38 protein-coding genes, 1 tRNA gene and 1 pseudogene are annotated in these 45,470 nt (G+C 64.8%); 27 read left to right on the top strand and 13 right to left on the bottom strand.

The annotated features are described in order from the left end of the window. Positions 1-1,312 (bottom strand): annotated as a pseudogene (locus IP68_RS18060) (hypothetical protein); the annotation flags it as partial. A 71-nt stretch (positions 1,313-1,383) separates the two neighbouring features. Between IP68_RS18060 and IP68_RS18055 the strand changes: the two are divergent. From IP68_RS18055 to IP68_RS18040, 4 genes are all read left to right on the top strand, one after another. Further along, positions 1,384-1,701 (top strand): Hpt domain-containing protein, encoded by a 318-nt coding sequence (locus IP68_RS18055; protein ID WP_054136409.1) that lies wholly within the window; start codon positions 1,384-1,386, stop codon positions 1,699-1,701. Between the two features lie 99 nt (positions 1,702-1,800). Continuing rightward, on the top strand, positions 1,801-3,012 hold the full coding sequence (locus IP68_RS18050; RefSeq protein WP_054136408.1) for a hypothetical protein: 1,212 nt from the start codon (positions 1,801-1,803) through the stop codon (positions 3,010-3,012). 70 nt (positions 3,013-3,082) lie between these two features. Continuing rightward, on the top strand, positions 3,083-4,078 hold the full coding sequence (locus IP68_RS18045) for a hypothetical protein (RefSeq protein ID WP_156318257.1): 996 nt from the start codon (positions 3,083-3,085) through the stop codon (positions 4,076-4,078). Then, positions 4,075-5,454 (top strand): sensor histidine kinase KdpD, encoded by a 1,380-nt coding sequence (locus IP68_RS18040; RefSeq protein ID WP_231684141.1) that lies wholly within the window; start codon positions 4,075-4,077, stop codon positions 5,452-5,454. Before IP68_RS18045 ends, IP68_RS18040 begins: the two co-directional genes overlap by 4 nt. A 36-nt stretch (positions 5,455-5,490) precedes the next feature. Here IP68_RS18040 and IP68_RS18035 read toward each other — a convergent pair whose 3' ends face one another. Then, positions 5,491-5,946: a hypothetical protein gene (locus tag IP68_RS18035; RefSeq protein ID WP_150126232.1), complete on the bottom strand. Its 456-nt coding sequence runs from the start codon at positions 5,944-5,946 to the stop codon at positions 5,491-5,493. 197 nt (positions 5,947-6,143) lie between these two features. Here IP68_RS18035 and uvrA point away from each other — a divergent pair, with 197 nt between their 5' ends. From uvrA to IP68_RS18010, 5 genes are all read left to right on the top strand, one after another. Continuing rightward, positions 6,144-9,089, top strand: coding sequence for an excinuclease ABC subunit UvrA (gene uvrA / locus IP68_RS18030; RefSeq protein WP_054136404.1), 2,946 nt, complete (start codon positions 6,144-6,146; stop codon positions 9,087-9,089). A gap of 401 nt (positions 9,090-9,490) precedes the next feature. Further along, positions 9,491-11,161 (top strand): ABC transporter ATP-binding protein, encoded by a 1,671-nt coding sequence (locus IP68_RS18025; RefSeq protein ID WP_231684139.1) that lies wholly within the window; start codon positions 9,491-9,493, stop codon positions 11,159-11,161. After that, positions 11,148-12,200: an HlyD family secretion protein gene (locus IP68_RS18020; protein ID WP_054136402.1), complete on the top strand. Its 1,053-nt coding sequence runs from the start codon at positions 11,148-11,150 to the stop codon at positions 12,198-12,200. The genes IP68_RS18025 and IP68_RS18020 overlap by 14 nt, the downstream gene beginning before the upstream one ends. After that, entirely contained in the window at positions 12,200-13,702 is a 1,503-nt protein-coding gene (locus tag IP68_RS18015; RefSeq protein ID WP_054136401.1) for a TolC family protein, read from the top strand. The genes IP68_RS18020 and IP68_RS18015 overlap by 1 nt, the downstream gene beginning before the upstream one ends. Positions 13,703-14,030: 328 nt before the next feature. Then, positions 14,031-14,963, top strand: coding sequence for a hydrogen peroxide-inducible genes activator (locus IP68_RS18010; RefSeq protein ID WP_054136400.1), 933 nt, complete (start codon positions 14,031-14,033; stop codon positions 14,961-14,963). On the opposite strand, the gene IP68_RS18005 is transcribed toward IP68_RS18010, so the two are convergent. Together IP68_RS18005 and IP68_RS18000 are read right to left on the bottom strand one after the other, a co-directional pair. Further along, positions 14,960-15,406, bottom strand: coding sequence for a hypothetical protein (locus IP68_RS18005; protein ID WP_054136399.1), 447 nt, complete (start codon positions 15,404-15,406; stop codon positions 14,960-14,962). The genes IP68_RS18010 and IP68_RS18005 overlap by 4 nt on opposite strands. Positions 15,407-15,680: 274 nt before the next feature. After that, the gene (locus IP68_RS18000) at positions 15,681-16,580 is read right to left on the bottom strand and encodes an N-formylglutamate amidohydrolase (protein WP_197275857.1); all 900 of its coding nucleotides are present in this window, start codon (positions 16,578-16,580) and stop codon (positions 15,681-15,683) included. Between the two features lie 197 nt (positions 16,581-16,777). Between IP68_RS18000 and cpdR the strand changes: the two genes are divergently transcribed. From cpdR to arsH, 5 genes are all read left to right on the top strand, one after another. Then, complete coding sequence (gene cpdR / locus IP68_RS17995) at positions 16,778-17,155, top strand: cell cycle two-component system response regulator CpdR (protein WP_054136398.1); 378 nt, start codon at positions 16,778-16,780, stop codon at positions 17,153-17,155. 105 nt (positions 17,156-17,260) lie between these two features. Further along, positions 17,261-17,335: transfer RNA gene (locus IP68_RS17990), tRNA-Val, on the top strand. 168 nt (positions 17,336-17,503) lie between these two features. Beyond that, the gene (locus tag IP68_RS17985) at positions 17,504-17,866 is read left to right on the top strand and encodes a helix-turn-helix transcriptional regulator (protein ID WP_054136397.1); all 363 of its coding nucleotides are present in this window, start codon (positions 17,504-17,506) and stop codon (positions 17,864-17,866) included. 9 nt (positions 17,867-17,875) lie between these two features. Continuing rightward, complete coding sequence (locus IP68_RS17980; protein WP_054136396.1) at positions 17,876-18,391, top strand: arsenate reductase ArsC; 516 nt, start codon at positions 17,876-17,878, stop codon at positions 18,389-18,391. Beyond that, positions 18,388-19,164 (top strand): arsenical resistance protein ArsH, encoded by a 777-nt coding sequence (gene arsH, locus IP68_RS17975; RefSeq protein WP_231684136.1) that lies wholly within the window; start codon positions 18,388-18,390, stop codon positions 19,162-19,164. The genes IP68_RS17980 and arsH overlap by 4 nt, the downstream gene beginning before the upstream one ends. A 30-nt stretch (positions 19,165-19,194) precedes the next feature. Here arsH and IP68_RS17970 read toward each other — a convergent pair whose 3' ends face one another. Genes IP68_RS17970 through IP68_RS17960 form a run of 3 tightly spaced genes read right to left on the bottom strand, consistent with a single transcriptional unit; the run spans position 19,195 to position 22,386 of the window. After that, complete coding sequence (locus tag IP68_RS17970) at positions 19,195-20,445, bottom strand: ABC transporter permease (protein WP_054136395.1); 1,251 nt, start codon at positions 20,443-20,445, stop codon at positions 19,195-19,197. Continuing rightward, positions 20,442-21,155, bottom strand: coding sequence for an ABC transporter ATP-binding protein (locus IP68_RS17965; RefSeq protein WP_054136416.1), 714 nt, complete (start codon positions 21,153-21,155; stop codon positions 20,442-20,444). Before IP68_RS17965 ends, IP68_RS17970 begins: the two co-directional genes overlap by 4 nt. Continuing rightward, the gene (locus IP68_RS17960; RefSeq protein ID WP_054136394.1) at positions 21,136-22,386 is read right to left on the bottom strand and encodes an efflux RND transporter periplasmic adaptor subunit; all 1,251 of its coding nucleotides are present in this window, start codon (positions 22,384-22,386) and stop codon (positions 21,136-21,138) included. Before IP68_RS17960 ends, IP68_RS17965 begins: the two co-directional genes overlap by 20 nt. A 271-nt stretch (positions 22,387-22,657) precedes the next feature. Between IP68_RS17960 and IP68_RS17955 the strand changes: the two genes are divergently transcribed. The 3 genes from IP68_RS17955 to IP68_RS17945 all read left to right on the top strand — a co-directional run bounded on the left by IP68_RS17955 (position 22,658) and on the right by IP68_RS17945 (position 26,035). Continuing rightward, positions 22,658-22,954 carry a hypothetical protein gene (locus IP68_RS17955; RefSeq protein ID WP_156318255.1) on the top strand — a complete coding sequence of 99 codons (297 nt, stop codon included), beginning with the start codon at positions 22,658-22,660 and terminating at the stop codon, positions 22,952-22,954. A gap of 134 nt (positions 22,955-23,088) precedes the next feature. After that, positions 23,089-24,651 (top strand): DHA2 family efflux MFS transporter permease subunit, encoded by a 1,563-nt coding sequence (locus IP68_RS17950; protein ID WP_054136393.1) that lies wholly within the window; start codon positions 23,089-23,091, stop codon positions 24,649-24,651. A 10-nt stretch (positions 24,652-24,661) separates the two neighbouring features. Then, positions 24,662-26,035, top strand: coding sequence for an alkaline phosphatase PhoX (locus tag IP68_RS17945; RefSeq protein ID WP_231684135.1), 1,374 nt, complete (start codon positions 24,662-24,664; stop codon positions 26,033-26,035). Here the strand turns inward: IP68_RS17945 and IP68_RS17940 are convergent. From IP68_RS17940 to IP68_RS17930, 3 genes are all read right to left on the bottom strand, one after another. Next, a complete protein-coding gene (locus IP68_RS17940; protein WP_197275856.1) occupies positions 26,010-26,543 on the bottom strand; it encodes a DUF6702 family protein in 534 nt (177 codons plus the stop codon). The genes IP68_RS17945 and IP68_RS17940 overlap by 26 nt on opposite strands. Beyond that, on the bottom strand, positions 26,540-28,936 hold the full coding sequence (locus IP68_RS17935) for a M1 family metallopeptidase (RefSeq protein WP_054136391.1): 2,397 nt from the start codon (positions 28,934-28,936) through the stop codon (positions 26,540-26,542). Before IP68_RS17935 ends, IP68_RS17940 begins: the two co-directional genes overlap by 4 nt. Before the next feature lie 115 nt (positions 28,937-29,051). After that, entirely contained in the window at positions 29,052-30,110 is a 1,059-nt protein-coding gene (locus IP68_RS17930; RefSeq protein ID WP_054136390.1) for a chemotaxis protein CheY, read from the bottom strand. An 89-nt stretch (positions 30,111-30,199) separates the two neighbouring features. Between IP68_RS17930 and cysD the strand changes: the two genes are divergently transcribed. From cysD to IP68_RS17915, 3 genes are read left to right on the top strand one after another with little or no spacing between them, the layout of a single operon-like run. Continuing rightward, positions 30,200-31,114, top strand: coding sequence for a sulfate adenylyltransferase subunit CysD (gene cysD / locus IP68_RS17925; protein ID WP_054136413.1), 915 nt, complete (start codon positions 30,200-30,202; stop codon positions 31,112-31,114). After that, entirely contained in the window at positions 31,114-33,018 is a 1,905-nt protein-coding gene (cysN, locus tag IP68_RS17920; RefSeq protein WP_054136389.1) for a sulfate adenylyltransferase subunit CysN, read from the top strand. The genes cysD and cysN overlap by 1 nt, the downstream gene beginning before the upstream one ends. After that, positions 33,015-33,755 carry a 3'(2'),5'-bisphosphate nucleotidase CysQ gene (locus tag IP68_RS17915; RefSeq protein ID WP_054136388.1) on the top strand — a complete coding sequence of 247 codons (741 nt, stop codon included), beginning with the start codon at positions 33,015-33,017 and terminating at the stop codon, positions 33,753-33,755. The genes cysN and IP68_RS17915 overlap by 4 nt, the downstream gene beginning before the upstream one ends. Positions 33,756-33,797: 42 nt before the next feature. Here the strand turns inward: IP68_RS17915 and IP68_RS17910 are convergent, their stop codons facing one another. From IP68_RS17910 to IP68_RS17900, 3 genes are all read right to left on the bottom strand, one after another. Continuing rightward, positions 33,798-34,577 (bottom strand): Coq4 family protein, encoded by a 780-nt coding sequence (locus IP68_RS17910; protein ID WP_054136412.1) that lies wholly within the window; start codon positions 34,575-34,577, stop codon positions 33,798-33,800. A gap of 99 nt (positions 34,578-34,676) precedes the next feature. Next, entirely contained in the window at positions 34,677-35,246 is a 570-nt protein-coding gene (locus tag IP68_RS17905) for a group 1 truncated hemoglobin (RefSeq protein WP_156318253.1), read from the bottom strand. Positions 35,247-35,268: 22 nt separating this feature from the next. Then, entirely contained in the window at positions 35,269-36,153 is an 885-nt protein-coding gene (locus tag IP68_RS17900) for a DUF3034 family protein (protein WP_054136387.1), read from the bottom strand. Between the two features lie 164 nt (positions 36,154-36,317). Here IP68_RS17900 and IP68_RS17895 point away from each other — a divergent pair, with 164 nt between their 5' ends. The 7 genes from IP68_RS17895 (at position 36,318) to IP68_RS17865 (ending at position 45,430) form a co-directional block, all read left to right on the top strand. Further along, positions 36,318-36,962, top strand: coding sequence for a plastocyanin/azurin family domain protein (locus IP68_RS17895; protein WP_054136386.1), 645 nt, complete (start codon positions 36,318-36,320; stop codon positions 36,960-36,962). A gap of 3 nt (positions 36,963-36,965) precedes the next feature. Then, positions 36,966-39,320: a bifunctional diguanylate cyclase/phosphodiesterase gene (locus IP68_RS17890; RefSeq protein WP_082382478.1), complete on the top strand. Its 2,355-nt coding sequence runs from the start codon at positions 36,966-36,968 to the stop codon at positions 39,318-39,320. 121 nt (positions 39,321-39,441) lie between these two features. Continuing rightward, complete coding sequence (locus tag IP68_RS17885) at positions 39,442-41,103, top strand: glycoside hydrolase family 43 protein (RefSeq protein ID WP_369814876.1); 1,662 nt, start codon at positions 39,442-39,444, stop codon at positions 41,101-41,103. 95 nt (positions 41,104-41,198) lie between these two features. Continuing rightward, positions 41,199-42,332: a fumarylacetoacetate hydrolase family protein gene (locus tag IP68_RS17880; RefSeq protein WP_054136383.1), complete on the top strand. Its 1,134-nt coding sequence runs from the start codon at positions 41,199-41,201 to the stop codon at positions 42,330-42,332. Continuing rightward, positions 42,329-43,120 carry an SDR family NAD(P)-dependent oxidoreductase gene (locus IP68_RS17875; protein ID WP_054136382.1) on the top strand — a complete coding sequence of 264 codons (792 nt, stop codon included), beginning with the start codon at positions 42,329-42,331 and terminating at the stop codon, positions 43,118-43,120. The genes IP68_RS17880 and IP68_RS17875 overlap by 4 nt, the downstream gene beginning before the upstream one ends. A gap of 1 nt (position 43,121) precedes the next feature. Further along, complete coding sequence (locus tag IP68_RS17870; protein ID WP_231684134.1) at positions 43,122-43,982, top strand: SMP-30/gluconolactonase/LRE family protein; 861 nt, start codon at positions 43,122-43,124, stop codon at positions 43,980-43,982. A 26-nt stretch (positions 43,983-44,008) separates the two neighbouring features. Beyond that, the gene (locus IP68_RS17865; RefSeq protein WP_369814875.1) at positions 44,009-45,430 is read left to right on the top strand and encodes a sugar porter family MFS transporter; all 1,422 of its coding nucleotides are present in this window, start codon (positions 44,009-44,011) and stop codon (positions 45,428-45,430) included. Positions 45,431-45,470 lie beyond the last annotated feature (40 nt).

Here is a 45,470-nt window from a genome sequence, read left to right as displayed (position 1 = left end):
GGCTGCCCGCCGCGAGCCGCTCGCTCAGCGAACTGACATTGCCATCCAGCGCCGACAGGGCGAACGCAAGCCGCGCCAGCGCCTCGGTGCTTTCCCTGTCCATCGCCTGCAATCGACGCTCCGCGTCGCTGATCTGCGCGTCGGCAGAGGCGACCATCTGGCGGACCACGGCCTCGCTCTCGCCGGTCGAGGCGGCGAGCGTACCCAGCGTCAGCGACAGATCGTCGGCCGCCGCGCGAATATCCCGGCGGGTGGCAGCTGCGCGCTCAGCCATGTCGGCGGCCATCGCATCCAGATTGTCGCGCAACTGCGCCAGCGTTTCGTGCAAAGCGCCGGTCTGGCTGTCAGCCGCCGCGTCGAGATTGCTGCGGGTGTTGGCGAGCCGGCTGGCGACCGTCTCGATCGCGCGATCCATCTGCTCGCTCGCCTCGGCAACGCTGCGTGTCAGCGACTGGCCACTGGTATCGACCGATTCGGACAGCCGGTTCGTCGCCGCATCCGAATCCCGCACCAGCGTCGCGATCTGACTGCTTGCCGCCTGGCCAAAGGCGTTGAGCTTCTCGAACGCCGCAATCATGCTTTCGACCTGGCCCTGTGCAGTCCGGCCCGCATTGCCGATCTGGTTGGTGACGTCCTTGGCGGAATTGGCAATCACCGGCAGGTGGTTGCGCAATTTGTCCATGTTGCCCGACGCCGCCTCGCTCACCTCGCCGATCGCGCGCATGCCGGTATCGCTGGCCTCGATCATGGTGCGAAGCTCTTCGGCGAATCCGCGCAGCCGGTCGCTCGAGACCCGTCCCAGAGATTCCAGTTCAAGGCTTTGATTGGCAAGGAATTCACGCGCCAGCGAGAGTTCCGAATTGATGTTGCCGAGCCGGGCTTCAAGCGCCGCGCTCTCTGCGCGCAGCGAGCCTGCGACTTTGGCAAAGCGCCGCGCCTCGGCCACACTGTTGCGCTGAATCACAAGATACAGCGCCAGAATCGCGATCACCGGAATGGCCCATTGCGTCACCGCGGCCGATGCTGATGCTGGAGTTATCCCCGCCTGCCATTGCGGCAGCGACGCCCAGATGAAAAAGCCTGTCCAGCCCGCCGCCATCACGGCCCCTGCAATGGCCCATCGGCTGAGCGACTCGGGAGAGGATGGGACGTCCTCATCCTCCATCCACGGTGCAGCCGAATCATCGGCCTGCGATACCGCGGCGCGCATCGACATTGGCGGAGCCGCCATGTCGGGCTCTGCCTCGTGCACCGCCGTTGCGTCGTCACTGCGACCGTGCCGCAGATCGATGATTTTCTTCCCCTCGCCCATGGCATTAACCCTAACATATTTTGGCCGACCAGAAACCGAAAGTTAAGGCAGCTCGTCTATTCGACTGGCGCATGGCCTATGAATCCGGAGCATTGAACGCGGCGCTGGCCGCAGCGGTGGGAAGCGATCCCGCACTCGTCGCCGAGCTGCGCGGGGCGTTTGTCGAAAGCGCCGCCCGGCAAATCGACCTGCTGCGCCGCGCGCGCTGCGATGCCAACTGGCATTTTGCCGCGCTCCGGCTCAAGAGCCTCGCCGCCAGCTTCGGCGTCCAGGGGATCGTCGATCTGGCCGACCATGCGCTGGAGGGCGCGCCGGGCGACCCCGTCGTGCTGCGCCAGCTCGATGCCGCGATGTGCGACTTCGGCGATCTTCCCGCAGGAATGCAATAAAGCGTCACACCACAGGCGATAGGGCACCGTGCCGGTTGGCAGGGCGCCAGCCGGGCGATAAGAGGGCCGCTCCGAGCTGCAAGGAGCCTGTTACCCCGCGTGCGTACCGCCCTCATCTCCCTGATCGAGACCGTTCCCGGCGGATCCGCGCTGCGCGGCGCATTGCCGCTGGCCAATGGCCAGCTGGCGATGCTGCAGGTCGATCTGGCCCGGCAGGCGGGCGCGGGCGAAATCCTGTGCCTGGTAGCGTCGGTTGGAGAGCGCGTGCGCCAGATCGAGGCCTATGCCGCCTCTTGCGGCGTGGAATTCCACCTCGTCCGTTCGGTCGCCGACATCAGCGTCCGGCTGGCGAGCGATGACGAGCTGCTGATCATTGCCGACGGCCTGTACGTCGCGCCGGAAGAGATCGAGCCGATGGCGCGTCAGAGCGGCACCTTTGTCGCGAGCTTCGCCCCGGGCGATGGCGCGCGATCGCTGATTGAACGGTTCGAGCGGATCGACATAAACCATGTCTGGGCGGGGCTGGCCTGTGTCCGCGCGCGGGATCTGGTCGAGGCGCGCGACCTGCCCGAAGACTGGAGCGTGCAGTCCGCGCTGCTGCGGCTGGCGGTCCAGCGCGGGTACCGGCGGCAGGTCCTGCCCTTCGCACTCGCCGAGGCGGGGCGCATCGCGATTGTCCGCGATAGCGCCGAGGCCGATGCGCTCGCGCTGCAGGAACTGGCTGGATCTTCAGGTGCCATGGGGGCCAGGCTGGTACGGATGGCTCCGGTGCAAGCGCTCGCGCGCCGGGCATGGGCGGCGCGCTGGATCAACCCCGCGCTGCGTGTCTCCGCGCTCGCGCTGCCGCTGGGCGCGATCGGCCTTGCGGTGGCCGACTGGAGCATGACCGCGTTGGCCCTGCTGGTCGCCGGGCGCGCGGCGGGGCATGCGGCCGATCGGCTTTTCGGACGCTTTGCCGCCAGGACGCTGCCTGCTGCCGAGCGGGCGGCGCGCGATCTTGCCTTTGCGATCGCGTTTATCGCGGTCACGGTGCTGACCGTGGCGGCATCGGACCGGCTCGCCGGGCTTTTCGTGTCGCTCATCCTGCCAGCCATGGCCCTGATTCTGGGAAGAATTTCCGGACCGCTTCCGCGTTTGTGGGTGCAGCTGGCGCGGTCACCCAGCCTTGTTGCGGTTGCGGCGTTGCTGGCGATACCCTTTGGCGTGGTGCTGCCCGCGCTGATGCTGTGGAACCTGATTTTGCTGACGCTGATGTGGTGGCAGACTCGCCCCTCGCCGCTTGCGAGCGACCCGGCAAAGCGCCATATCTAACCTTGGGCGAAAGCCCGTTTCGCGCACTTCAACTAACAGCATTTTAACCAGCAATTGCTAGGTCAAGCCGATGAGTACCGACATGGCCCCCGCACGCCCGGTTCCACGGGACGTTGGAGCGTTGCTGCGCCATGCCGAAGAGCAGGCGCGGCTGGCGGGCGCTATTCCGGTGCTGGTACGCCAGCGGCTCGCTCCGGACAGCGCGGCCACCTTGCGCGAGGACGATCTCAGCCTGGCGGGCGGCTTTGCCGATTCGATCGCGCGGCATCTGGTCGAGGCCCTGGCGCCCGATCCCGACGCCGTCGATGCCTCGCTGGTGGCACACGAAGTGGTGCTGGCCGATCCCGCTGCCACCCGGCTGGCCCATGCGCGCGCAATCGAGGCACGGCTGTGCCGCAACGCGCCCATGATTGGGCTTGCGATGGCCGAGCTGCCACCGCGAGTCGAGGCACAGGTCGCCGATACGCAGGACGAACTGGCTGAAGCCGCGATGGCGCTGATCGTCGCGCAAAGCCGCTTTGTCGGCAACGCGCAGGGATTTCGTCTCGATCTGTCCGAGCTTCCGCCCGAGACGGTGAACGCTCTCGTACAGCGCTTGACCGGCTGGATGCAGGATCGGCTGCAAGCCGATCCGCTGGTCTTGCGCGCGCGCGCCGATGCTTTGCTGGGCGGTTTTGACGAACGGAGAGGACGCCCGCACCGGCTGATGCGCTTCTGCCATCTGTTCGCCCTGCCCCGCGCGGGTGACGACTGGTCGCTCGCGGACAATGGCCCTTCGCTCGGCTTTGCCATGCTCGCGCGCGCCAGCGGCCTGCCGTTCGATCATCTGATCGACATGGCACGAGACCCCGATCTTTCGCGGCTTGCTGTCGTGGTGCGTGGTTGCGACGTGCCCGCCGACACCGCCGCAAGGCTTATCGAGGGCATCGCGATGCTGGCATCGTTGCGGCTCGAGGCCGTGCCTTCGGCTGCGGCGCTGGCCGCGATCGGTCCCGATGATGCCGCGCGGCTCATCGCGGGCTGGCGCAACCAGCTGCCGCTGACAACGCCGGCACCGTTGTGGTGAACGCGCAGATCCCATCATTGGACGAGGCGGGCCTCACCACCGTGTGGGTTGCTGCGGAAACCGGGCGGATCGACCGCAACGGAATGCTGCTGCACGCCGATGACCGACTGATGCGGTTGCACCAGCAACTTGGCGGCAGCACGTCGGGCGGCGAGCTCGCAGTGCCCCCGCTGCTGGAATTGGCGCGGCACAGCATGCGGCTGGGCATGCGGTTGTCTCGCCCGGTCAAGGCTGCGGGGTCGTCCGCGCTGATCGACATGTGGTGCGAATGCACACCCGACGCCGAAGGAGTGGCGCTGTTGCTCACCCATTGGCGTGAACACGCACTGCCGGACCGGTCGGATGCGACCGAAGACGGCGCCGATTTCATCGCCGAGCCTGGCGTCGCCTATCTTCAACTCGACCGTCTCGAACGGGTGGTGCGATACTCGCCGCCTGCCGGAGCCGGCACCGACGATGCGAGTTCGGGCCTGCTGCTCAAGCCGGTGACCGCGGTGCTCGAGCCGAGCGACGGCTCTGCATTCGCTCGGGCGGAGCAGATCGATGGCCAGCGCGTCACCCTGGCCGGCGACGAACGCGAATGGATTGCCAGCCTGCGCCCCGCCGGAACTGCGACGGGGTGCGTCATCACGCTGAGGCACGCGCCTCCCCTGCCCGACCCCGCCGCTCCCCCGGAGATGCCGCCGCTGTTCGACGGCGAGCGGATCGGCCAGTTGTTCGGCCGCCAGATCGGCCCGGCGCTGCGGCTGCCGATCGGACGGATCATCGCCAACGCCGAAACCATCGGCGGCAGGCTCGAGGGTCCGTTGCGGGCCGATTACGCGAACTATGCCAGCGACATCGCAGCTGCCGGGCGCCATCTGCTGGCTCTGGTTGACGACCTTGCCGATCTTGAAGCGATCGACGGCGCAGGCTTCAGCGCTGCCAGGGAGCCTGTCGATCTGGCCGATATCGCCCGGCGCGCGGCGGGGCTGCTCGCGCTCAAGGCCGCGGACCGCAAAATCCGCATCGACAAGCCGTCGGAAGATGAAATGCTGCCCGCGACCGGCGAGTTTCGCCGCGTGCTGCAGGTGCTGCTCAACCTGCTCGGCAATGCGATCAACTATGCACCCGATGGATCAATGATATGGCTGAGGCTCGACGACGGCCCCGGCTGGGCCAGCGTCACCGTCGCCGATCAGGGTCCCGGGCTCAGTGCCGAGGACCAGCAACGCCTGTTCAACAAATGGGAACGGCTGGGGCGCAGTGGCGATGGCGGCAGCGGACTCGGCCTGTACATCTCGCGGCGTCTTGCGCTCGCGATGCACGGCGACCTGACGGTCGAAAGCGCGCCGGGTCAGGGCGCGCGTTTCACTTTGCTACTGCCAACAGACTGACCCGCCCCGCACTCTGGGGTGCGGAGCGCGGGCCGGTTATTGCGGCATCGGCGGCGGGGTCTGGGCGCAGCGTTTGCGATTGCCGGCGTTGCACGCGGCAACATCGGCCTCCCACTGCGCATGGATCGCGTCATAGAGCTGCTTGATCTGGGCGTATTCCGCTTCGGCGCGGGCGCGCGATTCCACCGTATTTTCGTACAGCTTCATCTGGCTCTCATAGCTCGAGCGCCGGGCGTCGTATTCGGCCTGGTTGGCGGCGTTCTGCTGAAGCTGAGCGTTGGACATCTCGAGCTGGCGCGCGTTGGCGGCCTCGCGCGCGGCCTGCTCTTCGGGCGAGCTCGGGTTCACGGTGACGGGCGAAGGCTCCATCGATCCGGAATCAGGCGCCTGCTCGGCGGGCGGGCTGGACTGCTGCGCGCTGAGCGGAGCAACCGCCAGGCAGGAGGCCAGCAGCGCCACAGCGGAAGCGGTGCGCGAAATGCGAAGTTTCATGATGGTCATTCCCTCAAACCAAAGTTGATCTCGGTTAACACGGCTACGCAGATGGCGCAAAGCCGTTCCATAACCGGCCCGGCTGCTCTTGCACCGCGGCGCCTTGGGCACCATTTGCGAGCGACGCATCCTCATCCTGACCGCTCGCCGCATTCCCCGGCTTGCAACCAGAACATCAATAGAACATAAGGCACTCCATGCTGACTCATATTTCCGTGCGCGGCGCGCGCGAGCACAATCTCAAGGGCGTGGATATCGATCTGCCGCGCGATCAGTTGATCGTGATCACCGGTCTTTCGGGAAGCGGCAAATCGAGCCTGGCGTTCGACACCATCTATGCCGAGGGCCAGCGTCGATACGTTGAATCGCTGTCGGCCTATGCGCGCCAGTTCCTCGAGATGATGCAGAAGCCCGATGTCGAGCATATCGACGGGCTCTCCCCTGCGATCAGCATCGAGCAGAAGACCACCAGCCGCAACCCGCGTTCGACTGTCGCGACGGTGACAGAGATTTACGATTACATGCGCCTGCTGTGGGCGCGCGTCGGTGTGCCCTATTCGCCCGCCACGGGTCTTCCGATCACCGCGCAGACTGTCAGCATGATGGTCGACCGGGTGATGGCGCTGCCCGAGGGCACGCGCTTCTATCTGCTCGCACCCGTGGTGCGCGGCCGCAAGGGCGAATATCGCAAGGAGCTTGCCGAATGGCAGCGCGCCGGTTTCACCCGCGTGCGCATCGACGGCGAGTTCTACGAGATCGACGAAGCCCCCGCGCTCGACAAGAAGTACAAGCACGACATCGAGGTGGTGGTCGACCGCATGGCCGTTCGGGAAGGCATCGAGACGCGCCTCGCCGACAGCTTCGAAACCGCGCTGAAGCTTGCCGAAGGTCTGGCCTATGTCGATCTGGCGGATGGGACGGTAGCGGAGCCAGGAAGTTCATCCCCCACCCCCAGCCCCTCCACTGAGCCGCAGGCCACCGAAGGTGAACGTGAGGGGGGCAAGAAGGGCATGAAGAACGTCGGCATCCCCGACAACCGGATCATCTTCTCCGAAAAATTCGCCTGTCCAGTGTCTGGCTTCACCATCGAGGCGATCGAGCCTCGGCTGTTCTCGTTTAACGCACCGCAGGGTGCCTGCCCTGCCTGCGACGGTCTGGGCGAGAAGATGTATTTCGATCCCCAACTGGTTGTCCCCAACGAGGATCTGAGCCTGAAGAAGGGCGCGGTGGTGCCTTGGGCGAAGTCGAACCCGCCCTCGCCTTATTACATGCAGGTGCTGGCCAGCCTCGGCCGCGAGTTTGGCTTCTCGCTCGACACGCCGTGGGGCGAACTGCCTGGCGAGGTGAAGCTGATCATCCTGCACGGCACCGGCGGCAAGCCGGTCACGCTGCGCTTCCAGGACGGGCGCAAGAGCTATGAGGTCAAGAAGTCGTTCGAGGGCGTCATCGGCAACCTCAACCGCCGGCTGCTGCAGACCGATAGCGCGTGGATGCGCGAGGAGCTGGGCAAATACCAGACCGCGCAGCCCTGCGAAGTCTGCGATGGCGCGCGGCTCAAGCCAGAGGCGCGTTCGGTCAAGATCGTCGGCGAGGATATCTCGATCTCGACACGGCGTTCGGTGTCCGATGCTCTGGCGTTTTTCGAGACGCTCAACGACAAGCTCGGTCCCCAGCAGCAGCAGATCGCCAAGGCCATCCTCAAGGAGATTATCGAGCGGCTGGGCTTCCTCAACAATGTCGGGCTCGACTACCTCAACCTCGATCGGACCTCGGGGACGCTTTCGGGCGGAGAGTCACAGCGCATCCGGCTCGCCAGCCAGATCGGCAGCGGTCTCTCGGGCGTGCTTTATGTGCTCGACGAGCCCAGCATCGGGCTGCACCAGAAGGACAACGACCGGCTGCTGGTGACCTTGAAGCGGCTGCGCGATCTGGGCAATACCGTGATCGTCGTCGAGCATGACGAGGACGCGATCCGAAGCGCCGACTATATCGTCGATCTGGGTCCGGGCGCGGGCGTCCACGGCGGCGAGGTCGTCGCCGAAGGGACGCTCGAGCAGATCCTCAAGTCCAAGCGCTCGCTCACCGCGCAATATCTCACCGGCGAACGCAAGATCGAGATTCCGGCCAAGCGCCGCAAGGGCAATGGCAAGAAGCTCACCGTCCACAATGCGCGCGCCAACAATCTCACCGGCGTGACGGCGTCGATCCCGCTGGGTACCTTCACCTGCATCACCGGGGTATCGGGCTCGGGCAAGTCCAGCTTCACCATCGACACGCTGTTTGCGGGCGCTGCGCGCGCGCTCAACGGTGCGCGGGTGATCGCTGGGGCGCACGACAAGATCACGGGTCTCGAGCATTGCGACAAGGTGATCGATATCGACCAATCGCCGATCGGCCGCACCCCGCGATCGAACCCAGCGACGTACACGGGTGCGTTCACCAATATCCGTGACTGGTTCGCCGGACTGCCCGAAAGCCTCGCGCGCGGCTACAAGCCGGGCAGGTTCAGCTTCAACGTCAAGGGCGGCCGCTGCGAGAAATGCCAGGGCGACGGCCTGATCAAGATCGAGATGCACTTCCTTCCTGATGTTTACGTCACCTGCGAGGATTGCGGCGGCAAGCGCTACAACCGCGAGACGCTCGAGGTGAAGTTCAAGGGCCACTCGATCGCCGACGTGCTCGACATGACGGTCGAGGATGCGGTCGAGTTCTTCAAGGCGGTGCCGCCGATCCGCGACAAGATGGCGATGCTGTGGGAAGTGGGCCTGGGCTACGTCAAGGTCGGCCAGCAGGCAACGACGCTCAGCGGCGGAGAGGCGCAGCGCGTCAAGCTTGCCAAGGAACTCAGCCGCCGCTCGACCGGGCAGACGCTGTACATCCTCGACGAACCCACCACCGGCCTGCACTTCGAGGATGTGCGCAAGCTGCTCGAGGTGCTGCACAGGCTGGTCGATCAGGGCAACTCCGTGGTGGTGATCGAGCACAATCTCGACGTCATCAAGACCGCGGACTGGATCATCGATCTGGGCCCCGAAGGCGGCGTCAAGGGCGGCGAGATCGTCGCGGAGGGCACCCCGGAAAAGGTCGCCAAGGTCGCGCGCAGCTACACCGGCCAGTATCTCGCTCCGATGCTCGTGCGATAATGGGGCTGGGGCAGGCACGCGAGGCGAGGCGCTGAGCTGAGCCCTCGCATTCCGAGCCCTACCGAGCCGATTGAATGCGCTGTGCGTTCGGGTTTACTCCTGAAGCCAACAGCCCGAAGATCGGGCTTTGGCTTCAGGTTTGGACGTTTCGCACTGGCGCTCATGAACTTTTGTTGAATTCGCGTGTTGCGTTGTGCTTCAGGTCGTTCCGAGGCACATGGGGCATGCTGCCTGCGCGAGTTTTTCGATAGAAAAAACCAATCGCCTGCAGCAGTACCTTTCGAATAGGCTTATCGGGTTTACAACCTAATTCGTGGTCAGCGACCTTGGACCAACGGGCAGGCAGATAGATGGCAGCAGCAACTGGACAGATTATGGGCGCACGGGAAGCTGTGCGCTGGATGTTGGGACTCTTGAAGGCCGAGCGCAGCTTCATCTGGCTGGCGCTGGTCTATGGTGTGGCCGTGTCCGTGCTGTCGCTTGCCACGCCCATTTCCGTGCAGATGCTGATCAATTCGGTCGCCAACACCGCGCTGGTGACGCCGCTGGTGACGCTGGCAGGCACGCTGCTGGGACTGCTGCTGATCGCGGTTCTGCTTTCCGCACTGCGGATCTATGCGATGGAGCTGTTCACGCGGCGATTCTACGCGCGGCAGGTGGCCGAAATCACCCTGCGGTCGATCCACGCGCGCAACCCGTTCTTCGAAGACACCAAGCGGCAGGATCTGTTCAACCGCTATTTCGACGTTGTCACCGTGCAGAAAGCGGTGCCGAGCCTGCTGATCGGCGGCTTCACCATCATCCTGCAGTCGGCCGTCGGCTTCACCGTCACCGCATTTTATCACCCGTTCTTTCTGGCCTTCAACCTGATCGTCATTGCCCTCGCCTTCTTCATCCTGCTGGTGTGGACCCGCGGGGCGATTCGCTCGGGCATTGCGCTCAGCCATGCCAAATACGCTGCGGCGAGCTGGCTGGAGAATGTCGGCGCATCCAACGGCTTCTACAAATCCGGGCGGCATGTCGATTATGCGCTCGATCGCTCCGAAGGTGTGACGGCAGACTATATCGCCGCCAAGGCCAAGCATTTCCGCTATACCATCTCGCAGACCGTCGCGTTTCTGCTGCTCTATGCCTTTGCCAGCGCCGGACTGTTGGCGCTCGGCGGCTGGCTGGTCATCGAGGGTGAGCTGTCGATCGGCCAGCTGGTCGCAGCCGAGCTCATCCTGTCAGCGGCCTTCTTCGGCCTGGGCCAGATGGGGGCGTATCTTGACATCACCTATGACCTGATCGCCGCAGCCGAGGAGATTGGCCTGCTCTACAATATCGAGCAGGAAGTGGAGGCTCGCGAAGGCGAGGACGCAATCGGCGGCGGTGATCTGGTGCTGCGCCGCGTTACCCACTCGGCAACCGTCAAGGACGTCACCTTCAACCTGTCCATCCCCGCGGGCAGCCAGCTGATTGCGCAGAGCCGGAACCACGATGTGCAGCGGTTGTTCACGCATTCGATGAAACGTTATATTACTCCCGACACCGGCGTCGTGACGCTGGGCGGACAGGATATCGCCATGGTCGACATGTTCCGGCTGCGCAGCGAGATCATCGTGCTCGACCGCCCCACCATCGTGCAGGCGAGCATCCGCGACTATCTGCGCCTGGCCGGCCCCGACATCACCTCGTCGGATGCATTGCAGGCGCTTGCGCTGGTACGCCTTGAAGAGCGGGTGATGGCGCTCCCCGACGGACTGGATACCCAGCTGTCGACCAGCGGCTGGCCCTTGTCCTATGCCGAATCGCTGCGGCTCAAGCTGGCAGGCGCCATGCTCAAATGCCCGCGCATCCTGATCCTGACCGGATTGTTCGACATGATCGACCCCGCGATCCTGGCCGATGTGCGCGTCGTCATGCGGGAGGCGGGCTCCACGGTCATCCAGTTCACCCAGCGTGCCGAACACCAGCCTGATTGCCAGTATCTGTGGCTGGGGGATGACGGTCAACGGATCATAGACGATCCCGACGGGTTCAGCCGCATCGTCGAAGCGCATGCAACGGAGGCGCGCAATGGCAACGCGTGATCATGCGCTCAGCCGCTTTCGCACCCTTGCGAACATGCGAACCCCGCGCCCGCTGCGCGCCTTCGGGCTGATGGTGGTGTTCGGGCTGATCGCCGCGACCTTCTTCATGATCTATGTCCCCTGGGTGCAGACCGCTTATGGCGCCGGTCAGGTAATTGCGCTCAACCCGCAGGACCGGCTGCAGAACGTCACCGCTCTGGTCCCCGGGCGGATCGAGAAATGGTATGTGCAGGATGGCCAGGTGGTGAAGGAAGGCGACCCCATCGCCCTCATCGCCGACAACGACCCGATGCTGCTGCAGCGGCTGCGCGCAGAACGCAGCCTCGCCGAGGCCAAGGTTGCGGCCGCCGCGAGTGCGCTTAGCACTGCGCGGCTGGACGTCGGACGCACCGGAACGCTGTTCCGCGAAGGTCTTGCCTCGCAGCGCGAAAGCGAACTTGCGCGGATCAAGGTCGCCGAGATGGAAGCCGTGCTGGCAGAGGCACGCGCGGCGATCACCCAGATCGACATCAACCTGGCTCGGCAATCGCTGCAGACGGTGCGTGCGCCGCGCGATGGCGTTATCCAGCGGATCAGCGGCGGCGACAAGGCCACCATGGTCTCGCAGGGCGACGTGCTGGCAAGCTTTGCCCCCACTCAGACCCGGCGTGTGGTCGAAATCTATGTCGATGGCCGCGACGTGCCGCTGATCAGGCGTGGCCAGCCGGTCCGGCTCGAGTTCGAAGGCTGGCCCGCGATCCAGTTCTCGGGCTGGCCGTCGGTGGCGCGCGGCCTGTTCGATGGCGAGGTGCAGCAGGTCGATCTTGCCGCTTCGACCAACGGGCTGTTCCGCGTGCTCGTGCAGGAAGCCAAGGGCAAGACGCGCTGGCCGGGCGAGCCCTATGTCCGCCTGGGCGCCAATGCCCGCGGCTGGGTCGCGATGGAAGAGGTTTCGGTCGGCTTTGAACTGTGGCGTCAGCTCAACGACTTCCCGCTGCAGAACCCCGCGCTGATCGAGGAGAACCAGAATGGCGGCACGGCCAGGAAGGAGAAGCGCTGATGCGCCGCTCCGCATCGCTGGCCAGCCTCACTGCGCTGGCTTTGGTCAGCGTCACCGCGCCAACCCCTGCCCAGGCTCAGGCCCGAACGCAGGCACCCGCCGCCGCGACACAAGGGGTGCAACCGGTGCGGCAGGCGCAAGGGTTGCAGCTGGAAGAGGTGCTGGCCTCGTCGCGGCGCTTTGCCCCGTCCATCCTGGAGGCGCTTGCCAACGCCCGCGCCGCCGATGGGCGCGTGCTTGCCAGCGAAGGTGCGTTCGACCTGCTGTTCACCGGCGAGGGCTTTTCGCGGATCACTGGATTCTATGACGGCACCTATGTGCAGGGAAAGGCGATCCAGCCGCTGACCAACAATGGCGGCCAGATCGAGGCGAGCTATCGCGTCTCGCGCGGCGACTTTCCGGTCTATGAGGATTACAGCTTCACCGACCGGCTGGGCGAGCTCAAAGTGCGCGGCGTTTTCGCGCTTCTGCGCGACCGCTATATCGATGACCGCCGCTTCGGCCAGCGCAACGCGCTGATCGAACGCGACATGGCGGGGCTCGATGCGCTGATCATCGCCATCGGGGTGCAGCAGCGGGCGATCCAGGCCTATGGACAGTGGGTAGCAGCCGGCCAGCAGGTGCAGGTCTATCGCGCGCAGGTCCAGCTGGCCGAGGACCGGCAGGACGGCATCAGCCGCCAGGTCCAGCTGGGTGCACGGGCTGCGATCCTGCTGACCGAAAACCAGCAGAACCTGCTGCGCCGCCAGTCGCTGCTGGTTGCCGCCGAGCGCGATCTGGCCAATGCCGCGCAGCGACTGTCGCTCTTCTGGCGTGACAATGACGGCAGGCCCAGGGTCGCGACCCCCGCAGACCTGCCCGCCCGTCTGCCGATGATCCCCGCGGCGCGGGCGACCGATCCGGCGGCCGTGCTCGCACGGCGACCCGATATCAAGCTTATCGAACAGCGGCTGGAACAGGGCGAAACCCGGCTCGAGCTCGAACGCAACCGCCTGTTGCCCTCGCTCAGGCTGTTTGCCGAAGCCGGACAGGATTTCGGCGAGCAGGGCCTGGGCGGTCGTTCACGCGATCCGTTCGAGGCGGTGGTCGGTTTCACCTTTTCCATGCCGCTGCAGAACCGCGCCGCCAAGGGACAGGTGGCTGCGGCCGAAGCCAACATCAACGCGCTGGAGTGGCGCCGCCGTCAGAGCGAGGAACAGATCATCGCAGAGATCGAGCAGCTTTCCACCAACCTGACTGCAGCCGAGCGGCTGGCGGTGCTGGCGCGCGACGAGGAGGTTCAGGCCGACAAGCTGGCAGCCGGCGAGCGCAGGCTGTTCCAGGCAGGCGCCAGCGACTTCTTCCTGGTCAACCTGCGCGAGGATGCGGCGGCGAACGCATCGATCCGCAGGCTGGATGCCGAGTTCCGGCTGGCGCAAGCTCGCGCCGATCTGGTCGCGGTGGCGGCCGATCTGGACTCGCTGCAGCTGACCGACGACTTTGCCGGGGTTGTCCAGCCCTGACCCGGTCGGCCAGGCCAACGGTACCGCGCCGCGCGTGACCTTGGGTGCAATCCAAGTCTTCCATTCCGTGTTGTGCGATGGGATAGTCGGGTGACGCATCGGAGGCTCAAGCTGCGACCTCGGCGGACCGATGCGTCACCCTATCCGCAGCCTTGGGGTGTCCGATCTAGCTGCGGAATCAGTCAAGCAGATGTGGGTGGGAGCGGTTCGGGGAGAAACCGTTCCATCTGCTCGGTATGGTTGACATATGGCACAGAGTATCATTGTTACCATTTGAAAGAACTGCCCCGGATCGATAGCCAACATCTATCACATAAAGGACGCCGCCATGCCCAGCCTCAGGCAGTTGCAATATCTGGTCGCGCTCGACGACCACCGCCATTTCGGACGCGCAGCCTTTGCGGTGCACGTCTCGCAACCGACGTTGAGCCAGCAACTTCGCACCCTGGAGGCCCGGCTTGACGCCTCGCTGATCGATCGTAGCGGTCAGGATGTCCAACTGACCCCATTGGGCCGCGATATTGCCGCGCGCGCGAGAGAGATCCTGGTACAGGTGCGCGATCTTTCCGATCTGGCGCGGCGCGCGGGCAAGGGCATCGGCGGAACGCTGCGCTTCGGGATCACCCCGACGCTGGGACCCTATCTGATGCCCGCGATCGTGGCGGGTCTGCACCGGCAACAGCCCGACCTGCGCCTGCACATCCGCGAAGGCATTCCCGATGATCAGGTGCGCGAGGTGATGCGCGGCGCGCTCGACATGATGCTCTCACCCATGCCGGTCGATGCCAGCGGGATCGTGGTCGAGCCGCTGTTCAGCGAGCGGCTGTTCGTCATCGCGCCGCCCGATCATCCCCTGGCCGGGCAGAAGAACATTCCGCCCAGCGCGCTCAAGGGCGCAGGATTTCTCACCCTGGACCGGCGGCACCATTTCCATCGCCAGACGCGCGAGATCTGCGATCAGGTGGGTGCGCATATCCTGCACGACTACGAAGGCACCAGTCTTGACAGCATCCGCCAGATGGTAGGCTCAGGGATCGGCTTCGCGCTGTTGCCCGAGCGTTATCTGGCAACCGAAACCCACAGTGCAGAAATCGTCGCACGGCTGGATATCGCAGGCTGGAATGCGCGCCGGTCGATCGCAGCGATCTGGCGCACCGGCGCGGCGTTCGGCGACGGATTCCATGCGATCGCGGAATTCATCCGCGCCTATGTCGTCGAGGATACCGACCTTTCCGATCCGGTGTTGCGAACCGGGGTCTAGCCCTCACGGGGCCGGACTTGCCCGGAGGTGGCCTCTGCCGCAGCCGCCATGCGGCCGATCTGCCACATCAGGTTGTAGATCAATGTGCGCCCATCTTCTGCGATCATCTCGCGGGTTTGCCGGTCGAAGCTCGCCCGGTTGCCGCGCATCGCGCTGCGCACCATGCCGACGAACATCGCCTCGTCAGGGGACAGACGACCGCAGCATGGGCGCGAGACGCCAAAGGGTTCAGGCCACACCTGCCCCATCGCCTCCAGCACCAGCGACAGATGATTGGACAGCGCGATGCTGCCCAGCCGGGCGGAGACATGAGGCGCGGGATCGGCACCCGATTTGTGCGCGAACACCGCGATGCGCAGCGCGACAACAAGCTTCGCCTCGAACAGGGTTGCCGACCCCAGGTCAGCCGGTCGATCGATCAGATCCTGCCACCAGATACCCATGTTCCTCGACTCCCTCCGATTGTGCGGCATCACGGGATCGCGCCGCCTGCATCAGAGTTATTGCGAGTAGCTCGCATTAGCAAGAGATTTCTGAAGTGTTGTTTTTTTCGCATCGCAGCCATTGAACTGCAGGTCATTCTACCCTAGATTGAGGCTGTCGGGATGCTTCCCCCCCTTTCGCGTCCCGACAGGTGCACTTGTGCACCTCCTCCCTGAACCTTGGCCGCCTCGTGACTCGTCACGAGGCGGTTTTTTCTTGGGTGGATGCGATGGGCTATTCGGCGGCAATGGCGATGTCGGTGCTGCCGCCATGCTGGAGCAGATCGTCCGCCAGCGTCCGGACAAGATCCGCAACCGCCTCCTGCATCGCCTCGAGCCCCTGCCCGCGTTCGCTGAGCGCCTCGTCCAGATACAGGCTGCGGTCCACCTCGATCTGCAGCGCGTGGATATCGCGCGCCGGGCGGCCATGGCGCTCGAGCACATAACCGCCGGCATAGGGATGGTTGAGCGCGACCTCATAGCCGCGCCGGGCGAGCGTCCGCTGCGCCAGATCGCACAGCCTTGCCCCGGCAGACCGGCCATAGCGATCCCCCACCACGATTCGCGGCACCGGCCCTGATCCCTCGAGCCTGAGCGGCGGCATCGAGTGCAGGTCGATCAGCATCGCGCAGCCGAAGCGAGCCTTCAGACTGGCAAGCGCGTGCGACAACGCCTGGTGATAGGGATCGTGCATGCCCGATACGCGCGCGCTGATCGACTCACGGGTCCAGGGCCTGCGCCAAAGCTCGCCATGATCGGCCAGCCGGCGCGGAACCAATCCGAGCCCACCGCGCACCTTGGCGCTGGGCTGGGCAAAGGCGGTGCGCGGGGCGTTGCTGATCATCTGCGGATCGATTTCGCTGGGGGCACGGTTGAGGTCGATCCACGCCCGCGCGATATGCGCGACCAGAGTGGCGCACCCGGTCTTTGCTGCCTGCAGAGCCAGCATGTCGGCATGGCGATCTTCCAGACGCTCGAGAACCTGCGGGGTCACGCGTGAATTGACAAGGATTTCATCGGGATAATCCCGCCCCGCATGCGGGACCGCCACCAGCACCGGCAGGCGCGCTTCGGCGAGGCCAGCCAGGCTGAACAACCGCGATGGGGGGGCGTTGTCGGCGGATCGATTATCCATGGACAGCAGCCATGCGGCAATCTGTCCTTCGAGTCAAAGTCGGCAACGCCAACGTCCTGTGCCCCCGCTGTCCGTTTACCGATGACACCGGGCGTGTCCAACTTCGGGGCAGCGCGGCAAATGACTTACAGCATGCTGGAAAATCTTAACCGCATCCGGCATAAGCAGGCTGGAGAACCGGGCAGAGGAACAGGGCGATGTTGAGCATATTGCTGGCAGAAGACGATCCGGCGATGCGCGCCTATCTCCAGCGTGCGCTTGAAAAGGCCGATTACACCGTGGTTGCGGTTGATCGCGGCACCGCTGCGTTGCCCTTGCTGCAGGAGGATCATTTCGATCTGCTGCTCACCGATATCGTGATGCCGGAGATGGACGGGATCGAACTCGCGCAGCATTGCGGGCGGATCTCCCCCGAGACCAAGGTCATGTTCATCACCGGCTTTGCCGCAGTGACGCTCAAGGCGGAACAGGCCGCGCCCAGCGCGCGCGTGCTCTCCAAGCCCTTTCACCTCAAGGATCTGGTGCTGGAGGTCGACCGCGTGTTTGCCCGCGGCACCTTCGCCCAAAGCCTTTGAAAGCTATCATACGGTTTTTGGTACAAATACCGCTTGCGTCCATCGCCGCCTCTTTGTAATGGACCGCCCTTGCCAGCGCCTCGGTGCGGGCAGGTACCACCGGTGGGGCGTATAGCTCAGTGGTAGAGCACTGTGTTGACATCGCAGGGGTCGCAAGTTCAATCCTTGCTACGCCCACCATTAAAAAACCCGCCAAACCATACGGTTGGCGGGTTTTTTTACGTCCGCTTCACACGCACCGATCGCCAAAGCCCGCTCCCCTGCGACGGATATTTCCACAACTCTCGAATTATGCCTTGACCACATCAGCCGACACAGTATTTCGATAGTTGTCGAAAGGTAGTGATAATGGATGATCCGGGCATTCAGACATGGGCAGTGGATGCGCTTGGCGCGCTTGCGCACGAGACGCGGCTTGCGGTCTTCTGCATGCTGGTCAAGGCAGGTCCCGATGGCATGGTCGCGGGAGCGATTGCCGAGCAGCAGAGTGTCCCGCCCTCCACCATGTCGCACCATCTGGCGACCCTGGAGCGCGCAGGGCTGGTCCAGTCCGAGCGCGAAAGCCGACTGATCCATTACCGCGCCGATTATCCCGCGATGCGCCGCCTGCTGACCTTCCTGCTGGAGGACTGCTGCCAGGGCACACCCGAAATGTGCGGCGATCTTGTCGCAGGGCTCGGTTGCGCCCCTGCCCTACCCGAGAAAGCATGAGGCTCGAATATGGCTGACACGATCTACACCGTGCTGTTCCTGTGCACCGGCAACAGTGCCCGCTCGATCCTGGGCGAGGCTGTGCTCAACAAGATCGGTGAAGGGCGCTTCAGGGCATACAGCGCCGGCAGCCACCCCAAGGGACAGGTCCATCCGATGGCGCTGTCGGTGCTTGGCGACATGGGCTTCGAGACCAGCGGGTTCGAATCCAAGAGCTGGGACGCGTTCAGCGCCCCCGGTTCGCCCGAGTTCGATTTCATCTTCACCGTGTGCGACAATGCCGCGGGCGAAACCTGCCCTGTCTGGCTGGGCCACCCGATGACCGCGCACTGGGGCATCGAAGACCCCGCCGCGGTGGAGGGCGACGGCCAGCGCGAGGCGTTCCTCGACGCGCTGCGCTATCTGTCGGACCGGATCGAGCGGTTCGTCGCGCTGCCGATCGAAAGCCTCGACCAGATAGCGCTGAAGCGCAAGCTTGCCGACATCGGCAACACTGCGGGCGCCAGCAGCGGTGCCAGCGCATGACGACGGCAAATGGCATGATCGACGGAGCCAGGTTTGAACGCCTGCGCCATCTGGCCGATCCAGACCTTCTGCCCGCGCTCGATCCGGCTTATGCGCACCGTATTCCGGCGCTGGGACTGGGTCCGCTCGATCCCAAGCCGCGCATCCTGTTGCTCTACGGGTCGTTGCGCGAACGCTCCTATTCGCGGCTGGTGGTCGAGGAAGCGGCGCGGCTGCTGCAGCATTTCGGCTGCGAAACCCGCATTTTCGATCCCCGCGATCTGCCGCTGCCCGATCAGGTCGAGGACGACGATCACCCTGCGGTCGCGGAGCTGCGCGCGCACTCGATCTGGTCCGAGGGCCAGATCTGGTGCAGCCCCGAACGCCATGGCCAGATCACCGGCATCATGAAGACCCAGATCGACCATCTGCCGCTCGCCTATCAGGGCATGCGCCCGACCCAGGGCCGCACGCTCGCGGTGATGCAGGTAAGCGCCGGCTCGCAAAGCTTCAACAGCGTCAACACGCTGCGCGTGCTGGGGCGCTGGATGCGGATGTTCACCATCCCCAACCAGTCGAGCGTCGCCAAGGCCTATCTCGAGTTCGACGAGAATGGACGCATGAAGCCATCGAGCTATTACGACCGCATCGTCGATGTCGTCGAGGAACTGGTGCGCTTCACGGTGCTGCTGCGCCCGCACGCCGATCAGCTGGTCGATCGCTATTCCGAGCGCAAGGACAGCGACCAGCCGGTCGCGACACCGGTCGAGGCCGCAGGGTTGGCGAAAAGCTGACGGGCCAGCCAGGTGCGTGCAACGCGCCTGTTACTCGCTGCGCAGCGCCTCGATCGGCGACAGCCGCGATGCGCGGATGGCGGGGTAGCCGCCGAACACCAGGCCGATCACGGCAGAGAACGCGACAGCCAGAACAGCCGTGTCCCAGCCGATCGGCGCCGGGAATTCGGCCACCTGCTGGAAGACTGCGGCTGCAACCATCGCCAGGGTGAGGCCGATCGCGCCGCCGATCAGGCACAGAACTGCCGCTTCGACCAGAAACTGGTTGCGGATATCGCGGCGCTTCGCCCCCAGCGCCATGCGCAGGCCGATCTCGCGCGTCCGCTCGGTCACGCTGACCAGCATGATGTTCATGATGCCGATGCCGCCCACGAGCAATGAGATCGAAGCGATCGCCACCAGCACCGCCTGGAAGATCTGGGTCACCTGGCCTGATGTTTCTGCGATCTCCTTGGTGGTGCGCACGGTAAACGGCGTGATCTTACCTTTCGACACCCGGTAGCGCGCGCGCAGAAGACTCTTGATCTCGCGGTCGCCCGCAACCAGCGAATCCTCGTCCTCGAAGCCGACGAACAGCAGAGTCACATCGTCCGGACCCTGGGCCGGGCCGGTGGACAGCCGCTGGCGCAATGTCGAGATCGGCATGATGATCTGGTCGTCATTGTCGTTGCCCAGATTGCTGCCCTTGCTTTCGAGCAGACCGATGACGGTGAACGGCACGCGGTTGATCCGCACCGTCTCGCCGATGGGATTGATGTCGACGAACAGCTTGTCGGCCACCGTCTGCCCGATCACCACCACCCGCGTTGCGGCGCCGACATCGCTTCCGGTCAGGAATCGGCCATCGGAGGTGGCGAGGTTGGAAATGCTTCCGTATTCTTCAGTCGATCCGATCGCCTGGGTCGAGGCGCTGCGTCCGCCGGTGACCATCTGGACGCTGGTGCGGATCTGCGGTGCGACCGCGTTCACCCCAGGCACCTGACGCGCGATGGCCTCACCATCGCGTTCGGTCAGCCTGCCCCGGTCGCCGGGTCTGGGCGGGCCGTTAGCGCGCTCGGGCTCGGGCACCACGATCGCCATGTTCGAGCCGAGCGTGGCGATCTGCTGGTTTACCGAGACCTGCGCGCCATTGCCCACCGCGACCGCAAGGATCACCGAGAACACGCCGATCATCACGCCCAACGTGGTCAGGATCGAACGCAGCAGGTTCGTGCGCAGCGCCGTGATCGCGATCGCAACGTTGACGCCCCATCCGGCGAGCGCGTTCAGCAGCTCACTCATGCCATGACCGCCCGGCGGCGCGATGTGACGGGCGCATCCTCGATCACCTTGCCATCGCGGAACACGATGCGGCGCTCGGCATATTCGGCAATGTCGGGTTCGTGGGTGACGATGACCAGCGTGATCCCCTCGTCATTGAGCTTCTGGAAAATCCCCATGATGTCGAGCGATGTCTGGGTATCGAGCGCACCGGTGGGTTCGTCCGCCAGCAGGATCAGCGGATCGGTGACCAGCGCGCGCGCGATCGCCACACGCTGCTGCTGCCCGCCCGAAAGCTTGGCAGGCGTGTTCTGCATGCGATTGGCAAGCCCCATCGCCTCGAGCTTGGCCTGCGCCCGCTCGCGCCGCTCGGCAGCGCGCACCCTGGCATAGATCAGCGGCACCGCGACATTGTCGAGCGCGCTGGTGCGGGCGAGAAGATTGAACTGCTGGAAGACAAAGCCGATCTTGCGGTTGCGGATCTCGGCCAGCTCGTCGCTGTCGAGCGTCTTGGTGTCGATGCCATCGAGCAGGAGCGTGCCCGAGGTCGGCACGTCGAGACAGCCGATCATGTTCATGAAGGTCGACTTGCCCGATCCGCTGGCCCCCATGATCGCGACGAATTCGCCGCGCTGGATGCTCAGCGAGACGCGGTTGACCGCGTGCACCAGCTCACCGCCGATCACATAATCCTTGACCAGATCATGCGTCTCAAGAAGCGGCGCTGTCATCTTCATCCGTATCGTCGGTTTCTGCCTTGGGCTTCAGCGATTTGGTGCGCACCAGCACCGTGTCACCGGCCTTGATGCCCGAGAGGATCTCGGTGTACTCGTCGCCCTGCAGCCCGATGCGCACCTGCTTGCGGACCGGCTTGTAGGCGTCGGTACCGGCGAGATACAGCGTCTGGCGCGGCGCCTCCTTCTTGCCCGGCTTGGCGGGCTGTCCCTCCACCGGCGGACCGCGATCGGCCGCCTTGGGACGGAACCTGAGCGCATTGGTGGGCACCCGCAGCGCGTTCTTCTTGGCACCGGTGATGATCTCGACATTGGCGGTCATGCCGGGCAGCAGCTTGCCGTCGAGATTGTCGACATCGATAATTACCAGATAGCTCACGACATTCTGCGTTTCGACCGGTGCCTTGCGGACCTGGCGGACCTTGGCGCGGAATACGTCATCGGGATAGCTGTCGACGGTGAAGGTCACGTTCTGACCCTCGACAATCTGGCCGATATCCGCCTCGTCCACCGAGGCCTCTACCTGCATCTTGGTGGTGTCGGCAGCGATCTCGAAAAGATTGGGGGTCTGGAAGCTGGCGGCAACGGTGGTGCCGGGCTCGACCAGCTTGTCGATGATCACCCCGCTGGCAGGCGCGATGATCACCGTGCGGTTGAGGTCGAGCCGGGCAGACGACAGTTCGGCGGTGGCCTGCCGAATCTGCGCGTTGCCGCTCTGGGTCTGCGCCAACGCGACGTCGAGCGCGTTGCGCGCGCTGTTCAGCCGAGTCTGGGCCGCATCGAGATTGGCCTTGGAGACGAACCCGCGCTGCGCCAGATCGCGCTGCCGGGCAAAATCGCGTTCCTGGATTTCAAGTTCGGACCGCGCGCGCAGAACATTGGCAGCGGTCTGCTGCAATCCTGCGCGAGCAAGCGCCACCTGAGCCTCGGTCTGCTGGACCCGCGCCCGCACCCGTGTCGGGTCGATTTCGGCCAGGATCTGGCCTGCGGTGACCGGCGAGTTGAAGTCGACATAGACCTTGGTGACCTGGCCCGAGACTTCGGTGCCAACCTTGATAGTGTTGAGCGCGCGCACCTTGCCGCTGGCCGAGACGACTCGCAGCACCTCGCCGCGCCCGACCTTTTCTCCGGTATATTCATAGTCATGCGGCGTCGGAGCGATGATCTTGTAGAGGACGAACAGCACCACCAGCGCAATCAGCGCCGACCACACCTTGTGGCGCTTCATCCATGAACCCATTCTCGTCAGCATAAAAAGCTGCCCCATCCCCGACGTTTATGGCCAACCTATATTGGCACGTGTGCACGATAGCCAGCAGCGATGATGGCGCGGCACACCGATCCCTGCTCGCGGCGTGCAGCCGCGTTGGCTCGGCCAGTCGCTCTGCGGTTGATGCGTTGCCGCAACATCGATACTCCTGCCCTGCACGCCCGGTGAATCGCCGGGAAGCGCGGGTCGCACCGGAGGACCCGCCAGCGCGGAAAGGGTGTTCAACCACATGCGATCAACCAATGCACTGCAGAAGGCATCGGCAACGCGCGGCGTACGGCTTGGCGCGATGACCGGCTCGATGCTTCTGGCCATGAGCCTTGCCATGCCTGCGCATGCAGCGACCGATAGCGGCAAGAAGGCCTGTGCCAAGGAAGCGCGGGTCCTGTGCCCCGCCGAAATGAAAACGATGAGCCGCAAGAAGGTGGAAGCCTGCATGATCGCCAAGGTCGAAAAGACTTCGCCCACCTGCAAGGCGGCGATGTACCGGATCAAGGCCGAACGCGAGCAGGGCTCCAAGAACTAGGGTTTTGTGAATCAGGACACAAAGCATTAGCCAGCCCGCCTGCCAGCCTTTACCAGCCCAGCCAGACCGTGAAGCTGGCACGCCTCCCGGCCACTCCCTGGTCACCTTGCCATTTGGGGATTTGAACCCGCTGCATGAGCCACGCTGAAACGCCCAGGTCCCGGTTTCTGCCGTGGTTCGGCTTTCTGTGCATGTGCATCGGCATGTTCATGGCCATTCTGGACATCCAGATCGTCGCGACATCGCTCCCCACCATCCAGAAGGCGCTGGGGATCAGCCCCGAGCGCATGATCTGGGTGCAGACGGCCTATCTCACTGCAGAGATCGTCGCGATCCCGCTGACCGGCTATCTGACCGCAAGGCTCGGGATGCGCTGGCTGTTCGTCTGCGCGATCTCGGTGTTCACTCTGGCGTCCGCCGGGTGCGGCCAGAGCGAAAGCTTCGAGACGCTGATCGGGTGGCGGATCGTGCAGGGCTTTGCCGGAGGGACGCTGATCCCCGCGGTCTTCTCGGCGGTGTTCCTGCTGTTCCCGCCCAGGTCGCAGGGGCTGGCGACCACCATTGCCGGGGTCGCGGCAGTGTTTGCGCCCACGATCGGCCCGATCGTCGGCGGCTGGCTAACCGAAACCTATTCCTGGCACTGGCTGTTCCGCATCAACATCGTTCCCGGCGTGCTCGCGGCTTTGGGGGCAGCATGGGCCCTGCGCAGCGCCGAGAGCAACGCGCGCTGCGACCGCTCGATCGACCTGCTCGCCCTGGTGCTGCTCGCCGCCGGGCTCGCCGCGCTGCAGATCGGGCTCAAGGACGCGCCATCGCTGGGCTGGCTTGCGCCGGGCGTCGCCGCACTGCTGGCGATCTTCGCGCTGAGCACCGTCTGGTTCGTATGGCGGACATGGCACGCCGCCTGCCCGCTGGTCGACCTGCACTGCTTTGCCGACCGCAACTTTGCCGTCGGCTGCGCGCTCAGCTTCATCCTGGGCGCAGGGCTGTTCGGATCGACCTATCTGATGCCGTTTTTCCTGGGGCTGGTGCGCGAGCATGACGCCTTCCGCATCGGGCAGATCATGCTGGTTACCGGCATCGCGCAACTGCTCGCTGCCCCGCTGGCGGTGTATCTGGAACAGAGGATCGGCGCGCGCACCTTGTGCCTGTTCGGATTCGGGCTGTTTGCAGCCGGACTGCTTGCCAGCATCAACCAGACTGCACAGACCGATTTTGCCGAGATGGTGGTGCCGCAGATCCTGCGCGGCGGGGCCAGCATGTTCTGCCTGTTGCCACCCACGCGCATCGCTTTGGGGTATCTCGCCACCGACAAGATCGCCGATGGCAGCGGCCTGTTCAACCTGATGCGCAACTTGGGCGGGGCGATCGGGCTGGCGCTGATCGATACCACCATCTTCACCCGCGCCGACACCCATGGGCAGGCCATCGCCGACCGGCTGACCGCAGGCGATGTCGATACTGCGGTGGGCATCGGGATCCCGCGCGATGCATTTCTGGAGCAGATCGGCACGCCCCCCGACGAGTTCACCGAGGAGCTGGTGCGGCCGCTGGTCGAACGGCAGGCGCTGGTCGATGCCATCAACGATGCCTGGCTGTTGATCGCGGTGATGACCGTGTTCGCGATCCTGCTGGTATTCCTGATCCGGCGGCCACGCACGGAAGATGCACCGGTGGACGCTGATCCTGTCGGCTGATAGAGGCGGCGTGATACACAGTTCCATCACCAGCAAGAAGGGCGGGAAAATGGATCGCCGCGAGTTTGCCAAGAGCCTGACCGCGCTCGCCTTTGCCGGGCTTGCCGGGTGCACTGCCCGGGGGCTGGGCGCCAGCGTGTCGAGCGCCGATCTGGTGTTGGACCCCGAGGGCGTCATCGACCTGCCGCGGGGCTATGCCTATCGGGTTATCTCGCGCGCGGGCGACGCCATGGACGACGGGCATGTCGTGGGCGACCGTGCCGACGGCATGGGATGCTTCGCGCTCGATCGCCACCGCGTCGCGCTGGTGCGCAACCACGAACTGCAGGTCAAGCACCACGGATCGGGACCATTTGGCGAACGCGCGGTCGCCCTGGCCTACGACCGGACCAACGACGGACGCGCCCTTCCCGGTGGCACCTCAACGCTAATCTATGATCTGCGCCGCGGACGGGTCGAGGCGCAGTATCAGAGCCTCGCGGGCACGATCCGCAACTGCTCGGGCGGCATCACCCCCTGGGGCAGCTGGCTGACCTGCGAGGAGGATGTCACCCGCGCGGGCAATGGCGTGGCGCGCGATCATGGCTGGGTGTTCGAGGTTCCCGCCGCGCACAAGGGCCTGGTCGAGCCGGTCCCGCTCACCGCCATGGGGCGGTTCAATCACGAGGCCGCCGCGGTCGATCCGGCGACCGGCATCGTCTACCTGACCGAGGACCGCGACGATTCGCTGTTCTATCGCTTCCTCCCAGCCAGGCGCGGCGAGCTTGCCGCTGGCGGCAGGCTGCAGGCGCTGGCCTTTGTCGAACCGGGGCTGGACGACACGCGCAACTGGTCCGAGGTGACTTTGCCGCGCGGCACCGGCAGGCCGGTGCGCTGGGTCGATCTCGACGGCACCCACAGCCCCGATGACGATCTGCGGCTTCGCGGCCATGCTGCAGGCGCTGCGCGGTTTGCGCGCGGCGAGGGCGTGCATTTCGGCAACGGATCGATCTATTTCTGCTGCACCTCGGGCGGCACGGCCAAGCTCGGTCAGGTGATGCGCTATCGCCCCAGCAAGGCGGAGGGCCAGGCCGGCGAACGCACGTCTCCAGGGACGCTGCAGAATTTCGTGGAATCCAGCGATCCGGCGCTGTTCAACTTCGGCGACAACCTGACCGTTGCGCCGAACGGCCATCTGGTGGTGTGCGAGGACCAGTATTCGCTGATCGTGAACAACCACCTGCGCGGGGTGACCCCGGCGGGCGATCTCTACACGCTGGGTCGCTGCCGCCAGCAGACCGAGCTTGCCGGCGCGTGCTTCTCGCCCGATGGATCGACGCTGTTCGTCAACCTGTACAGTCCCGCGATGACGCTTGCGATCACCGGGCCTTGGGGCTCGGCATGACCGGGCCGGGGCGCAGCATCACTGTCTTGGCCTCGCCCCCTGCAAAGCGCAGCGTCTGCACGCTCGGGCCACGCCGCACCACGACCTGGTTGACCTGGCGCGGATAGATATCGCGCAGGATGGTCGAACGCACTTCCAGCGCCCTGGGATTGCCGATCACGCTGCCGGTATAGTCCACCCGCACATCGCGCACCCCGATCTCGACCGACCCGACGGTTAGCGCCACCGGCGCGCCATCGGCGGACAGGCTGAAATGCGCGAGCAGATAGGTCTTCAGTTCCTCAATCGCAGCGGGATCATCCAGGCTGGTCTGCGCATCGGGCGCGATCTCGGCCAGCGCCGGTTCCAGATCATGCGCCTCGAACCGGTGCGACACGGTAACCGCGCCATTGTCCGCCAGCGTGACGACGCTCATCGCATCATGCCCGCGATGCGCTCCGGCCTGAGGCGTGAACGTTGCAGTGGCGGCCAGCGCCAGAGCACCGGCGATCAGTCGCAAACCCCTCATTTCGGCGGAACGTCATAAGTGCGTAGCGAATCGGGCAGCACCTTCATGTCCGAATCCTTCATCCGGTTCTTGCCTTCTTCGGGCGTGTCGATCTTCAACGTCCTGGGATCGATCTGGCCTGCATAGATGTTGTTCGAACGATCGGCATCGGCGGTTTCCCACAGCGGATCGACCTCTGCCCGGACCAGGGTCTTTGCCGTCACGAACTGCCAGGTCACGTTCTTCTGGTTATAGCGCCAGACTTCGGCGGGGATGCGCGCGGTCTCGCTCGATCCGTCGGCAAAATCCATCTTGAGGATCACCGGCATCACCAGCCCGCCGCGGTTGGCGAAGCTGAAGCGGTAGAAATTGTCGGTTACCTGCCGCGCGGCCTTTTCCTCTGCAGTCAAGTCGGCATAGGCCTCCGCAGCCTTGCGCTTGTCGGCAGCGGTGGCGTCGAGCGGATCGACCGCGTCATAGAAGTCGCGCGTAGCCGGGTCGCGCTCGACCACGGTCTGCTGCCCGGCGTTGCGCTGGGCGGTGAGCGACTTGGGCTCGGTATCGCGCTCCCTCTTGCGCGCGGCGGCAGCGGCGGTCGCATCCGCAGGCTCCAGCGTGGCGCGCACCACCTTGTCGAGCGCAATGTCGACATGGTCGGTCGAATAGAACCAACCGCGCCAGAACCAGTCGAGATCGACGCCCGAGCTTTCCTCCATCGTGCGAAAGAAGTCGTAGGGCGTGGGGTGCTTGAATCGCCAGCGTTCCGCATATTCGCGGAACGCGCGGTCGAACAGTTCGCGGCCCAGCACCGTCTCGCGCAGGATGGTCAGCGCGGTGGCAGGCTTGCCATAACCGTTGGCCCCGAACTGCAGCACCGAATCCGACTGGGTCATCAGCGGCATCTGATTGGTCGAGAGCATGTACTCGGCGATGTCCTTGGGCTCGCCGCGGCGCGCTGGATAATCCTTGTCCCACAATTTTTCCGCCTGGAACTGCAGGAAGGTGTTGAGCCCCTCGTCCATCCAGGTCCATTGCCGCTCGTCCGAATTGACGATCATCGGGAACCAGTTGTGGCCGATCTCGTGGATCACCACCCCGATCAACCCATATTTGGCGCGGTCGGTGTAAGTGAGGTTGCCGGTCTTCTTGTCCTTCACCGGGCGCGGGCCGTTGAAGGTGATCATCGGATACTCCATGCCGCCCACCGGACCGTTGACCGACTGCGCGACAGGATAGGGATAGGGGAAGGCGAACTTCCCGTAGACGTCGATGGTGTGCGCGATCGACTTGGTCGAATACGCATCCCACAAAGGCCGGGCTTCCTTGGGGAAGAAGCTCATCGCCATCACCAGGGGCTGTTCGGCAAAATCCTGTTTCACGCCCAGGGCATCCCAGGCGAACTTGCGCGACGAGGCCCAGCCGAAATCACGCACGTTTTCCGCCGCGAACACCCAGGTCTTCTCGCCCGATACCTTGCCGCGCTCTGCTGCAACGGCCTCTTCGGGCGTCACGACATAGACCGGGCTGGTCGCGGTCTTGGCCTGTTCGAGCCGCTGGCGCTGCGCCGCGCTGAGCACCGCATCGGGGTTCTGCAGCACGCCGGTGGCCGAGACGACATGATCGGCAGGCACGGTCAGCGCGACGCGATAATCGCCGAACTCCAGCGTGAACTCGCCCGAGCCGATGAACGCCTTGTTGTGCCAGCCTTCATAGTCCGAATAGACCGCGAGCCGCGGGAACCATTGCGCTCCCTCGAAGATGCAGTTGCCGTCCTCGCCGGGCTGGGTGAAGCACTCGTAACCCGAGCGGCCGCCGACGACCTTGTTTTCGACCATTGGGAACGACCAGTCGATGAAGAAGCTGGTTTCGCCGCCATTGGGCGCGACAGCCTGCCCCAGATCGATGCGCAGCAGGCTGTCGACCACGGTGAACGGCAGAGCCTTGCCCGAGGCGTCGCGCACCGCAGATATGGTGAAGCCGCCCTCCCATTCCTGCATGCGCTTGACGCGGCGCACTTCGGCAAGGCTGATCTTGTCGCCCGATACGGTCTCGGTCATCGCCGCGATCGAATCGCGCTTGTAATCGTTCTGATCGAGCAGCAGCCACAAATAGGGCAGCGCGTCGGGCGAATTGTTCTGGTAGCGCACCGTCTGGGTGCCGCTGACCATGCGCTTGGCCTCGTCGAGCCGCGCCTGGACGTCGTAATCGACCTTCTGCTGCCAGTAGCGGTAGCCGGGCGCGCCGGAGGCGTTGCGGTAATCGGTCGGGGTCGGCCAGTCCTCGCCCTCGAGCTGGCGGAACTTGTCCTCGTAATTGCCCTTGGTCTGCTCGACCGGGCTGGCGAGTGCAGGCGTTACAAGGATGGAAACGGCGCATGCGAGCGCAGACGCGGATACGGTAAAGTGACGACGCAAGACGACCCCCTCTATCGGGGCTTGATGCCCCGGTCTGGTTATGGGGGACAGGAATGTTACACTATAGCATGCAGGTCAATGCCGAACGGAGCGTCGATGGCTCGGCCTGTCGCAGCTAACTCAGCGCCAGCACGCTGGTCATGATCACCCGCACCAGCTCGGCATGGCCGCGCGCGCCGGTCTTGGCGTAGATCTTCTTGGAATAATTCCGCGCGGTCTCCACCGTAATCCCCAGGGTTTCCGCCGCTTCGGCTATGCTCGTCGCCTGCGCCAGCAGCCAGGCCAATCGCGCCTCGCTGGGCAGCAGCCCGAACAGATCGACCAGCTGCTCGCAACGATCCGCCTGCGACCGCCGGTCGCCGCTGACATAGACGATGACTGCTGCGGACCGATGTCCCGAAAGGGTATCGCCCTGCAACGGCGCCACCAGCATGTCGAGCCACGGATCCTGGCTGAGCCGGATCGCCAGAGGACGCATCGTCCGGCCCGATGCCACCTGCTTGAGATAGGCGGCAAGCTGGCGATCGACGGATGGCGATGCAGGCACAAGGCGGTCGTATCGGCCGCGCCGCAGCAGTGTGCCCCACTGGAACATCTGCTCCATATTCTGCGTCGATTCGACGATCCGTCCCTGCGTGTCCAGCGTGAGCCAGGCGATCTTGAGCCTGTTGAAGGCCTCTCCGGTGACGGCCGAGCGAAAGCGTTCACGCTCAAGCGCGGCAAAACTGCGCAGGGCGATCCGCAGATGCGGTGCCAGCCCTAGCAGCAACGCGCCGGAAGCAGAGCCGAGCGCACGACCGCCGGCACAGGCGAGCCAGCCATCCACGCCGCTGGGCTCGGTGATCCGCACTGCGCGCACGGCCGTGATCCGCGCAGCCTGCATGGCCTGCCGCACCTGATCGCGATCATGCCGGTTGGCCGACTCCAGCAGGTCATCGAGCGCATACCCCCGGCCTTCGCGCATCTGGGCCGCCAGCATGAGGCCCTTCAGCGCGGCGGTCGGACCTTCGCCTGCCAGCAGCTCAGCCACGTCGGACTGACCCTCTGGACGGATCACAAGCATGGCGCAGGTCGCACCCGCCGCCACGCGCAAGCGTTTCAGGAATCCGTCCCACAGGGGGGTTTCGAACATCCCCTCATGCAGCGATTCCAGCAGGCCATCGTCAAAACGCATGGCATTGCTTCTACCCTCCCATCTGGGAGGTTCAAGCCCCTACACACTATGCCATTGCGATGATCACGAAACACGGAGCCAACCACGCGATGACCCGCACCCTGACCCATCTCGAACGACTCGAGGCCGAAGCGATCCACATCATGCGCGAAGTGGTGGCTCAGGCGGAAAAGCCGGTGATGCTGTATTCGGTGGGCAAGGACAGCGCGGTGATGCTGCATCTGGCGCGCAAGGCATTCTATCCCTCGCCGCCGCCCTTCCCGCTGCTGCACGTCGATACCACCTGGAAGTTCAAGGACATGTACGCGCTGCGCGACCGGATGGCTCGCGAGAGCGGGATGGAGCTGCTGGTCTACCAGAACCCCGAAGCCGCTGAGCGCGGGATCAACCCTTTCGACCATGGCCCGCTGCACACCGACATGTGGAAGACAGAAGGCCTCAAACAGGCGCTCGACCTGCACGGGTTCGACGCGGCCTTCGGCGGTGCGCGGCGCGACGAGGAAAAGAGCCGCGCCAAGGAGCGCATCTTCTCGTTCCGCACCGCAAGCCATGGCTGGGACCCCAAGAACCAGCGTCCCGAACTGTGGAACCTCTACAACGCCCGCAAGAACAAGGGCGAGAGCATCCGCGTCTTCCCGATCAGCAACTGGACCGAGCTCGACATCTGGCAGTACATCCAGCTCAACGATGTGCCGATCGTGCCGCTCTATTTTGCCGCCGTCCGCCCGACCTTCGAATGGGAGGGGCAGCTGTTCATGGCCGATGATGTCGAGCGGCTGACCCGGGTGCTGGGCCGCACGCCCGAGATCACCGATCGGTCGATCCGCTTCCGCACCCTGGGCTGCTTCCCGCTCACCGGCGCGGTCGAGAGCACCGCGAGCACGCTGCCAGAGGTCATCCAGGAAACGCTGCTCACCACCACCTCGGAACGTCAGGGCCGGGTGATCGACAAGGATGCCGGCGGCGCGGGCATGGAAAAGAAGAAGCAGGAGGGCTATTTCTGATGGACAACGCTTATCAGACCGAGGCCCTCATCGCCGAGGACATCCACGCCTATCTCGACGTCCACCAGCACAAGACGATGCTGCGCTTCATCACCTGCGGGTCGGTGGACGACGGCAAGTCGACGCTGATCGGACGGCTGCTGTACGACAGCAAGATGATCTTCGAGGACCAGCTCGCCGCGCTCGAGGCCGACAGCAAGCGCGTCGGCACCCAGGGGCAGGAGATCGACTTTGCGCTGCTGGTCGATGGCCTCGCAGCCGAGCGCGAGCAGGGCATCACCATCGATGTCGCCTATCGCTTCTTTGCGACCGAAAAGCGCAAGTTCATCGTCGCGGACACCCCGGGGCATGAACAGTACACCCGCAACATGGTCACCGGCGCCTCGACCGCGGACCTTGCCGTCATCCTAATCGATGCGCGCAAGGGCGTGCTCACCCAGACGCGGCGGCACAGCTATCTCGCGCACCTCATCGGCATCCGCAACATCGTGCTGGCGGTCAACAAGATGGATCTGGTGGACTACAGCCAGACCCGCTTCGACGAGATCGTTGCCGAATATCGCGAATTTGCCACCAGCATCGGCATCACCGATTTCACCGCGATGCCGATCAGCGGCTTCAAGGGCGACAACATCACCGCCCCCTCGGCCAACACGCCCTGGTACACTGGCCCCAGCCTGATCGCGCATCTCGAAGAGGTCGAAGTGAACAGCGCACAGGAACAGACGCGCCCGTTCCGCATGCCGGTCCAGTGGGTCAACCGCCCCAATCTCGATTTCCGGGGCTTTTCCGGGCTGATCGCGGGTGGATCGGTGAGGCCAGGCGATGCCGTGCGCGTGCTGCCCTCGGGCAAGACCAGCACCATCAGCCGCATCGTCACGCTTGAGGGCGATCTCGACGAGGCGGTTGCGGGCCAGTCGGTGACATTGCGCCTCGCCGACGAGATCGACTGTTCGCGCGGCGATGTCATCGCCGCCGCGGACAACCCGCCCCAGGTAGCCGATCAGTTCGAGGCGACCATCGTGTGGATGGACGACGAGGCGATGCTGGTGGGCCGGTCCTATTGGCTCAAGCTCGGCACCCAGACCGTGTCGGTCACGGTGCAGCAGCCCAAATACACCGTCAACGTCAACACGCTTGAGCATCTTGCGTGCAAGACGCTCGAGCTCAACGCGATCGGTGTCGCCGAGATCGCCACCGACAAGCCTATCGTGTTCGAAGCCTATGCCGACAGCCGGACGCTGGGTGGGTTCGTGCTTGTCGACAAGCTCACCAACCGCACCGTGGCGGCGGGCATGCTCCACTTCTCGCTGCGCCGCGCGCAGAACGTCCACTGGCAGGCGACCGACATCACCCGCGAGGTCCATGCCGGCCTCAAGAACCAGACGCCCAAGGTGCTGTGGTTCACCGGGCTTTCCGGTTCGGGCAAGTCGACCATCGCCAACGAGGTCGAAAAGTCACTCAACCTGATGAACCGGCACACCTTCCTGCTTGATGGTGACAATGTCCGGCACGGTCTCAACCGCGACCTCGGTTTTACCGAAGCCGACCGGATCGAGAACATCCGCAGGGTCGGAGAAGTTGCCAAGCTGATGGCCGATGCCGGTCTGATCGTGCTCACCGCGTTCATCAGCCCGTTCCGCGCCGAACGCGAAATGGTACGCAAGATGCTGCCCGAGGGCGAGTTCATCGAGATCTTCGTCGATACCCCGCTCGAGGTCGCCGAGGCGCGCGACGTCAAGGGCCTCTACAAAAAGGCCCGTGCGGGCGCGCTCAAGAACTTTACCGGGATCGACAGCCCCTATGAGCCGCCCGAAGCCCCCGACATCCGCGTCAATACGGTCGCGATGACGCCTGAGGAAGCCGCCGAGCATATCATTCGCCAGCTGATGCCGCTGAAATGAGTATGACCGATGGCGACCTTGCCGCGCACCTGGCGCACACCGCAGGCCGCATCCTGCTCGACGTCAGGCAATCGGGGCTGGTGTCAGGCGCATCGCTGGGCAAGGCCGGCGACCAGACCGCGAACCAGCTGCTGGTCCATGCCCTGCGCCAGCAGCGGCCCGAGGACGGCCTGTTGTCCGAAGAGGAAAAGGACAATCTGGAGCGGCTCGCGCACCGCCGCGTGTGGATCATCGATCCGGTCGATGGCACCCGCGAATATGGCGAGGAGCGCGCCGACTGGGCGGTGCATATCGGGCTATCTATCGATGGCGTCGCCAGTATCGGTGCGGTTGCGCTGCCCGCGCTTGATGTCGTGCTGCGCAGCGACCGGCCCCAGCCGCTGGCGCCGGGCGCGCCCATTCCGCGCATGGTTGTCAGCCGAACCCGCCCCGCGAAAGAGGCGCTCGCGGTAGCCGAGACGCTGGCGGCCGAACTTCTGCCGATGGGCAGCGCGGGCGCCAAGGCGATGGCGATCGTGCGCGGCGAGGCGGAAATCTATCTGCACACCGGCGGCCAGTTCGAATGGGACAGCTGCGCCCCGGTCGCGGTCGCCGCAGCGCATGGGCTCCACGTCAGCCGCGCCGACGGAACTCCCCTCGTCTACAACCAGGCCGACACCTATATGCCCGACCTGCTGATCTGCCGCCCGGAATGGACCGAGCGGGTGCTCATGGCGATGCGCGCGCTCACCGACTGACGGTGGGCGCGCCCGGACAGCCTCAGACTGCCTGAGCCACGCTCAGGCAGTCCGGGCCTTGCCGAGCAGGTCATAAGGATCGATGCCGCGCGCACGCAGCCGGTCGTGCGCCATCCCGTAAAACGCCGCCGGGGTGATGTTCAGCCGCTTGCGGGCCTGGGCCAGCGGCTCGGCGAGCAGCGACGCGATCGACTGCTCGGAAATGCGCGGGCACGCCTTGCCCAGCCGCTTCGCCTCGCCGATCGCCTTGAACACCGGCGCATCGCTGCGCACCGTCCGGGTCATGTTGAGTGCGCCCATATAGGCGATGAAGATGTTGCCGGGCGCGGGGTTCTGGCCATAGGTGAACGCCAGCACACACTGCTCGCCCAGCGCATCGCGGCCATAGCCGGTGAGCACATGCAGCAGGTCATGCGTGTCGCGCAGCCGGTTGATGTACCATTCGATCAGGTCGCCATAGCGGCGCCCCCTCTGGAACCGGTCGTATTCCTCGACCAGTCCGGCAGCGCTCAGCCCCTCGCGCTCCATGAAATCGACATAGGCATGCGCGACGCTCCCCTTGGGCATGGCGCGCAGCCTTGCATGATCGTCGAGCAGATCGGGCAGATAGGGTTCGCTCTCGCGCAGCGCCTTGCCGAAATCGCTGTAGACGAAGGCCTTCGCCTCATCGACGAGGCCCATCCGCGGGAGGCACTGGAAGATGTGGAACACCTGCTCGGTGTCTTCCTTGTCCGCCACCAGCTTGCGGAAATGGTGCATCGCCTTGAAGGGCCGAAACTTCGGCACGGGGCGGTCGGGATGGCGAAACACGGCGTCTGTCATCATGGCACCTGATCGGCGAGTGGAGTCTGGACTTACACCTGTGTCAATATCATGCCCGCAGCGGTTTGGAAATGCCCCGCCTGCGCAGGGCCAAAGTGATCAGCGAGTGACGACATCGCGCTTCATCGGGGCAAGCTTGGAGAGGAGGCGGTTCTGCGCGGCAAAGCCGACCCGCTCATCCGCCATCGCCGCCTGCAGGTTCTCGACCAGAACATTGAGATCATCGATCTGCAACCCGAGGTCGCGGTGCGATGTCGCCATGTCACGCCCGGTATAGTCGCAGCCGGCATTGAGGATGTGGCAGAACTGCTCGAACAGCGTGCGGCGCAGCCGGACCAGATCGTGCGAGACGAAGACCTCCGCAATCCTCGGATCGACGATGGCGCGGTCGACCATGCCGTTGACGACACGGCGTATGCCTTCCTGCCCGTGAAAGGCATCGCGCATGCCGGTGCCTGCAAACGGCGCAGCGCCGGCGTGCGCATTGGATGGCTGATAGGGATCGACCGGAAGCTCCCCGGTCACCGGATCACGCTGAGGCTCGGGCTTGCCTGCGGCTTCGGCTTCGGCTTCTGGTTCGGTTTGGCTCTCGCTGGCGATGTCGGGCACGGCATCCACCGGCATTTCCTGGATGCTGGCCAGTGTGAGGGCAAAGATGAGGCTGATCATGTCCGTGGTCCTGTCCGGAATTTCAAAAGGCGGCCTGGAGCGAAAGAAACGCGCCGCGCTGCTTTTCGGCGGTCGCGACACTGCCGAGGTCGACATAGGCGGCGGTAACCGTGACGTTGCGGGTCAGGGCATAGGCAGCAAACAGGTCCACCCAGTCATCCTCGCGCGCGATGGCCAGGTTGTCGGGCTTGGTGCGATATTCGCCCCCGACCACGAACCGACGCGAGAACTGATAGGCGATCGAGCCTTCGAATTGCGGCTTGTGATTGTTCTGCGTCGCGCTGCCGAAGCCGAGCAGCCCGGCCTGGTTGGCCTTGGTGAACCGCACTGTCGCGTTGGCGAGCAGGCTGTGCGACAGGAACAGCTTGGTCGCGCTGATATAGAAATCGGTGCCATGCGGCGATGCGGCCCCGACCGCGGCGACGACCGCATCGTCGCTCGATCGTTTGTGCTGCACCCCGATGGCGATCTGCGGCATCAGCGGATCGCCATAGACGACATCGCCCGCCAGCTTCAGCTTGGCGCCGAAAACATCCTGGTTAAGCGTATATCCCCGCCCCAGGCCCAGCGCTGTTCCGATGTCGATGGTGTCGAGGTTCTGACGCGCATAGCTCAGTTCCAGCCGATCGAAAAAGCCCAGAGAGACGCCGTAGCTGGTCCAGTTGTAATCGGGCAGTTCGATGATCGTGCCGTGCGCCGACCCGCCGATGCCCTCCTGCGTCGCATTGCCCGCGATCGTGCTCCAGGTGGCCAGCCCGCCACCACCTGAACCCTCGATGGTGCTCACGCCGTTGGTCAGCAGCAGTTTGCCGCCGTTGCGCAGGTCCTGTGCATGCGCCGGAAGATTGGAAAGGGCGACAAGGCCGATCAGGCACGCAAGGGTGCGCAGAGCAGGATGAACGTTCATGACCGGCGGGTAATTCAGAACTGCCTAACCAAGAGTTAAGCATGATGCCCCCAAATTGCCGCCAAATGTAAAATATGCAGAATCACGGTTTTTGACGGCTTAAACCGTTGAGTTTCCTAACGGAAGCAGCAACTTTTTAACTCTTGCGGGCTAGCTCCGAGAGGATGACTACCCCCCGCGCCCCCTTCGTTGCCGCCCTCAGTGCCGCCGTTCTCGCCTGCCTTGCCGTGCCATCATCCCAGGCCGCAGGGCCCGCCACGCTGGCGCTCACCGTCCGGCAGGCCAGCGGTCTTCCCGTCCGCGATGCGGTGGTGATGGTGTACCCCAAGGCCGGCGCCTCCAGCGGGCCGATCCGCTTCGGTTGGAAATATGACATGGCGCAAGCGAACATCGCCTTCACCCCCGGAACGCTGATCGTCCCGGCGGGCGCCACGGTGCGCTTCCCCAACCAGGACAAGGTACGTCACAGCATCTACAGCTTCTCCAAATCGGCCAAGATCGACATCCAGCTTTATGGTCGCGACGAGACCCGCAGCCACAGCTTCGCGGTGGCCGGCAGCGTCGCGCTGGGCTGCAAGATCCACGACCAGATGCGTGGCTATGTCAAGGTGGTCGACACCCCGTATGCCGCCAAGACCGATCACAACGGCCAGGTTCGCCTCGCCCAGCTTCCCGGTGGCGCAGCTGTCGTCAAGGTCTGGCATCCCGCGCTGCGCAGCCGCACCGGCGAGCACGAGGAAGCCGTGATGCTTGCTCCAGGCCAGCCGACCACGCGCGCGATCTCGGTCGATCTGCGTACCCAGAAGTAACGCATGATGGACTCTCCCACCCTGCCGGTACGCGGACGCTTCCGTTCGCTCGCCACCCGCATCACGGTCTGGTATGGCGTGGTGATCGCGCTCACCTTCGGCGCCTTCATCATCGTCGCGACCGATGGGGTCGAGCGTTACGCCGAGAGCGTGGCCACCAAGGAAATGGCGACCAACGCCGCGACCTTCGACAAGATCCTGGAACTTCAGGCCAGGCAGATGCGGACGTCGGCGGACGTTCTGGCGGCAGATTTCGGGTTCCGCGAAGCTTTCGCACTCGACGACCAGCCGACCATCACCAGCGCGCTCGAAAGCCTGAGGGTCAGGGCGGGCGCTCCGCTGGCGATCATGATCCCGCTGCAGGGCGACTTCATCAGCACCGGCGCCCCGATGAACGCGACCGAACAGGACGCATTATGGGAGGCGGTCGATTCAGGGATCGATCGCGGCGTGTTCCAGGTGGGCGGTCGCTATCACAACGCGGTCGCCGCACCGATCCTCATCCCCGATCTGGCGGGCTGGCTGGTGCTGGCGAGGCCGCTCGATGCTGCCGCAATGCGCGAACTGGCGCGGCTCGCACCTGCAGGCATGTCAGCGCGGATCCGCGCGTCCGGCCCGCTGCCGGGCGGGATCGACCTGTCGCAGGCCAGCGGCAGGGCCCCGGTCGAAACGCGGCTCGATGGCGAACGCGTCCTCTACTGGTCGAAGCCCCTTCCCGCGCTCGACACCAGCCTCAAGCCCCGGGTGGTGCTGCGCTATGAGCTGAGCAGCGCGCTGGCCGAATACAACCCGATCAAATATCTGCTGCTGGCATTGAGCGCGGTGGGCCTGACCCTCTCGGTGCTGATCGGCGCATTCGTTTCGCGCGGGATCACCCGCCCGATCGCCACGCTGGAAAACGCCGCGCGTGAGATCAGTCGCGGGTCGCGCGATACGGTGTCGATCACCACCGATGACGAGGTCGGACGGCTTGCAGACAGCTTCAACTCGATGGTCGAATCGATCAAGGAGCGCGAGGAGCGGATCACCCATATCGCGCTGCACGACGAGCTGACCGGATTGCCCAACCGCAAGCTTTTCGCCGAGCAGCTGGAGTTCGCGCTTGGCAGGCGCGCCAGCACCCACCGCATCGCGATCATGTATTTCGATCTCGACAACTTCAAGGCGGTCAACGACACGCTGGGTCATCCCGTGGGTGACGAGCTGCTGCGCGCGGTTGCCGAACGGCTTCGTGCCAGCATGCCCGGTGCGCTGATCAGCCGCCAGGGCGGCGACGAATTTGCCATCCTGATCGACCAGATCGAACCCCATGCCAAGATCGCGCTGCTCGCGGACCGGGTCAGCGCGGTGTTCCACTCCGCCTTCCAGCTCTCCGACCACCGGCTCGAGACCAGCTCCAGCATCGGCATCGCGGTGGCGCCGGGCGATGGCGATTGCCCCGACGAGCTGATCAAGAATGCCGATCTCGCGCTCTATCGCGCGAAGAAGGAGGGCCGCAATTGCTCGTGCTTCTTCGAGCAAGCGATGGATCTCGAGGCCCGCAAGCGCCATCAGATGGAAATCGACATGCGCGAGGCGGTGCGCGAGGGGCAGTTCCTGCTGAATTACCAGCCGCTGTTCAGCCTCGAGAAAAACCGCGTCATGGGCTTCGAGGCGCTGGTCCGCTGGCAGCACCCTTTGCGTGGGCTGGTGTCACCCGCCGAGTTCATTCCGCTGGCCGAAGACACCGGCATGATCGTGCCGATTAGCGAATGGGTGCTCAACGAGGCCTGCCAGCGCGCGGGCCAATGGCCCGATGACATCCGCATCGCGGTGAACCTCTCGCCGGTGCTGTTCAAGAATGCCGGATTGCCGCTGCTGGTAATGCAGGCGCTCGACAAGGCCGGGCTCAAGCCCAACAGGCTCGAGCTCGAGGTGACCGAATCGCTGTTCATCGACAACATCGAGCGCACCACAGCTATGCTCAATGCGCTGCGCGACTGCGGGGTCCGGATCGCGCTCGACGATTTCGGCACCGGCTACAGCTCACTCAATTACCTGCGCTCTTTCCCGTTCGACAAGATCAAGATCGACAAGAGCTTCGTCGACGATCTGGCGACCGACATCAGCTCGCAGGCGATCATCGGCGCTATTACCGCGCTCGCCTCGGCGCTGGGGATGGAAACGATTGCCGAGGGCGTCGAGGACAAGGACCAGCTCGAGGCACTGCGCGCGCAGGGATGCTCGAACATCCAGGGCTATCTGTTCAGCCGTCCGGTCGGGATCGAGCTGGTCGATGCGATGATCGCCGACATGCGCTACACCCAGGCCGAGCCCAACGATGCCGCAGAGCCCGCCCGGGCCCGCCGCGTCGCCTGACCGGACTGGCCATTCCAGCCCAACCCATCAGACAGCTTTGACACGCATAATTGTCTGAGTTATTCCCAACCGCCTCGAACGTCCGCACTCTGAGCGAGCGGGCGCAGCATGGAGGATGAAGATGGCATCGCGGACAAAGCTGGGACTGATAACGGCAGCGGCCGGGCTCGCAGCGACGATGTCGCCGCTCGCGCTCGCCTCGCCCGCGCGGTTCGAGGAGTTTCGCTATGAGGGCCGCTCGCAGGAGCAGGTGACGGTGGGTCCGGGCCAATATCGCAACCCAGTGCTCTCGGGCTATTATCCCGATCCCTCGATCACCCGGGTGGGCGAGGATTACTATCTCGTCACCTCGACCTTCACTCATTTTCCCGGCCTGCCGATCTTCCATTCGCGCGATCTGGTCACCTGGAAGCAGATCGGCAACGCCATCGACCGGCCCGGCCAGCTCGACTTCACCGGGCTTCAGGTGTCAAAGGGCGTGTTCGCTCCCGACATCTCCTGGCACGATGGCACCTTCTACATCGTCGGGACCTGTGTGGGGTGCCGGGACAATTTCTTCATCACCGCCAAGAACCCCGCCGGCCCCTGGTCCGACCCGACATGGCTTCCGTTCGAAGGCATCGATCCGTCGATCCACTGGGACGGCGACAGGGCATACATCGTCAACAACCGCGCACCCGACGAGCCGCCGCGCTATGATGGCCACCGCGCGATCTGGATCCAGGAGTTCAACTGGCGGGCGGGCACCATGGTCGGCGAGAGCACGCAGCTGCTCAATGGCGGCATCGACCTGCGTACCAAGCCGATCTGGATCGAGGGACCGCACATCATCCGCAAGGACGGCTTCTACTATCTGATCGCGGCAGAAGGCGGCACCGGCGACAAGCACAGCGAAGTGGTGCTGCGATCCTCCCAACTGCGCGGGCCTTACACGCCCTATGCCGGCAACCCCATTCTCAGCCAGCGCACGCTCGATCCCAGGCGGCCCAACCCGGTGACCTCGGCAGGGCACGCCAAGTTCGTCCAGACACCCGATGGCGAATGGTGGGCGACCTTCCTCGCCACCCGGCCCTATGACGACGACACCTACAATATCGGCCGCGAGACATTCCTGCTGCCGGTGACGTGGCGCGCTGGCTGGCCACTCATTCTGCCCGATGGCGAACGCATCCCCTTTGTCGCGAAGCGCCCTGCGCTTGCCGCCGACACCCCTGCCTCGCCGCCCATGTCGGGCGACTTCGGCTATATCGACAGCTTCGATGGCCCTGCCCTCGCGCCGCAATGGTTGACGGTGCGGACGCCCAAGGCGCCTCTCCATCGGCTCGACCGCGGTGCGCTCGTGATCGGGGGCGCAGCGGCCATGGGCGACCAGGGCGGAGTGCCTGGCTTTATCGGCAGACGCCAGCAGCACCACATCGCCACCATGTCGACGGTGCTGGAATATGCCCCGGACAAGGATGGCGCCCGGGCCGGGCTGGCGGCGATGCAGTCCGATCAGTCCTTCCTCTTCTTCGGCATCACCCGCATAGAGGGCAAGCCGATGGTTGCGCTGTTCGTCCGCGACCGGGCCGACGTCGATACGCTGGTGGCCGCGCATCCCCTGGAATCGCAGGGCCCGGTCACGCTTACCATCCGCGCCGACGGCGGCAATATGGCCTTCGACTATGCGGCAGGCGGCCGGTCGCGCACGCTCAAGGCCGGTCTGGATGCCCGGTTCCTCAGCACCCGGCGGGCGCGCGGCTTCACCGGAACGCTGGTCGGCCCCTATGTCCACACCCCCTGACCCGCGCCATCTTTGTGCGATCTGATGCTACGCGCTTGACAAGCCCGCCAAAAGTATGATGGTAGCGCTATCACAAGAACAGCAAGGTGTTTTACATGGAGGGGGATCCCCAAGCTAATCGGTCGGCGATGCCCGACGACTGGATGACGGGCGTGTTCGCCGGGCGCAGGTTGACCGAGGCTGGCCCCAGCCCCTTTCTGGTCGTAGGCGGGGAGCTGTACGAAATGGCGCGGGTCGCCCCCACCATGACAGCCTTGATCGAGCGTGGCGATTTTACCGGCAATGGCGGCGAGCATCTCGGTCGCTTCGCGTTTGCAGACGAACATCTGCTCAGCCCGGTCGATCTGCAGTGCATCAAGGCGTGCGGCGTCACCTTTGCGGTCTCGGCGATCGAGCGGGTGATCGAGGAGCGCGCGCGCGGCGACTGGAACGCGGCGTCGGCGATCCGCGAGCGGCTCGAAACCCGCGTCGGCGGATCGATCCGCTCGGTCGTTCCAGGCTCGGCCGAAGCCGCCGCGCTCAAGACTGCCCTGATCGAAGACGGGCTGTGGTCGCAATATCTGGAAGTCGCGATCGGCCCCGATGCCGAGGTGTTCACCAAGGCGCCCGTGCTTGCCTCGGTCGGCGCCGATGCGGCGATCGGCATCCGCTCCGATTCCCACTGGAACAATCCCGAGCCGGAGATTGCCCTGCTGGTGAGCAGCGCCGGCATTCCGGTCGGCGCAATGCTGGGCAATGATGTCAACCTGCGCGATTTCGAGGGCCGGTCGGCGCTGCTGCTGGGCAAGGCCAAGGACAACAATGCATCGTGCGCACTCGGCCCGCTGGTGCGCCTGTTCGACACCAGCTTCACGCTCGACGACGTCCGCCAGGCCGATGTGCGCCTGACCATCACCGGCGAGGACGGCTTCGTCCTCAACGGCGAAAGCAACATGCGCGAGATCAGCCGCGACCCGCTCGATCTGGTGCGCCAGACGCTGAGCGAGCACCAGTATCCCGATGGCTTCGTGCTGTTCATGGGCACGTTGTTCGCCCCGGTCGAGGACCGCGACGAGCCCGGGCGGGGATTCACCCACAAGGTGGGCGACATCGTCGCTATCGAGAACCGCAAGCTGGGTCGGCTGGTCAACACTGTGGTGACCTCTCGCGATGCACCGCCCTGGCAGATGGGCATCGGCGCGCTGATGGCCAATCTGGCAGGCCGTGGCCTGCTGCGGGGTGCGGCATGACCAGCGCGACGATATTGCAGGCAGACCAGGTGCAGTCGGGGTTCAACTCCGCCATCTATCCCAGCCTTTCGGGCAAGCGGGTACTCGTTACCGGAGGCGCCACCGGAATCGGCGCTGCGCTGGTGGAACGGTTTGTCCAGCAGGACGCGCATGTCGCTTTCGTCGACGTCAACCATGCAGCGGGCCATGCGCTTGCCGACCGGCTGGTGGGGACGCATTTCGTCCATTGCGACCTGCGCGATATCGATGCGCTCAAGGCCTGTCTTGACGGTGTGAGGGCCGAACTGGGCGGGATCGACATCCTGCTCAACAACGCCGCCAATGACGACCGTCACACGGTGATGGAGGTGACGCCCGATTACTGGGATGACCGCATGGCCACCAATCTGCGCCACCTGTTCTTCGCCGCGCAGGGTGTGGTGCCGGCGATGCAGGCCGCTGGCGGCGGCGTGATCATCAACTTCGGGTCGATCAGCTGGCATCTGGGGCTGGCGGATCTGGTGCTGTACCAGACCGCCAAGGCCGCGATCGAGGGAATGACCCGGGGGCTGGCGCGCGATCTAGGGCGCGACAACATCCGCGTCACCACCATCGTGCCCGGCAATGTGCAGACCCCGCGCCAGGAGCAATGGTACACCCCCGAAGGCGAGGCCGAGATCGTCGCCGCACAGTGCCTGAGCGAGCGGATCCAGCCCGACGATGTCGCAGCACTGGCGCTGTTCCTCGCCTCGGACGATGCGCGGATGTGCACCGGTCACGAATACTTCGTCGATGCAGGCTGGCGCTGACATGACCGTCCAGTCGGTCCTGCCCGTCGGCGCGATGCTGGGCGAAGGGCCGGTCTGGACCGGCGATGCGCTGTGGTTCGTCGACATCAAGGGACGGGCCGTCCATCGCTTCGACCCTGGAGATGGCTCCAGCCAGGCATGGTCCGCGCCTGATCAGGTCGGCTGGGTGTTGCCTGCCGAGGCGGGCGACATGATCGCCGGGGTCAAGACCGGGTTGCACCGCTTCGATCCTGTCACCGGCAGCTTCGCGCTGCTGCACGATCCCGAGCCGGATTATCCGGGCAACCGGCTGAACGATGCCGCCACCGACCGCACCGGGCGGCTGTGGTTCGGAAGCATGGATGATGGCGAGGCGGCGATGACCGGGCGGCTGTATCGCTGCGACGGCGGCGCGTGCCGCGACACGCGCCTGCCCCCGGTTGCGATCACCAACGGCCCAGCGATCAGCGCCGATGGCCGCACGCTGTATCACACCGACACGCTGGGCAAGACCATCTGGCGCGTCGCAATTGCGGACGATGGCGCGCTGGGCGCACCCGAACGCCATATCGTGGTCGGCAAAGCTGAGGGGTATCCCGATGGATCGGTGATCGATGCCGAGGGCTGTCTGTGGGTTGCGTTCTACGGCGGATGGGGCGTGCGGCGGTACGATCCTTCGGGCCGGATGATGCGTTTTGTGCGCTTTCCGGTGGCCAATGTCACCAAGATCGCGTTTGGCGGAGCGAACCTGACAACGGCTTATGCAACGAGCGCGCGCAAGGGGTTGGATAATGCCGCGCTCGAGGCGCAGCCGCTGGCAGGTCATCTGTTTACGTTCGATCCCGGCGTTGCCGGACTGCCGGTAACCCCGGCCAAGATATAATGAGACCATAAAAAGGAGCAGGAGAGATGGCGACGGTGGCAGGGACGGCCGAAGAGCGCGTCAACATGGGGTTTATCGTCGCGATCGTTGCGGTGGCGACGATCGGCGGGTTCATGTTCGGCTATGATTCGGGGGTAATCAATGGCACCCAGAAGGGGCTGGAAAGCGCGTTCGACCTGGGCAAATTCGGCATCGGCGTCAATGTCGGCGCGATCCTGGTCGGCTCTGCCATCGGCGCCTTTGGCGCAGGACGGATGGCCGACAGCATCGGCAGGCGCGGTGTCATGCTGCTCTCGGCCGCGCTGTTCCTCGCGAGCGCGCTAATGGCCGGCGCGGCCTCGTCCTCGGTCGTCTTCATCATCGCGCGCATCATCGGCGGGCTGGGCGTGGGCGCGGCGAGCGTGATCTCGCCGGTCTATATCTCCGAGGTCACCCCCGCCAATATTCGCGGGCGGCTCTCGAGCATCCAGCAGGTGATGATCATCACCGGGCTGACCGGCGCGTTCGTCGCCAACTTCGCGCTGGCACGGCTGGCGGGAGGGTCGACCGCCGAATTCTGGATGGGCTATCCCGCCTGGCGCTGGATGTTCTGGCTGCAGGCCATCCCCGCCGCAATCTATGGCCTGGCGCTTCTGGTGATCCCCGAAAGCCCGCGTTATCTGGTAGCGCGCGGGCGCGAAGCCGATGCGCACAAGGTGCTGACCCGGCTGTTCGGACCGGCAGAGGCCGACCGCAAGGTGGTGGAAATCCGCAACAGCCTGGCCACCGACCAACACCGCGCGCGCCTGTCCGATCTGATCGACAAGGCATCGGGCAAGATCCGCCCGATCGTGTGGACCGGCATCGGCCTTGCGGTGTTCCAGCAGGCCGTGGGAATCAACGTGGTGTTCTATTACGGTGCCGCTTTGTGGGAGGCGGTCGGCTTCTCGGAGGATTATGCGCTGCAGACCAACATCCTGTCGGGCGTGCTTTCGATCGGGGCGTGCCTCGCGACGATGCTGCTGGTCGACCGGATCGGGCGCAAGCCGCTGCTGCTGTTCGGCTCGGCGGGCATGGCGGTCACGCTCGCAATCGTCGCTTATGCGTTCTCGACTGCGGTCACCGCTGCCGACGGTGCGGTCTCGCTGCCCGGCAGCAACGGCCTGATCGCCCTGATCGCCGCCAACCTCTATGTCATCTTCTTCAACCTGAGTTGGGGCCCGGTGATGTGGGTGATGCTGGGCGAGATGTTTCCGAACCAGATTCGCGGATCTGGCCTGGCGGTGGCCGGCTTTGCACAGTGGATGGCCAATGCCGCGATATCGGTGAGCTTCCCCGCGCTCGCCGCATCGCCGGGACTGGCGGTGACCTATCTGGGCTATGCGCTGTTTGCGGCGATATCCTATCTGTTCGTCCACAAGATGGTGGTCGAAACACGCGGGCGCGAGCTGGAGGATATGGAGGGCTGAAGGCCCCTCAGCCGGGCTTCCGCGCCGCCGGGCGGCGGCG

Source organism: Blastomonas sp. AAP25, assembly GCF_001295965.1.
Classification (GTDB): Bacteria; Pseudomonadota; Alphaproteobacteria; order Sphingomonadales; family Sphingomonadaceae; genus Blastomonas; species Blastomonas fulva.
This window is presented reverse-complemented; position numbering and strand designations above follow the sequence as displayed.

What these genes read in the sequence shown, in the direction of transcription:
- IP68_RS18055 (WP_054136409.1), top strand. Translation starts at nt 1,384, where the DNA reads ATGGCCTATGAATCCGGAGCATTGAACGCGGCGCTGGCCGCAGCGGTG.
- IP68_RS18045 (WP_156318257.1), top strand. Translation starts at nt 3,083, where the DNA reads ATGAGTACCGACATGGCCCCCGCACGCCCGGTTCCACGGGACGTTGGA.
- IP68_RS18035 (WP_150126232.1), bottom strand. Translation starts at nt 5,946, where the DNA reads ATGAAACTTCGCATTTCGCGCACCGCTTCCGCTGTGGCGCTGCTGGCC.
- uvrA (WP_054136404.1), top strand. Translation starts at nt 6,144, where the DNA reads ATGCTGACTCATATTTCCGTGCGCGGCGCGCGCGAGCACAATCTCAAG.
- IP68_RS18025 (WP_231684139.1), top strand. Translation starts at nt 9,491, where the DNA reads ATGTTGGGACTCTTGAAGGCCGAGCGCAGCTTCATCTGGCTGGCGCTG.
- IP68_RS18020 (WP_054136402.1), top strand. Translation starts at nt 11,148, where the DNA reads ATGGCAACGCGTGATCATGCGCTCAGCCGCTTTCGCACCCTTGCGAAC.
- IP68_RS18015 (WP_054136401.1), top strand. Translation starts at nt 12,200, where the DNA reads ATGCGCCGCTCCGCATCGCTGGCCAGCCTCACTGCGCTGGCTTTGGTC.
- IP68_RS18010 (WP_054136400.1), top strand. Translation starts at nt 14,031, where the DNA reads ATGCCCAGCCTCAGGCAGTTGCAATATCTGGTCGCGCTCGACGACCAC.
- IP68_RS18005 (WP_054136399.1), bottom strand. Translation starts at nt 15,406, where the DNA reads ATGGGTATCTGGTGGCAGGATCTGATCGATCGACCGGCTGACCTGGGG.
- IP68_RS18000 (WP_197275857.1), bottom strand. Translation starts at nt 16,580, where the DNA reads ATGGATAATCGATCCGCCGACAACGCCCCCCCATCGCGGTTGTTCAGC.
- cpdR (WP_054136398.1), top strand. Translation starts at nt 16,778, where the DNA reads ATGTTGAGCATATTGCTGGCAGAAGACGATCCGGCGATGCGCGCCTAT.
- IP68_RS17985 (WP_054136397.1), top strand. Translation starts at nt 17,504, where the DNA reads ATGGATGATCCGGGCATTCAGACATGGGCAGTGGATGCGCTTGGCGCG.
- IP68_RS17980 (WP_054136396.1), top strand. Translation starts at nt 17,876, where the DNA reads ATGGCTGACACGATCTACACCGTGCTGTTCCTGTGCACCGGCAACAGT.
- arsH (WP_231684136.1), top strand. Translation starts at nt 18,388, where the DNA reads ATGACGACGGCAAATGGCATGATCGACGGAGCCAGGTTTGAACGCCTG.
- IP68_RS17970 (WP_054136395.1), bottom strand. Translation starts at nt 20,445, where the DNA reads ATGAGTGAGCTGCTGAACGCGCTCGCCGGATGGGGCGTCAACGTTGCG.
- IP68_RS17965 (WP_054136416.1), bottom strand. Translation starts at nt 21,155, where the DNA reads ATGACAGCGCCGCTTCTTGAGACGCATGATCTGGTCAAGGATTATGTG.
- IP68_RS17960 (WP_054136394.1), bottom strand. Translation starts at nt 22,386, where the DNA reads ATGAAGCGCCACAAGGTGTGGTCGGCGCTGATTGCGCTGGTGGTGCTG.
- IP68_RS17955 (WP_156318255.1), top strand. Translation starts at nt 22,658, where the DNA reads ATGCGATCAACCAATGCACTGCAGAAGGCATCGGCAACGCGCGGCGTA.
- IP68_RS17950 (WP_054136393.1), top strand. Translation starts at nt 23,089, where the DNA reads ATGAGCCACGCTGAAACGCCCAGGTCCCGGTTTCTGCCGTGGTTCGGC.
- IP68_RS17940 (WP_197275856.1), bottom strand. Translation starts at nt 26,543, where the DNA reads ATGAGGGGTTTGCGACTGATCGCCGGTGCTCTGGCGCTGGCCGCCACT.
- IP68_RS17930 (WP_054136390.1), bottom strand. Translation starts at nt 30,110, where the DNA reads ATGCGTTTTGACGATGGCCTGCTGGAATCGCTGCATGAGGGGATGTTC.
- cysD (WP_054136413.1), top strand. Translation starts at nt 30,200, where the DNA reads ATGACCCGCACCCTGACCCATCTCGAACGACTCGAGGCCGAAGCGATC.
- cysN (WP_054136389.1), top strand. Translation starts at nt 31,114, where the DNA reads ATGGACAACGCTTATCAGACCGAGGCCCTCATCGCCGAGGACATCCAC.
- IP68_RS17915 (WP_054136388.1), top strand. Translation starts at nt 33,015, where the DNA reads ATGAGTATGACCGATGGCGACCTTGCCGCGCACCTGGCGCACACCGCA.
- IP68_RS17910 (WP_054136412.1), bottom strand. Translation starts at nt 34,577, where the DNA reads ATGACAGACGCCGTGTTTCGCCATCCCGACCGCCCCGTGCCGAAGTTT.
- IP68_RS17905 (WP_156318253.1), bottom strand. Translation starts at nt 35,246, where the DNA reads ATGATCAGCCTCATCTTTGCCCTCACACTGGCCAGCATCCAGGAAATG.
- IP68_RS17900 (WP_054136387.1), bottom strand. Translation starts at nt 36,153, where the DNA reads ATGAACGTTCATCCTGCTCTGCGCACCCTTGCGTGCCTGATCGGCCTT.
- IP68_RS17895 (WP_054136386.1), top strand. Translation starts at nt 36,318, where the DNA reads ATGACTACCCCCCGCGCCCCCTTCGTTGCCGCCCTCAGTGCCGCCGTT.
- IP68_RS17890 (WP_082382478.1), top strand. Translation starts at nt 36,966, where the DNA reads ATGATGGACTCTCCCACCCTGCCGGTACGCGGACGCTTCCGTTCGCTC.
- IP68_RS17885 (WP_369814876.1), top strand. Translation starts at nt 39,442, where the DNA reads ATGGCATCGCGGACAAAGCTGGGACTGATAACGGCAGCGGCCGGGCTC.
- IP68_RS17880 (WP_054136383.1), top strand. Translation starts at nt 41,199, where the DNA reads ATGGAGGGGGATCCCCAAGCTAATCGGTCGGCGATGCCCGACGACTGG.
- IP68_RS17875 (WP_054136382.1), top strand. Translation starts at nt 42,329, where the DNA reads ATGACCAGCGCGACGATATTGCAGGCAGACCAGGTGCAGTCGGGGTTC.
- IP68_RS17870 (WP_231684134.1), top strand. Translation starts at nt 43,122, where the DNA reads ATGACCGTCCAGTCGGTCCTGCCCGTCGGCGCGATGCTGGGCGAAGGG.
- IP68_RS17865 (WP_369814875.1), top strand. Translation starts at nt 44,009, where the DNA reads ATGGCGACGGTGGCAGGGACGGCCGAAGAGCGCGTCAACATGGGGTTT.